The 56,482-nt window shown below is 42.2% G+C and carries 65 protein-coding genes (2 of these 65 cut by a window edge); 26 read left to right on the forward strand and 39 right to left on the reverse strand.

From position 1 onward, the window contains the following. From L0Z67_RS15500 to L0Z67_RS15580, 17 genes are all read right to left on the reverse strand, one after another. A protein-coding gene (locus tag L0Z67_RS15500) for a DNA-directed RNA polymerase subunit alpha (protein WP_004589198.1) crosses the window boundary here: on the reverse strand, positions 1–324 show its beginning. 663 nt of this gene lie to the left of the window's left edge; 324 of the gene's 987 nt are visible here — the first part of the coding sequence; its start codon is at positions 322–324; its stop codon lies beyond the left edge, outside the window. 24 nt (positions 325–348) lie between these two features. Continuing rightward, positions 349–969: a 30S ribosomal protein S4 gene (rpsD, locus tag L0Z67_RS15505; protein ID WP_036974007.1), complete on the reverse strand. Its 621-nt coding sequence runs from the start codon at positions 967–969 to the stop codon at positions 349–351. Positions 970–990: 21 nt separating this feature from the next. Next, the gene (rpsK, locus tag L0Z67_RS15510) at positions 991–1,377 is read right to left on the reverse strand and encodes a 30S ribosomal protein S11 (RefSeq protein ID WP_036974009.1); all 387 of its coding nucleotides are present in this window, start codon (positions 1,375–1,377) and stop codon (positions 991–993) included. A 13-nt stretch (positions 1,378–1,390) separates the two neighbouring features. Beyond that, complete coding sequence (gene rpsM, locus L0Z67_RS15515) at positions 1,391–1,747, reverse strand: 30S ribosomal protein S13 (RefSeq protein ID WP_054562818.1); 357 nt, start codon at positions 1,745–1,747, stop codon at positions 1,391–1,393. 127 nt (positions 1,748–1,874) lie between these two features. After that, positions 1,875–1,988, reverse strand: a complete 114-nt coding sequence (gene rpmJ / locus L0Z67_RS15520; RefSeq protein WP_002959476.1) for a 50S ribosomal protein L36 — start codon at positions 1,986–1,988, stop codon at positions 1,875–1,877. 22 nt (positions 1,989–2,010) lie between these two features. Beyond that, complete coding sequence (secY, locus tag L0Z67_RS15525; RefSeq protein WP_036974013.1) at positions 2,011–3,339, reverse strand: preprotein translocase subunit SecY; 1,329 nt, start codon at positions 3,337–3,339, stop codon at positions 2,011–2,013. 10 nt (positions 3,340–3,349) lie between these two features. Continuing rightward, entirely contained in the window at positions 3,350–3,784 is a 435-nt protein-coding gene (gene rplO, locus L0Z67_RS15530; protein ID WP_036974015.1) for a 50S ribosomal protein L15, read from the reverse strand. 4 nt (positions 3,785–3,788) lie between these two features. Next, complete coding sequence (rpmD, locus tag L0Z67_RS15535; protein ID WP_016710201.1) at positions 3,789–3,971, reverse strand: 50S ribosomal protein L30; 183 nt, start codon at positions 3,969–3,971, stop codon at positions 3,789–3,791. A gap of 3 nt (positions 3,972–3,974) precedes the next feature. Next, on the reverse strand, positions 3,975–4,481 hold the full coding sequence (rpsE, locus tag L0Z67_RS15540; protein WP_036974018.1) for a 30S ribosomal protein S5: 507 nt from the start codon (positions 4,479–4,481) through the stop codon (positions 3,975–3,977). 9 nt (positions 4,482–4,490) lie between these two features. Beyond that, on the reverse strand, positions 4,491–4,841 hold the full coding sequence (gene rplR, locus L0Z67_RS15545; protein ID WP_062568277.1) for a 50S ribosomal protein L18: 351 nt from the start codon (positions 4,839–4,841) through the stop codon (positions 4,491–4,493). Positions 4,842–4,850: 9 nt separating this feature from the next. Continuing rightward, positions 4,851–5,384 (reverse strand): 50S ribosomal protein L6, encoded by a 534-nt coding sequence (gene rplF, locus L0Z67_RS15550; protein ID WP_062568278.1) that lies wholly within the window; start codon positions 5,382–5,384, stop codon positions 4,851–4,853. 13 nt (positions 5,385–5,397) lie between these two features. After that, the gene (gene rpsH, locus L0Z67_RS15555) at positions 5,398–5,790 is read right to left on the reverse strand and encodes a 30S ribosomal protein S8 (protein WP_062568279.1); all 393 of its coding nucleotides are present in this window, start codon (positions 5,788–5,790) and stop codon (positions 5,398–5,400) included. 21 nt (positions 5,791–5,811) lie between these two features. Beyond that, the gene (gene rpsN, locus L0Z67_RS15560; protein ID WP_062568280.1) at positions 5,812–6,117 is read right to left on the reverse strand and encodes a 30S ribosomal protein S14; all 306 of its coding nucleotides are present in this window, start codon (positions 6,115–6,117) and stop codon (positions 5,812–5,814) included. 10 nt (positions 6,118–6,127) lie between these two features. After that, the gene (gene rplE, locus L0Z67_RS15565) at positions 6,128–6,667 is read right to left on the reverse strand and encodes a 50S ribosomal protein L5 (RefSeq protein WP_010392500.1); all 540 of its coding nucleotides are present in this window, start codon (positions 6,665–6,667) and stop codon (positions 6,128–6,130) included. Positions 6,668–6,683: 16 nt separating this feature from the next. Beyond that, complete coding sequence (rplX, locus tag L0Z67_RS15570; RefSeq protein ID WP_036974032.1) at positions 6,684–6,998, reverse strand: 50S ribosomal protein L24; 315 nt, start codon at positions 6,996–6,998, stop codon at positions 6,684–6,686. 10 nt (positions 6,999–7,008) lie between these two features. Then, positions 7,009–7,377 carry a 50S ribosomal protein L14 gene (rplN, locus tag L0Z67_RS15575; protein WP_058031680.1) on the reverse strand — a complete coding sequence of 123 codons (369 nt, stop codon included), beginning with the start codon at positions 7,375–7,377 and terminating at the stop codon, positions 7,009–7,011. 276 nt (positions 7,378–7,653) lie between these two features. Next, entirely contained in the window at positions 7,654–9,597 is a 1,944-nt protein-coding gene (locus tag L0Z67_RS15580; protein ID WP_405128218.1) for an AsmA family protein, read from the reverse strand. A 230-nt stretch (positions 9,598–9,827) separates the two neighbouring features. Between L0Z67_RS15580 and L0Z67_RS15585 the strand changes: the two genes are divergently transcribed. From L0Z67_RS15585 to L0Z67_RS15600, 4 genes are all read left to right on the forward strand, one after another. Continuing rightward, the gene (locus tag L0Z67_RS15585) at positions 9,828–10,247 is read left to right on the forward strand and encodes a hypothetical protein (protein WP_405128219.1); all 420 of its coding nucleotides are present in this window, start codon (positions 9,828–9,830) and stop codon (positions 10,245–10,247) included. Between the two features lie 9 nt (positions 10,248–10,256). Next, positions 10,257–10,457, forward strand: coding sequence for a helix-turn-helix transcriptional regulator (locus L0Z67_RS15590; RefSeq protein WP_193987929.1), 201 nt, complete (start codon positions 10,257–10,259; stop codon positions 10,455–10,457). Positions 10,458–10,608: 151 nt separating this feature from the next. After that, positions 10,609–11,775: a hypothetical protein gene (locus L0Z67_RS15595; protein WP_062568384.1), complete on the forward strand. Its 1,167-nt coding sequence runs from the start codon at positions 10,609–10,611 to the stop codon at positions 11,773–11,775. 286 nt (positions 11,776–12,061) lie between these two features. Beyond that, positions 12,062–12,739: a TorF family putative porin gene (locus L0Z67_RS15600; protein WP_193987930.1), complete on the forward strand. Its 678-nt coding sequence runs from the start codon at positions 12,062–12,064 to the stop codon at positions 12,737–12,739. Between the two features lie 60 nt (positions 12,740–12,799). On the opposite strand, the gene L0Z67_RS15605 is transcribed toward L0Z67_RS15600, so the two are convergent. Continuing rightward, positions 12,800–13,696, reverse strand: coding sequence for an aldo/keto reductase (locus L0Z67_RS15605; RefSeq protein WP_062568283.1), 897 nt, complete (start codon positions 13,694–13,696; stop codon positions 12,800–12,802). A gap of 165 nt (positions 13,697–13,861) precedes the next feature. On the opposite strand from L0Z67_RS15605, the gene L0Z67_RS15610 reads away from it, so the two are divergent. Genes L0Z67_RS15610 through L0Z67_RS15625 form a run of 4 tightly spaced genes read left to right on the forward strand, consistent with a single transcriptional unit; the run spans position 13,862 to position 17,725 of the window. Then, positions 13,862–14,572, forward strand: a complete 711-nt coding sequence (locus tag L0Z67_RS15610; RefSeq protein WP_062568284.1) for a YIP1 family protein — start codon at positions 13,862–13,864, stop codon at positions 14,570–14,572. A 48-nt stretch (positions 14,573–14,620) separates the two neighbouring features. Continuing rightward, on the forward strand, positions 14,621–15,787 hold the full coding sequence (locus L0Z67_RS15615; RefSeq protein ID WP_405128220.1) for an efflux RND transporter periplasmic adaptor subunit: 1,167 nt from the start codon (positions 14,621–14,623) through the stop codon (positions 15,785–15,787). After that, complete coding sequence (locus tag L0Z67_RS15620; RefSeq protein ID WP_062568286.1) at positions 15,787–16,494, forward strand: ABC transporter ATP-binding protein; 708 nt, start codon at positions 15,787–15,789, stop codon at positions 16,492–16,494. Before L0Z67_RS15615 ends, L0Z67_RS15620 begins: the two co-directional genes overlap by 1 nt. Further along, positions 16,487–17,725: an ABC transporter permease gene (locus L0Z67_RS15625; RefSeq protein WP_062568287.1), complete on the forward strand. Its 1,239-nt coding sequence runs from the start codon at positions 16,487–16,489 to the stop codon at positions 17,723–17,725. The genes L0Z67_RS15620 and L0Z67_RS15625 overlap by 8 nt, the downstream gene beginning before the upstream one ends. Here the strand turns inward: L0Z67_RS15625 and L0Z67_RS15630 are convergent, their stop codons facing one another. After that, on the reverse strand, positions 17,726–18,052 hold the full coding sequence (locus L0Z67_RS15630) for a Bor/Iss family lipoprotein (protein ID WP_062568288.1): 327 nt from the start codon (positions 18,050–18,052) through the stop codon (positions 17,726–17,728). It lies immediately after the preceding gene. Then, complete coding sequence (locus tag L0Z67_RS15635; protein ID WP_130149119.1) at positions 18,049–18,357, reverse strand: Bor family protein; 309 nt, start codon at positions 18,355–18,357, stop codon at positions 18,049–18,051. The genes L0Z67_RS15630 and L0Z67_RS15635 overlap by 4 nt, the downstream gene beginning before the upstream one ends. Positions 18,358–18,526: 169 nt before the next feature. On the opposite strand from L0Z67_RS15635, the gene L0Z67_RS15640 reads away from it, so the two are divergent. Genes L0Z67_RS15640 through L0Z67_RS15650 form a run of 3 tightly spaced genes read left to right on the forward strand, consistent with a single transcriptional unit; the run spans position 18,527 to position 20,455 of the window. After that, complete coding sequence (locus L0Z67_RS15640; protein ID WP_405128221.1) at positions 18,527–19,369, forward strand: endonuclease/exonuclease/phosphatase family protein; 843 nt, start codon at positions 18,527–18,529, stop codon at positions 19,367–19,369. Positions 19,370–19,377: 8 nt separating this feature from the next. Continuing rightward, positions 19,378–19,740: a DUF5329 domain-containing protein gene (locus tag L0Z67_RS15645; protein WP_062568291.1), complete on the forward strand. Its 363-nt coding sequence runs from the start codon at positions 19,378–19,380 to the stop codon at positions 19,738–19,740. 37 nt (positions 19,741–19,777) lie between these two features. After that, on the forward strand, positions 19,778–20,455 hold the full coding sequence (locus tag L0Z67_RS15650) for a nitroreductase family protein (protein ID WP_193989005.1): 678 nt from the start codon (positions 19,778–19,780) through the stop codon (positions 20,453–20,455). Here the strand turns inward: L0Z67_RS15650 and L0Z67_RS15655 are convergent. The 3 genes from L0Z67_RS15655 to L0Z67_RS15665 are packed head-to-tail and all read right to left on the reverse strand — an operon-like array spanning position 20,448 to position 25,095. Beyond that, the gene (locus L0Z67_RS15655) at positions 20,448–21,509 is read right to left on the reverse strand and encodes an efflux RND transporter periplasmic adaptor subunit (protein WP_405128222.1); all 1,062 of its coding nucleotides are present in this window, start codon (positions 21,507–21,509) and stop codon (positions 20,448–20,450) included. The two genes, L0Z67_RS15650 and L0Z67_RS15655, sit on opposite strands and share 8 nt — an antisense overlap. After that, complete coding sequence (locus tag L0Z67_RS15660; protein ID WP_405128223.1) at positions 21,499–24,786, reverse strand: efflux RND transporter permease subunit; 3,288 nt, start codon at positions 24,784–24,786, stop codon at positions 21,499–21,501. The genes L0Z67_RS15655 and L0Z67_RS15660 overlap by 11 nt, the downstream gene beginning before the upstream one ends. 3 nt (positions 24,787–24,789) lie before the next feature. Then, complete coding sequence (locus L0Z67_RS15665; RefSeq protein WP_062568294.1) at positions 24,790–25,095, reverse strand: metalloregulator ArsR/SmtB family transcription factor; 306 nt, start codon at positions 25,093–25,095, stop codon at positions 24,790–24,792. A gap of 133 nt (positions 25,096–25,228) precedes the next feature. Here L0Z67_RS15665 and L0Z67_RS15670 point away from each other — a divergent pair, with 133 nt between their 5' ends. The 3 genes from L0Z67_RS15670 (at position 25,229) to L0Z67_RS15680 (ending at position 27,616) form a co-directional block, all read left to right on the forward strand. Further along, positions 25,229–25,417: a DUF2892 domain-containing protein gene (locus L0Z67_RS15670; protein WP_054562832.1), complete on the forward strand. Its 189-nt coding sequence runs from the start codon at positions 25,229–25,231 to the stop codon at positions 25,415–25,417. Between the two features lies 1 nt (position 25,418). Next, positions 25,419–25,763 carry a rhodanese-like domain-containing protein gene (locus tag L0Z67_RS15675; protein ID WP_054562833.1) on the forward strand — a complete coding sequence of 115 codons (345 nt, stop codon included), beginning with the start codon at positions 25,419–25,421 and terminating at the stop codon, positions 25,761–25,763. 62 nt (positions 25,764–25,825) lie between these two features. Then, entirely contained in the window at positions 25,826–27,616 is a 1,791-nt protein-coding gene (locus L0Z67_RS15680) for an alkaline phosphatase D family protein (RefSeq protein ID WP_405128224.1), read from the forward strand. On the opposite strand, the gene L0Z67_RS15685 is transcribed toward L0Z67_RS15680, so the two are convergent. From L0Z67_RS15685 to L0Z67_RS15695, 3 genes are read right to left on the reverse strand one after another with little or no spacing between them, the layout of a single operon-like run. Further along, positions 27,613–28,152 carry a PH domain-containing protein gene (locus L0Z67_RS15685; protein WP_237128286.1) on the reverse strand — a complete coding sequence of 180 codons (540 nt, stop codon included), beginning with the start codon at positions 28,150–28,152 and terminating at the stop codon, positions 27,613–27,615. The genes L0Z67_RS15680 and L0Z67_RS15685 overlap by 4 nt on opposite strands. Before the next feature lie 10 nt (positions 28,153–28,162). Further along, a complete protein-coding gene (locus L0Z67_RS15690) occupies positions 28,163–28,780 on the reverse strand; it encodes a LysE family translocator (protein WP_405128225.1) in 618 nt (205 codons plus the stop codon). Continuing rightward, on the reverse strand, positions 28,780–29,178 hold the full coding sequence (locus tag L0Z67_RS15695; RefSeq protein ID WP_405128226.1) for a DUF3224 domain-containing protein: 399 nt from the start codon (positions 29,176–29,178) through the stop codon (positions 28,780–28,782). Before L0Z67_RS15695 ends, L0Z67_RS15690 begins: the two co-directional genes overlap by 1 nt. 78 nt (positions 29,179–29,256) lie before the next feature. Here L0Z67_RS15695 and L0Z67_RS15700 point away from each other — a divergent pair, with 78 nt between their 5' ends. Beyond that, on the forward strand, positions 29,257–31,029 hold the full coding sequence (locus L0Z67_RS15700) for an ABC transporter transmembrane domain-containing protein (protein ID WP_405128227.1): 1,773 nt from the start codon (positions 29,257–29,259) through the stop codon (positions 31,027–31,029). Between the two features lie 63 nt (positions 31,030–31,092). Here L0Z67_RS15700 and L0Z67_RS15705 read toward each other — a convergent pair whose 3' ends face one another. Next, on the reverse strand, positions 31,093–31,725 hold the full coding sequence (locus L0Z67_RS15705; protein WP_062568300.1) for an OmpA family protein: 633 nt from the start codon (positions 31,723–31,725) through the stop codon (positions 31,093–31,095). Between the two features lie 80 nt (positions 31,726–31,805). Beyond that, positions 31,806–32,675 carry an ABC transporter substrate-binding protein gene (locus L0Z67_RS15710; RefSeq protein ID WP_062568301.1) on the reverse strand — a complete coding sequence of 290 codons (870 nt, stop codon included), beginning with the start codon at positions 32,673–32,675 and terminating at the stop codon, positions 31,806–31,808. Positions 32,676–32,706: 31 nt separating this feature from the next. Between L0Z67_RS15710 and chrA the strand changes: the two genes are divergently transcribed. Next, positions 32,707–33,846: a chromate efflux transporter gene (gene chrA, locus L0Z67_RS15715; RefSeq protein ID WP_062568385.1), complete on the forward strand. Its 1,140-nt coding sequence runs from the start codon at positions 32,707–32,709 to the stop codon at positions 33,844–33,846. 8 nt (positions 33,847–33,854) lie between these two features. Here the strand turns inward: chrA and L0Z67_RS15720 are convergent, their stop codons facing one another. From L0Z67_RS15720 to L0Z67_RS15745, 6 genes are all read right to left on the reverse strand, one after another. Then, positions 33,855–35,093 carry a mechanosensitive ion channel family protein gene (locus L0Z67_RS15720; protein ID WP_062568302.1) on the reverse strand — a complete coding sequence of 413 codons (1,239 nt, stop codon included), beginning with the start codon at positions 35,091–35,093 and terminating at the stop codon, positions 33,855–33,857. Continuing rightward, on the reverse strand, positions 35,090–36,013 hold the full coding sequence (locus tag L0Z67_RS15725; protein WP_405128228.1) for an acetyltransferase: 924 nt from the start codon (positions 36,011–36,013) through the stop codon (positions 35,090–35,092). The genes L0Z67_RS15720 and L0Z67_RS15725 overlap by 4 nt, the downstream gene beginning before the upstream one ends. A 26-nt stretch (positions 36,014–36,039) precedes the next feature. Beyond that, on the reverse strand, positions 36,040–36,921 hold the full coding sequence (locus L0Z67_RS15730; protein ID WP_062568304.1) for an acyltransferase: 882 nt from the start codon (positions 36,919–36,921) through the stop codon (positions 36,040–36,042). Between the two features lie 21 nt (positions 36,922–36,942). Further along, positions 36,943–38,823: a biosynthetic arginine decarboxylase gene (gene speA, locus L0Z67_RS15735; RefSeq protein WP_062568305.1), complete on the reverse strand. Its 1,881-nt coding sequence runs from the start codon at positions 38,821–38,823 to the stop codon at positions 36,943–36,945. Between the two features lie 179 nt (positions 38,824–39,002). Next, a complete protein-coding gene (locus L0Z67_RS15740; RefSeq protein WP_405128229.1) occupies positions 39,003–40,559 on the reverse strand; it encodes an ATP-binding cassette domain-containing protein in 1,557 nt (518 codons plus the stop codon). A gap of 1 nt (position 40,560) precedes the next feature. Further along, complete coding sequence (locus tag L0Z67_RS15745) at positions 40,561–41,625, reverse strand: molybdopterin guanine dinucleotide synthesis B family protein (RefSeq protein ID WP_237114556.1); 1,065 nt, start codon at positions 41,623–41,625, stop codon at positions 40,561–40,563. A gap of 261 nt (positions 41,626–41,886) precedes the next feature. On the opposite strand from L0Z67_RS15745, the gene L0Z67_RS15750 reads away from it, so the two are divergent. The 6 genes from L0Z67_RS15750 to speE all read left to right on the forward strand — a co-directional run bounded on the left by L0Z67_RS15750 (position 41,887) and on the right by speE (position 47,363). Then, positions 41,887–42,285: a hypothetical protein gene (locus L0Z67_RS15750; protein WP_405128230.1), complete on the forward strand. Its 399-nt coding sequence runs from the start codon at positions 41,887–41,889 to the stop codon at positions 42,283–42,285. Between the two features lie 11 nt (positions 42,286–42,296). Next, positions 42,297–42,959, forward strand: coding sequence for a response regulator transcription factor (locus L0Z67_RS15755; RefSeq protein ID WP_062568308.1), 663 nt, complete (start codon positions 42,297–42,299; stop codon positions 42,957–42,959). Continuing rightward, entirely contained in the window at positions 42,946–44,313 is a 1,368-nt protein-coding gene (locus L0Z67_RS15760; RefSeq protein ID WP_405128231.1) for an ATP-binding protein, read from the forward strand. Before L0Z67_RS15755 ends, L0Z67_RS15760 begins: the two co-directional genes overlap by 14 nt. Positions 44,314–44,327: 14 nt before the next feature. Next, positions 44,328–45,116 carry an SH3 domain-containing protein gene (locus tag L0Z67_RS15765; protein ID WP_405128232.1) on the forward strand — a complete coding sequence of 263 codons (789 nt, stop codon included), beginning with the start codon at positions 44,328–44,330 and terminating at the stop codon, positions 45,114–45,116. A 90-nt stretch (positions 45,117–45,206) separates the two neighbouring features. Next, positions 45,207–46,262 carry a porin gene (locus L0Z67_RS15770; RefSeq protein WP_405128233.1) on the forward strand — a complete coding sequence of 352 codons (1,056 nt, stop codon included), beginning with the start codon at positions 45,207–45,209 and terminating at the stop codon, positions 46,260–46,262. Between the two features lie 237 nt (positions 46,263–46,499). Further along, entirely contained in the window at positions 46,500–47,363 is an 864-nt protein-coding gene (gene speE, locus L0Z67_RS15775) for a polyamine aminopropyltransferase (protein ID WP_062568312.1), read from the forward strand. 52 nt (positions 47,364–47,415) lie between these two features. Here speE and L0Z67_RS15780 read toward each other — a convergent pair whose 3' ends face one another. The 3 genes from L0Z67_RS15780 to L0Z67_RS15790 form a co-directional block, all read right to left on the reverse strand. Beyond that, positions 47,416–49,017 (reverse strand): methyl-accepting chemotaxis protein, encoded by a 1,602-nt coding sequence (locus tag L0Z67_RS15780; protein WP_062568313.1) that lies wholly within the window; start codon positions 49,015–49,017, stop codon positions 47,416–47,418. 74 nt (positions 49,018–49,091) lie between these two features. Next, positions 49,092–50,321: a hypothetical protein gene (locus L0Z67_RS15785; RefSeq protein WP_405128234.1), complete on the reverse strand. Its 1,230-nt coding sequence runs from the start codon at positions 50,319–50,321 to the stop codon at positions 49,092–49,094. Next, positions 50,308–50,922 (reverse strand): methylamine utilization protein, encoded by a 615-nt coding sequence (locus L0Z67_RS15790; protein WP_062568315.1) that lies wholly within the window; start codon positions 50,920–50,922, stop codon positions 50,308–50,310. The genes L0Z67_RS15785 and L0Z67_RS15790 overlap by 14 nt, the downstream gene beginning before the upstream one ends. A gap of 146 nt (positions 50,923–51,068) precedes the next feature. On the opposite strand from L0Z67_RS15790, the gene L0Z67_RS15795 reads away from it, so the two are divergent. Further along, a complete protein-coding gene (locus L0Z67_RS15795) occupies positions 51,069–53,111 on the forward strand; it encodes a glycoside hydrolase family 97 protein (RefSeq protein ID WP_405128235.1) in 2,043 nt (680 codons plus the stop codon). 68 nt (positions 53,112–53,179) lie between these two features. Here L0Z67_RS15795 and envZ read toward each other — a convergent pair whose 3' ends face one another. Together envZ and ompR are read right to left on the reverse strand one after the other, a co-directional pair. Further along, on the reverse strand, positions 53,180–54,475 hold the full coding sequence (gene envZ / locus L0Z67_RS15800) for a two-component system sensor histidine kinase EnvZ (RefSeq protein WP_062568317.1): 1,296 nt from the start codon (positions 54,473–54,475) through the stop codon (positions 53,180–53,182). A gap of 5 nt (positions 54,476–54,480) precedes the next feature. Continuing rightward, positions 54,481–55,200, reverse strand: coding sequence for a two-component system response regulator OmpR (gene ompR / locus L0Z67_RS15805; protein WP_062568318.1), 720 nt, complete (start codon positions 55,198–55,200; stop codon positions 54,481–54,483). Between the two features lie 165 nt (positions 55,201–55,365). Between ompR and greB the strand changes: the two genes are divergently transcribed. From greB to L0Z67_RS15820, 3 genes are all read left to right on the forward strand, one after another. Beyond that, positions 55,366–55,848: a transcription elongation factor GreB gene (gene greB, locus L0Z67_RS15810; RefSeq protein ID WP_405128236.1), complete on the forward strand. Its 483-nt coding sequence runs from the start codon at positions 55,366–55,368 to the stop codon at positions 55,846–55,848. Positions 55,849–55,960: 112 nt separating this feature from the next. Further along, positions 55,961–56,266 carry a hypothetical protein gene (locus L0Z67_RS15815; RefSeq protein WP_405128237.1) on the forward strand — a complete coding sequence of 102 codons (306 nt, stop codon included), beginning with the start codon at positions 55,961–55,963 and terminating at the stop codon, positions 56,264–56,266. Between the two features lie 52 nt (positions 56,267–56,318). Further along, positions 56,319–56,482 carry the 5' end (the start) of a CBS domain-containing protein gene (locus L0Z67_RS15820; protein ID WP_062568321.1) on the forward strand. Its footprint extends 418 nt past the window's final position, so 164 of the gene's 582 nt are visible here — the first part of the coding sequence; the start codon lies at positions 56,319–56,321; its stop codon lies beyond the right edge, outside the window.

Here is a 56,482-nt window from a genome sequence, read left to right on the forward strand (position 1 = left end):
GCCTACACCAGATTTAGTCAGGGTCAGAAAAACTTCATCTTTGCCTTCTAAAGTTACTGCTAGACCTTTAAGGTTTAACAGAATTTCAATGATGTCTTCTTGTACGCCCTCTTTCGCGCTGTACTCATGCAATACACCGTCGATTTCTACTTCAGTTACTGCACATCCAGGCATAGATGATAACAGTATACGGCGTAAGGCATTACCCAAAGTGTGACCAAAGCCACGCTCTAATGGTTCTAAAACTACTTTAGAACGCGTTGGGTTGATAGCGTCGATATCGACTAACCTTGGTTTTAGGAATTCGGTAACAGAACCCTGCATTTTATCCTCTCTTAACTCTTAACTTTACTTAGAGTAAAGTTCGACGATTAGTTGTTCGTTAATGTCCGCAGACAGATCTGAACGCTCAGGTAGGCGCTTGAAGCTACCTTCCATTTTCTTACCGTCAACTTCAACCCAAGTCGGCTTTTCACGTTGCTCAGCCAACTCTAGAGCAGCGATGATACGTGCTTGTGTTTTTGACTTCTCACGAATTACAACAGTATCTTCTGGAGTAATTACGTATGAAGGGATGTTCACTACACGACCATTAACTAAAATCGCTTTGTGGCTTACTAACTGACGTGCTTCAGCGCGCGTGCTAGCAAAACCCATGCGATATACAACATTGTCTAAACGTTGCTCTAAAAGCTGTAACAAGTTTTCACCTGTATTACCTTTAAGGCGAGCAGCTTCTTTGTAGTAGTTACGGAATTGCTTTTCTAATACACCGTAGATACGACGTACTTTTTGCTTTTCACGTAGCTGTAAACCGTAATCAGATAAGCGACCTTTACGAGCGCCGTGCTGACCAGGTGCAGTCTCAAGTTTACACTTAGAGTCGATAGCTCTTACGCCGCTCTTAAGGAACAGGTCAGTACCTTCACGACGACTCAGCTTGAGCTTAGGGCCCAAATATCTTGCCATGTTATTTCTCCTAACCTATTGTTAAACGCGACGTTTCTTCGGTGGACGACAACCATTATGAGGGATTGGCGTCACGTCAGTGATGTTGGTGATACGGTAACCAGCAGCATTCAAAGCACGTACAGCAGATTCACGACCTGGACCTGGACCTTTGATGAAAACTTCTAGATTTTTTAAACCGTATTCTTGAGCAGCAGTACCTGCACGCTCTGCAGCAACCTGAGCCGCGAATGGAGTAGATTTACGTGAACCACGGAAACCTGAACCACCTGCTGTTGCCCAAGATAGTGCATTACCTTGACGGTCGGTAATTGTTACAATAGTGTTGTTGAAAGAAGCATGAACGTGAGCCATACCATCAGCAACTTGCTTTTTAACCTTCTTACGACGAATTGGTGCTTTAGCCATAATCTACCCCACCTTATTTCTTGATAGGCTTGCGAGGACCCTTACGAGTACGCGCGTTAGTCTTAGTACGTTGACCACGTAGTGGTAACGAACGACGGTGACGTAGGCCACGGAAACAACCAAGGTCCATAAGGCGCTTGATATTTAATGTAACTTCACGACGAAGGTCACCTTCTACAGTGTACTTGCCAACTGCTTCACGCAATACGTCAAGTGTTTCGTCTGAAAGTTCACCGATTTTTGTGGTCTCGGCGATACCAGTCGCTGCTAAGATTTCCTTAGAGCGAGTCTTACCTATGCCATAAATAGCAGTTAAACCGATAACTGCATGTTTATGATCAGGGACGTTAATGCCAGCGATACGGGCCACTAACACATCTCCTATATTTGAATTTGGTTATCATCTGTTTGAAAAGCCCGCAAGGATACTCAAACGAAGACCAAATCACATTAAAAACACAGGCCGAGTGAATAACTCAGCCTGCACGACTGTTTACTTAGCCTTGCCTTTGCTTATGCTTAGGCTCACTGCAAATTACGCGTACTACACCAGCACGTTTAATAACTTTACAGTTACGGCATATTTTCTTAACGGAAGCACGTACTTTCATTGCTCAACTCCGTAAACTGACCTTATCGACCGTAGCCTTTAAGGTTTGCTTTTTTCAGCACAGAATCATACTGATGTGACATCAGATGCGTCTGTACTTGTGCCATAAAGTCCATGATTACAACAACGATAATCAAAATTGATGTACCGCCGAAATAGAATGGCGTTTGCCATGCCATAGTCATGAATTCGGGCACCAGACAGATAAAGGTTATATACAAAGCACCTGCCAATGTCAGGCGTGTCATCACTTTATCAATGTATTTAGATGTCTGCTCACCTGGACGAATACCTGGGATAAATGCGCCAGATTTTTTCAGGTTATCTGCTGTTTCACGCGGGTTAAATACCAACGCGGTGTAGAAAAAGCAGAAGAAGATAATAGCCGCAGCTAAAACCATCGCATATAAAGGTTGACCCGGAGTCAACGTTGTAGCGATTGCTTGTAGCACATCAGCGACCGGACCTTCACCCTGGCCGAACCAGCTTGCAATTGTACCAGGGAACAGAATTATACTGCTAGCAAAGATTGGTGGAATAACACCCGCCATATTTACTTTTAATGGTAAGTGCGTGCTTTGAGCAGCAAATACCTGACGACCTTGTTGACGCTTTGCATAGTTAACGACGATACGACGTTGACCACGTTCAAAGAATACCACGAGGTAAGTAACAGCGAATACGATTACAGCAATCAATAACAGTACAAGTACATTCAGATCACCTTGGCGCGCCATTTCGGCTGTCGAACCAATAGCAGACGGCAGGTTAGCTACGATACCAACAAAAATAAGAACAGAGATACCGTTACCGATACCGCGCTCTGTAATTTGTTCGCCCAACCACATCAGGAACATAGTACCAGTTACTAAACTCACTACAGCAGTGAAGTAGAAACCAATACCAGGGTTAACAACTAACCCGTCCATCATACCCGGTAAGCTGGTAGCAATACCGATTGATTGGATAGTAGCAAGCACAAGCGTGCCGTAGCGTGTGTACTGGCTAATTTTCTTACGCCCTTGCTCACCTTCTTTCTTAAGCTCTATAAACGGCGGATACATATGCGTTAATAGTTGCGTAATAATCGAAGCCGAGATATACGGCATAATACCCAGTGCTAACACTGAAGCGCGCTCAAGCGCACCACCGCTGAACATGTTAAACATTTCAACAATGGTGCCCTTTTGTTGCTCGAAGAAATCGGCAAGTACAGCGGCGTCAATCCCAGGGATCGGCACGAATGAACCTAGACGGTAAATAATGATAGCACCTAATACAAATAGTAATCGACGCTTCAATTCCGAAAGCCCACTTTGTGCACTTTTCATATCTTGACCTGGTTTAGCCATTAGTACTTCCTTAGTCTTCTACCTTGCCTCCGGCAGCTTCGATAGCTTCGCGAGCACCTTTAGTCACTTTAAGACCTTTAACGGTTACTGCGCGTGAAACTTCGCCAGATTTAACTACTTTAACGAACTGGATGTTCTTTTTAACTAGACCAGCTGCTTGTAACGCGTTTACGTCTACTACATCGCCTTCAACTTTAGCGATTTCAAAAAGGTTAACTTCAGTAGATACTAGTGATTTACGTGAAGTGAAACCAAATTTTGGTAGACGACGTTGCATAGGCATTTGACCGCCTTCGAAACCAACGCGAACTTTACCGCCAGAACGTGATTTTTGGCCTTTATGACCACGACCACCAGTCTTACCAAGACCAGAACCGATACCACGACCTAGACGTTTCTTTTCAGTTTTTGCACCTGCAGCAGGTGAAAGTGTATTCAAACGCATCGAATTAACCCTCAACCTTTACCATGTAAGAAACTTGGTTAATCATACCACGCACACATGCTGTGTCTTCTAACTCAACAGTGTGATTGATACGACGTAAACCAAGACCGCGTAATGTAGCTTTATGCTTCGGTAAACGACCGATAGAGCTCTTTACTTGTGTTACTTTTACAGTTTTATTAGCCATGGTTTACCCCGTGATTTCGTCAACGCTAAGACCACGTTTAGCAGCGATTGACTCTGGAGAGTTCATGTTCTCTAGAGCTGCAATCGTTGCACGAACGATGTTGATCGGGTTAGTTGAACCGTATGCTTTTGACAATACGTTCTGTACACCAGTTACTTCTAGTACTGCACGCATCGCACCACCGGCGATGATACCTGTACCTTCAGAAGCAGGCTGCATGTATACTTTAGAACCCGCGTGGCGACCCTTGATTGGGTGCTGTAGCGTGTTACCGTTTAGGTCTACACTGATCATGTTACGACGTGCTTTTTCCATTGCTTTTTGAATAGCAGCTGGAACTTCACGTGCTTTACCATAACCGAAACCTACTTTACCTGCGCCGTCACCAACTACTGTTAGTGCAGTGAAGCTAAAGATACGACCACCTTTAACCACTTTAGACACACGGTTTACCGCGATTAGCTTTTCAGCCAAATCAGGCTGTTGTTGCTTTGCTTCTACGTTAGCCATTGTCTACTCCTAGAATTGCAGACCGGCTTCACGCGCTGCATCAGCAAGCGCCTTCACACGGCCGTGATATTTAAAGCCACTGCGATCAAAAGCAATCTTCTCGATGCCTTTGTCAGCTGCACGTTCAGCAACCGCTTTACCAACTGCTTGCGCAGCTGCAACGTTACCTGTGCCTTTAACTGTTTCGCTAATTGCTTTTTCAACAGTAGAAGCAGCAGCCAGTACAGTACCCTCAGCGTTTACAACTTGAGCGTAAATGTGACGTGGCGTGCGGTGGATAACAAGACGCGTTGTGCCTTGTTCAATATAATTTCTACGAGTGCGTTTAGCACGACGTAGACGAGCTGTTTTTTTATCCATCGTCTTACCTTACTTCTTCTTAGCCTCTTTACGGCGTACATTCTCGTCCGCGTAACGAACACCTTTACCTTTATAAGGCTCAGGTTTACGGTATGCACGGATGTTAGCAGCTGTTTGACCAACTAACTGCTTGTCTACGCCCTTAACTAGAACTTCTGTTTGGCTTGGTGTTTCAACCGTAATACCTTCTGGTACTTCGAAGTTTACCGGGTGTGAGAAACCAAGAGTTAAGTCTAATACTTTGCCCTTAGCTGCTGCACGGTAACCAACACCTACTAACTGAAGCTTCTTCTCGTAACCTTCATGCGTACCAACAACCATGTTGTTGATTAGAGCGCGAGCAGTACCTGCTTGTGCCCATGCATTTGCTACGCCTTCACGAGGTAAAGTTGTAATAACGTTATCGTTAACTTGTACTTCAACAGCGTCGTTGATTGTACGAGTTAATTCACCGTTTTTGCCTTTAACTGTGATGTCCTGGCCTTTTAATGTAACTTCTACACCGGCAGGAACATTGATTGGTGCCTTTGCTATGCGAGACATAGTTCCCCTCCGATTAAGCTACAAAGCCAATGATCTCACCACCAACGCCTGCACTGCGTGCTGCGCGGTCTGTCATTAGGCCTTTAGAAGTTGATACGATAGCGATACCAAGACCACCCATTACCTTAGGTAATTCGTCACGTTTCTTATAGATACGTAAACCAGGGCGGCTAACACGCTGGATATTTTCAATAACAGCTTTGCCTTCGAAGTATTTTAACTCGATAGAAAGCTCAGGCTTCGCTTCGCTGTTTACAGCGTAATCTGCGATATAACCTTCATCTTTTAGTACTTTAGCTACTGCTACTTTCAGTTTTGAAGTTGGCATCGATACTGATACTTTCTTCGCTGACTGACCGTTACGGATACGTGTAAACAAATCCGCAATAGGATCTTGCAAGCTCATAGTCTTACTCCCGTGATTCTATTACCAGCTAGCCTTTTTAAGGCCAGGAATTTCACCGCGCATAGCTGCTTCGCGAACTTTGATACGGCTCATGCCGAATTTACGAAGGTAACCATGTGGGCGGCCCGTAACGTTACAACGATTACGTTGACGTGAAGAGCTAGAATCACGCGGTAAAGACTGTAGCTTTAATACCGCGTCCCAACGATCATCGTCAGATGTATTTACATCACTGATGATAGCTTTTAGTGCCGCACGCTTTTCAGCATACTGAGCAACTAATTTAGTGCGCTTTGCTTCGCGCGCTTTCATAGAATTCTTTGCCATAACCCTACCCTTATTTCTTGAATGGGAAGTTAAACGCTTCTAACAACGCACGGCCTTCCTCATCAGATTTCGCAGAAGTAGTGATTGTGATATCCATACCGCGTACACGGTCTACTTTATCATAATCGATTTCTGGGAAGATGATTTGCTCACGTACGCCCATGCTGTAGTTACCACGTCCATCAAAAGACTTAGCACTTACACCACGGAAGTCACGGATACGTGGGATAGCGATTGAAACTAAACGCTCAAAAAAGTCCCACATACGCTCGCCACGTAGGGTTACTTTACAACCAATTGGGTAACCTTCACGCACTTTGAAGCCAGCAACTGATTTGCGTGCTTTAGTGATTAGAGGTTTCTGACCAGAGATTGCTTCTAGATCCGCAACAGCGTTATCTAGGATCTTCTTGTCAGCTAGAGCTTCGCCCACACCCATGTTTAATGTGATCTTTTCGATCTGAGGGACTTGCATGACAGAGCTGAAACCAAACTTCTCTTGAAGCTCAGCAACTACTTTGTCTTTATATACTTCATGCAGTTTCGCCATCATTCTACTCCAACTATTAGATAGTTTTACCAGTAGATTTAAAGATACGTAATTTCTTACCATCTTCAATCTTGAAACCTACACGATCTGCTTTACCCGTTTCCGAGTTGTAGATCGCAACGTTTGATACGTCGATAGACGCTTCTTTCTCAACAATACCGCCAGCTTGGTTCAGCTGAGGAACCGGCTTTTGGTGCTTCTTGATTAAGTTGATGCCTTCGACAAATACTCGACCAGACTCAGTAACAACTGAAAGCACTTTACCGCGCTTACCTTTGTCTTTACCGGCTAGTACGATTACTTCGTCATCACGACGGATTTTTGCTGCCATGATAGACTCCTTATAGTACTTCTGGGGCTAGTGAAACGATTTTCATGAACTTGTCATTACGAAGCTCACGAGTCACAGGGCCGAAGATACGAGTACCAATTGGCTGTAAGTTATCATTTAAGATAACAGCCGCATTGCTATCGAAACGGATCAAAGAACCGTCCGGACGACGAACGCCTTTTTTAGTACGCACAACTACTGCGTTTTTAACATCACCTTTCTTCACTTTACCGCGAGGAATTGCTTCTTTTACAGAAACTTTGATGATATCGCCAACCGCTGCATAGCGACGGTGCGAACCGCCAAGGACTTTAATACACTGCACTTTGCGAGCGCCGCTGTTATCAGCAACGTCCAGCTGAGTTTGCATTTGGATCATGTTAATGACCTCCGGTGTAGATATTACAACACGCCTTAATTTTGTTTAAAATCAAGACATTTCGGTTAAATTCCACTCAAAAAACACGCGAGTTGTCTCTTAAGGGCGGGCAATTGTATCAGCAATGACAGTGAAGTGGTAGGTTATTTTTTAATTAATTTTATAATTACGTGTTGCTAAGTCGAGGGGTCTATATGGAATATCACCACTTGTTATTGATTATAAAACAAACAGGGCGCTAATGCGCCCTATTTTGATTTACGTATTAAAGTTTTATTAATTTCCGAATAGGCCTTTTAATTTATCTTTAATTTTATCTTTTGCCTTTTCCTTTACTTCTTCCTTCGCTGCGTCACTAACGTCAAGCTTGAAACCAACATCATGGAAAGGACCTTTTATACGCAGAGGGATCTTGAAGCCCGTACTGTCATCAGTCGTGCCTTGGCCTTCAATTGAATCAACAATGCCTGTTACTAAACGATAATCGACATTGGTCATTGGTAAGTTAACTTTACCTGATCCTGTAATGCGAATTAATGGGCTAAGTAATGATAAGTCATTGTTAGTCCCTACCCCATCTGTAAAATTGAAGCGACCTGTAAGTGCTGAGAAGTCTGTTTGCTGAGAGTTATCGAAACCAGTATCTAACCCTTCAGACACAGCATTTAAGTTCCCTTTAATGAGCTCTTTACCTTTTCGCACCATCTCTGCCACATTCGCACCTTTAATTGCACCATCTGCAAACTCAAATGCTAACTGACCATCTAATGCATTAACAAAGTCTTTTTGACTTTGTCCTGTGGTCGCTAGATCCCAGTTTAAATAGCCTTTACCCATAAGCTTATTGAAACCTGCTGCATCAGTCAGTAATGGCTGTGCATCAATTTTATCTAAAGCAAAGTTAGTGCTAATTTTATAGGGTGTTTGCTTAGCATTGACTGTGATCACACCTTTACCACTGCCTTCATAAGCAACAAATTTATCTAAGCTAATTTTTGCTAGTGCATTTTTAAGGTTCACCGTTAACTGGTTTTCACCGAGTGTAATATCATTTGCTTTTAGACCACTTGAACGAACAACAATATTTGCATCAAGTGCATTTAAGCCACTCATATCAATTGGTGTATCATCCCAAACAATTGGCTGTGCAGGCGTATCTGTGGCTGGTTCTGCTTGCTCTTCTTTAGCTACACCCTCTGGAAGGTAAGGGTTCAAATCAAGCATGCCTAAATCAATATCGGCATTCACAGCTAAGCGACTCCCTAAGTTAATGTCGCTTTTACCTTTAATTTGTAGCTCATCTAAGGTGGCAAGTAACTCAGTGAGCTTAAATTTATCACCTTTTAAGTGCATTGAACCTTTAACATTGAACGCATTAAAGGCATTTTCTTTTGCATTAAGCTCAACACCTTGCCAGCTTGCTATCTCTTTAACTGAGTCACCACTTACTGATAACTGACCTTGCACATCTTTACCCATTTGGGCAATCGCGCCTTTGAAGTTCACATCCACTAAACGTGAATCAACCTCAGTGCTGACATTAAAAGTTTCGCCTTCAATCGCTTTTACCGGTGTATCTAAGGTGACATCTAAGTCAAAGCGTTCACCCATATAGGTAATACCGCCTTTTAACTCAAGAGTCTTACGAAGAGAAGGCAATAAGATTGCTAATTCTAAATCGCTTATTTGTTGTTTTGCCCCTGTTTTGCCATCAAGGTAGGTGAAAGTCCCCCCATAAATGGCTACTTCACCAAGCTCGATATCAAAGTTATCTGGTAAGTTAACGGCGCCAGAACTTTTTTGCTGCTCTGTCTGTGGTTGCTCAGCAACCGCATCAAATAATTGCCAGTTTGCTTTACCATTTTTATCGGTTTCTAATAATATTGTTGGTTCATTAATAACAAACTTATCTAGTTTGAAATCACCGCCAAATAACGACATCCAAGGAATACGAATTGCAAGTTGCTGCATGCTTGCCATATCTTTTTGCGAGCCAGTTTGCATATTCGCAAAATGTACATCATTCAATTCGAGCTTTAATGATGGAAATACCGACAGCTTTTTATCGCCATTAATAGTCAGACTACGACCTGTGGTTTGTTCTACTTGCTCCGATACTTTGTTAAATATGGCATCGGTAGGTATGAGGAATGGTGCGGCGACTACTAATGCAATCAGTAATACGAAAATGACACCAACAATTTTCAGTAGGGTTTTCATAATCATCCTTAAACATGGGCAAACAATGTTCATATCATAGCGGGAGTTAGGCGCAAATGCATTGCCCAATCCATAAAAAGGTTTTTGAACAAGCTTAGGTACAAGAATATGAATCAACGCTGAAACATTTTGATACCTAGAGGTTACAAAAAGATCTTGACCGAATGATACCCTAGGGTTATATTGATACCTGTAGGTTACATTTGAGTTTAAAATAAAAGGAAACGATTATGTCTAAGCAAGATATCAAAACGGAAGAAAAGTTTATGAATCATAACGCATGGTTTTCAATATTCATGGGAGTCACGTTATTAATTATTAGTGTTTACCCAATGCTCAAGCAAACATCAGCACCGTTACTGTTTATTGGCGGTAGCGCATTTTTAGGATCTTTCTTTATGTTTGTAATTAGAGGTGGATTTACATGGAAACTTGGCTATCGCCTTACGTATAAGGATGAATTTTTAAATACGATTGATACCATCGCTTATAAACATGTTGTGCTTGGATTACTTTTTAGCATGGGGGCTATTTTTTTATTGTCTAACGAACTTGCTTTAAATGTATCGCATAGCATGATGGCCACATTTTATCTTGCCTTGATGAGTTTAATATATGGCGTATCAATTCTTTGGCAAAGTAGAGACTAGGTGTACAAAGTGCAAAATAATATCGCTAAATTCCGTAAAGAAAAGAGGCTGTCGCAGCAAGAACTTGCTGATGCCATTGCAGTATCACGTAAAACCATTAGCACAGTTGAAACAGGCCGCTTTATTCCCTCGGTGATTATCGCGTTAAAAATTGCTGCTCACTTTGAACTCAGTGTTGAGCAATTATTTACACTCGATGACAATGATTAATTAACCTCGTCAGTCGCAATCTTACTTATAAATTATCAGTAAGATTGCATCATTTCATTACTTCGGTATGATGCACGACCCTGTTGTTTTTGCACCCTGTGTACTAAAATTAAACAACCTAATTTGGTCAAAACTGGAGTATCGATTAAGCATGAAGAAACTGCTTATTTCACCGTCAAAAATGGCGCTTGGCGAGCAAGAAAGTCAAATTTATCAAAATATCCTCAAGCAAGCCTCTGATATCAGCTTAAATCTAATGGCAGTTAAAGTAGAAAACCACCCTGAAGACTTTTTAGGGTGGTGCTATGAGCTATTAAGTGCAAGCCGCGATCGCATTAATTACGATCTATTAGAAGATAAGCAATTACCGACACTTAAAAAACTTCATGACTTATTAATTTCTGCAATCAGCTTTTTGCAGTTAAAAACGTTAAGAGTTGCGCCATGGCCAGTTATCGCAAGTTTCATCGAACAGCATAAAGAGCTTGTAGCCCTTGATGAGCAACTACGCTTAGCTAATTACATTGCAGCGATTAAATCACAATCACTAAAAGAGATGATCCCAGAAGACCGTTTAGCGTTTTCAGGTAAGCACAGTGCCTCGCTCGATCCAAGCAGCTATAACTTTGACGTTGAATGGTTTGCTTCTACTAAAAACGCCAAAGGTTTCCACCAAATGTTGAGTGATTTACCTGGTGCGTTCGATGAGGCTCTTGTACACATTCCACTTGAGGGTGAAGTAACTCAAGAACATTATCAGCATTTTATGGTTGCTTACTTCATGGCATTTAATGGCAGCGATGAAAAGCCAACGCTTGCGCCTGCTACTCGCTTACTTGCAATGCGTCGACCTGACGTGTTTACACCAATCGTAAATAGTAAACTTGATGCCCTTTGTGCAGCCCTTGGCATTACGAAGCTAAATAACCGCGATTTTGAGCGCTACTGGCAAGATGTTGTCGAAGCAATTCATAGTATGCCTTGGTACAAAATGGCTACTGCGGCTAATGAACTTGAACAATCTCTAGTTGAAATTAAAGCCTTGTTACCTAGCTTCTTTTATTATGCAGACAAAGCGACTGCTGATAGCTCTAACTATATTAAGTTACTAAACAAACCTAAAAGCAGCACAAGCTCTGCGGGTAAAAAGACTGTACGCCGCGGTAAAGAATCGGCTGAAATACTGGTAGACCGAGCCCTTGCAAGTGATGATATCCCTGAACATATTAAAGCTAAGCGCGATTCAATCATCAGTGAAGTTGAAAAGGGCCGTAGCGTTGAAGAAACCATTAGTTTAATGCGTGCCATTTTCGGCTAAGTCTCTATCAAGTAAGAAAAACCTGGTTGCGTCTTCATTGTGCAACCAGGAAATTTATTGCACCATGCAAGTGCGCATGAATAATTCAAATACAAGTCAACTTTAACCAAAAGAATACTTACAAGACTGTTTTAAAAGAAATAAAGCATAAAAATTCCCACCGTAAATTAACTTGGCACAACCAGTGCTATATCGTATCCAGACAACACATAAAAATAATGCCCCGACAAATAACCAGACTGCAATCTGAAATGGGCAAAATCAACATAACAACAGGATACAAAACATGCTAAAACTAAAAAAAGTGGTCGCGGCCAGCGCCCTCACGCTACTTACTTTAGGCTCGACGTATAGCTTTGCAGAAGTAACAGCTAACGCGGCAGCAACCTCAAACTACTTATGGCGTGGTCAAGAACAGACAGGCGGTGATGCCGCAATTCAAGGTGGTATTGATTACGCAAGTGAATCTGGCTTTTATGCGGGTACTTGGGTATCAAATGCTAGCTGGGCAGAAGATATGACCTACGAGCTTGATCTCTACGCTGGTTTTGGCGGCGATATCAATGAAACCTTTAGCTACGATGTTGGCTACATTTATTATGCATACCCAGATGCGGCCTCGTTTACCGATGCAGACTTTTCAGAGATCTACGGTAGCATTAGTATGGGTAGCTTCACGTTTGGCGCAGCCGTATTAGCTTCATCAGCAGCAAGCGGCGATGGCACCGACTTTGGAGATTCACTGTATTTAAATGCCGATTATAGCTTTCCAATAGGAAATAATGGCACAGAGCTGGCGCTGCATGTCGGCCATTACTCAGGTGATTTCATTGGTGATGACAATATCATCGACTACGGTGTTTCGGTATCTAAAGACGGCTTTACATTAGGCGTTTCAGATACTGACATTGATGGAACAGATGTGAAAGTGTATGTCGCTTACGCGGTAGATTTTACACTTTAAAAAGAATGTGTTACTTGCTGCAACACGAAGGGCCGCAAGGCCCTTTTCTAGTTTAGAAGCTTAAGGAACACTGTGGCCTGTTGAGCCCTGCCAAATACGATACCACTGCTCACGGCTTATCTTAAGAGCCTTAGCTGCAACAGCTGATTTAACGCGTTCAATGTTACCCGTACCTAGCACTACAGATGGCGCACTCGGATGCATCAATAACCAAGCATACACCACTTGATCAAGAGAACTTGCACCAACTTCAGTGCCGACCTGCTCTAACACTGCGCGTAAACGTATCGCTTTTTCATCATCACTTGAGAACAGACGTCCACCTGCTAACGGTGACCAAAGCATTGGTTTAATATCGAGCAATTGACATTGGTCTAAAGTTCCATCATCAAGGGCTTTCATTTCGTAAGGCGAAAACTCAATCTGATTGGTAACCAATTCAAAATCTAAACGGGATTGTAATAAGCTGAGTTGAGATGGCGTAAAATTAGATACACCAAAGTCAATCACATCACCATTCGCTTTGAGGGTATTGAATGCTTCAGCCATTTCATCAGCATTCATTAAATAATCAGGACGATGAATTAATAACACATCTAACCTATCTGTATTGAAATGCTTTAATGACTGTTGCGCTGAGGCAATGATATGCGCAGCACTGGAATCATAATGGTTAGCCTTACCTTGTAACCCTAAACTTGCAAATGCGGGCTTGATACCACACTTGGTAATTATTTTAATCTCATCACGAATACTTGGCTTCAGCTTGAGCACTTTACCGAATTCGGCTTCGCAGCCATATTCGCCGTAAATGTCAGCGTGATCGGTGTGTGAAACACCCATATCGATTGCATTTTCTAAAAAACTTAAACACTGTTGTGGCGTAACTTGCCAATCTAACAAGCGCCAAAACCCTAACACTAACTCATCAATACAACGTCTATTGTTATTCGTCATAACTACCTACTTACTTAAAAATATCGACTCATTCCAGTGCTTACACAATAACACAACTAACAGCATCACACCTGTTAACATACAGTTACAAAACAAATTGCTAATTTGTTACTAAACAGGATATTTTAGTACCTAAAAGCAAATGTTTTAAAACAAGGAATAATAATGAAATCTTCAAATGCAATGACTGCTTTAATTGATATTTTTATCAGCCCGAATAAAGCCTTTAATGGGGTGAGAGAAACAAAAGGCTGGTCTTTTGTTGCCTTTATTTTACTTGCCGGCATTCTCGCTGCCAGCATGTTTGCTTTTTACAATAAAGCTGACCCACAATATTTAATCGATCAACAAGTGGCTGCAGCCAGTGTTGATGCCACCATTGCAGAACAAAAAATGATGCGCCAAAGCATAGAGCAAACTATTGATATGCAAGTTTGGTTTGCTATCTTTGGTAGCATTATCGGTTTAGCTGTCATTAATGCCCTGATGGCAGGCTACTATCTATTTGTATCGAAGCAAGACCCAGAGGCTAATTACGGCTATGGTGCTTGGTACGGCTTTGGCGTGTGGGCCATGATGCCTTTGGTTATTTATTACTTAGGCCTTTTAATCTTAGTGCTTACAGCAAGCACTAACCAAATTTCACAAACACTAATGAATTACTCTTCGATTAATCAACTTTTAACTGGTTTAGAAATTGGCCACCCATTGTACACCCTACTTGAAAGTCTCAATATCTTTTCTATTTGGAGCATTTTCATCGCTGCTATCGGTTTGAAGAGTTGGACTAATTTCACATTCAATAAAGCGCTACTATTTACAGCTCTACCAAGTATTGTTATTTACGGTATTTGGGCTGTTATCGCATTTATTTAATCTAGTTATGAGCGGTGACAGCCGCTCTTTCATAGGCAAGGAAGTATCATGAAAAAAGCCATTTTAATTGGCCTTGCTGTTATAGCATTTGTCGCTTTACTGATCTCAAAACAAGTCACCGGCGATAAAAACGCGCCAGAAATGCATATTGCAGAAGTTGAACAAGGCGATATTGCCGATTCAATTTTAGCCTCTGGTAACTTGGTATTTAACACCCAAGTGCAACTGCGTTCTGAAGTGACAGGCCGAGTTGCTAAAGTATTTGTTGAAGAAGGTGAAAGCGTCACTGAGGGCGATATTCTTATGCGCCTTGACACTACAGCATTTGAGTCAGAGGTTGCACGTAACAAAGCAGTGCTTAGAGCAACAGAAATCGATATTAAGCACAGCGAAACCCGCCTGAAAAATATCGAGCGCCAACTTAGCCGCCAAAAAGAACTCTTTGATGCAGGCCTTGCAGGCCAAGAAGTGTATGAAAATCTGCAGAATGCCCGCGATTTAGCGAAAATAGATATTGAAGCAAGACATGAAGCTTACAACCAAGCTCAAGCTTCGTTACTGATTGCTGAAGATCGTTTAAATAAAAGTGTGTTTCGCGCTCCAATGAGTGGCCTACTAGCTTCGGTTAATATAAAAGAAGGTGAGACTGTCATTGCAGGGACGACCAACATTATTGGCTCTGATCTAATGCTTGTCGCTGATCCAAGCGCAATATTAGCCGAACTACGCGTAGATGAAACAGATATTGCTGGTATAAAACTAGAGCAACATGCAGATATCTATGCCGCCGCTTACCCAAACCAACCTTTTACTGGCAAAGTGATAAACATTGGTACTTCAGCAAAAAACCAAGCGGGTTCGCAGGGGCTGTCGTTTAAAGTAAAAGTACTGCTTGATTCCACCGACCGCCAGCTCTATGCAGGTATGAGTTGCCGCGCTGAAATAGCCACAAATATTGCCGAAAATGGCTTAAAACTGCCTATTGAAGCAATTCAAAAAGAAGGTGATCGCTATTTTGTCTGGAAGCTTAATACTGATAACACAGTAACTAAAACTGCTGTAACGGTAGGTATTTCTTCAGATATCGAACAAGCCCTTACCAGCGGTGTTTCACAGGGCGATCGTATCGTTATCGGCCCAGCAAGACCGCTTAGCTCACTAAAAGAGGGTGACGCTGTAGCAATTAAAGACAGTCCTGAAAAAGGTGCTAGCTAATGTCTGCGGTGATAAAACTCAGTAATATCAATAAGCAATATAAAATGGGCGAACAAGTTTTCAAAGCCCTTGATGATATCAATATTGAAATTGCGCAAAATGAGTATGTTGCCATTATTGGCCCGTCTGGTTCAGGTAAATCAACATTGATGAATTTGCTTGGCTGTTTAGATACACCAACCAGTGGTGACTACTATTTAAAAGATAGGCTAGTAAAGCGCATGACCGAAACCGAGCTTGCCCATCAACGTAATGAAAGTGTTGGCTTTATTTTTCAAAGCTTCAACTTGTTACCTCGCGCATCTGCGCTTGAAAATGTTATGCAGCCTTTAGTGTATCGGTTTATCTCTGCTAAAGCGCGAAAACAACAGGCGCTTGAATCATTGCAGCGGGTAGGCCTTGGCGACAAGGTAAATCACCTTTCAAGCCAACTCTCTGGTGGACAGCGTCAACGTGTTGCCATTGCTCGCGCATTAGTTACTAAACCACACATTCTACTTGGTGATGAGCCTACCGGTAACTTAGACAGTAAAACCACCACCGAGATCATGGCGTTGTTTGATGAACTTCATAACGAAGGACATACCATTATTTTGGTTACTCACGAACAAGATATTGCTGATCATTGCCAACGCGTTATTCGTTTGGTTGATGGCAAGGTCGTCAGTGATACTCGTAAAGGCGAAGGAGCAAAACAACATGTTTAAATCTGCTATCGCTGTTATGGAAGGCACCAAAGCCGCACTGATGGCAATAAAAGCCAACGCGATGCGCAGTGCTCTTACCTGCTTGGGCATTATTATTGGCGTTGCTGCGGTTGTGACCGTAGTGGCAGTAATGCAAGGTTTTACCAAGCAAATTAATGATCAGCTTGCCGACATGTCTCCCGATGTCACCAATATAAAACCTTACACTAGTATGGAAAAAGAAATGGTAGGTCAACAAGCAAAACTAACCTACGATGACTTCTTAACACTTAAAGCACGTATAAAAGAGGCCGAAACATTTACCGCATTGATGTTTACTTGGCGATTTTCAGGTGCAGCAGAGTATGGTAATAAAAGTCATGCATCCCGCGTGATGGGCACCGAGCAAGACTACCAAAAAGCTTACCGTACCTACCCAGAACTCGGGCGATTTATTCGCGCAGAAGATGATGAAAAACGCCGTCGAGTGGCGTTTATTGGTCCGTCAATTATCGAAAAGCTCAATTTGCCTGAAAACCCTGTAGGTGAATACATTAAACTAGGTGGCGAGTGGTTTCGCATTATTGGAGTGGCAGAAAAGCAAGGTAGCTTATTAGGTTTTGATCAAGACGACTACATTAATATTCCAATAAGCACTATGAGTGCATTAGAAGGCGGCAGTGTTGATACCAATGTACAAATGATGTTTCGTTTAAAAGACGATGCTAACGAAGCGCAAGTACTGGGTAAAATTCGCCGCATCTTACGTCAATTACATAAACTGAAAGACGGTGAAGATGACGACTTTGAATTTGAAACCGCCGAAAAAGCCCGTGCTAATATCGATAAGTTTACTGGTAGTGCTACCGCAATTACCGCAGGTATCGTAGGTATAAGCCTCGTAGTTGGTGGTATTGGCGTAATGAATATCATGCTGGTTTCGGTAACAGAACGTACTCGTGTGATCGGCACCTTAAAGGCATTAGGGGCGACTCCTGGCTTTATTATGCTGCAATTTTTAGTAGAAGCTGTGGTGCTTTCATTGTTTGGTGGCTTAATTGGTTTAGCGATAGGGTATGGTGCTGCGGCACTGATTTCGTTATCAGTGCCGAGCATGCCAGATGCCTACATACCGAGTTGGGCAGTTATACTGTCATTTGGCTTTACTTCATTGATTGGTATTGTGTTTGGCTTAGCGCCCGCTATTAAAGCGGCACGCTTAAACCCAATTGATGCTTTACGATACGAATAATTAATCGGCTTTATAGGGTACCTGAGCACAGCTTACTTCCACTGTTTTTGGGTACCAAATAGGCCCACCTATTTCATTAACCGCCTCGCCTGCTACAACATTAAGGAATGACTTGTAAGTATGTACACTTTGCCACTCGGAATTAGGACAGTATATTGATAAATCCACAGGCTTGGAGCCTTCGTACAACGCAGCAGCAAAGTTATGATGCCAACGTTCTGTAACTGCTCCCTTATTTGCTGAGGTAGGGCTGCCATTATCAAAATAAATATGTGTACAACCACTTAAAGCAGCAGCAAGAATTACAGTTAAGCATACATGTTTCATAATTGCTCCTGCCCATATTGTTCACACCATACTTTCACAGTGTGAGGCGCATAAATACCCAGTGTAACCAACCCCAAAGCTCCATCTGTAAATGTTTGCTGGGATTGCATTTGCATTACTTTTTTATCTTGGCAGACCGCTTTAACATCAACACGCTGTTCACCCACCAATCCCCACAAGTAGAAAGGTCTACTGTCTTGATAGTCAGCATTCCGTGTTAATTTGTCTGCCTTATTAGGCACGATAGTCACCGATGAACATGCTACTAACGATAGCGTAAGTAACACGCACACTAACTGCTTCATGTGTTTTCCTTCAGATATATTTTGAAGCTGCAGTGTACAACATGAAGTTTCTATAAAGGGTAAGAAAATATATAAAATTGTAAAAAAGCTACAGTTTCTCACAGGCTCAGTTTGAACTAAACTGGAAAGAGTAAAGACTAATCAGGAAGGTCTGTAAGTAAAGGTAATTATGACGTCGTATCTACATTTATTGTTCTTAAGTTTATTGTCTTGGCAAAGTATTGCAAATACTCCAAGCTCTGATGAGCAACAAGGCATTACCAAAACCGCAGCCAACCTAACAAACTGTCAACAACAATTAGCACAAAGCCGTGTGCAAACTTACGCAGCACATTACATTTTACCCTATCAATTCACATTGTTGAGCTGGAACATCTACAAAGCACAAATAGATGGCTTACTCACAGATTTGCAAAAGCTAAATGCCGATGCTGATATTGTGTTATTACAAGAAGCTATCAAAGAGCCTGCGCTTACAAAGCTCAAACCTTACTGGCGTTTTGCTAAAGGGTATAAAAGTGGCAGTGTGCAATCTGGTGTTATGACACTCAGCCGCTGGCCCGCCGCTGTGCATTGCACACTCACCCACACAGAGCCTTGGTTACGTAGCCCAAAAGCGACCAACATTGTTGAATATGCACTGCCTAATCAACAGTTATTACTAAGTATTAATCTACATGGCATTAACTTCACAATAGGTGTGAGTGACTTTAAACAACAGCTCGAAGATGCAGCGAGCATCATGCGAATGCATCAAGGACCGATCATATTTGCTGGTGACCTTAATACTTGGAGCGACCGAAGACAGGCCCTTTTGAAACAAACACTTAACAAGTTAGGGTTACATGAAGCTATTTATTTAGATGATAAACGTACAAAAGCATTTGGATTAGCACTTGACCAAGTATGGGTACGTGGTGTCAAAATAGAAACAACGGTCGTGCCAGAACTGGATAGTTCAGATCATAACCCAATAATTGCAACCCTAACCATAGAGCAAAAAGTACAGTGAAAATAACAATGAATGGATATTGGTTAATCGCATTAATGTTATTGAGCATTAGCCAATTCAGTTATGCAGCCACCCCAGAGCAAGAGATAAATCACCTCATTGACTTTGTCGCTAACAGCGATGCCGTATTTATTCGCAATGGCACAGAGCATTCAAGCCAAGATGCTGCTGAGCACCTTGCCATGAAATATCGTAAAGCGACCCGTTATGCGAAAACTGCCGAAAAATTTATAGAAAACCTAGCAAGTAAAAGCTCATGGAGTGGCAAGCCTTACAAGGTAAGATTTAGCGACGGTACTTTAATTAATGCAAAAGACTGGTTAAGTAATGAGTTGGCAGATTATCGCCGTAACCAGCATAGACAACAATAACACGATTTTATCATCAACACACAAGAAGCGAAAAGCCATGCAAGAACACAAAAATCAGCCACTCAATGATTTTATTGAGTACCCTCATGACGAGATGCTAAAACGCGCCGAAGAGTTTTTAGCCGTGAGTCAACGTCGCCACAGTATTCGTAGCTTTAGCGACCGACCTGTGCCAAAAGAAATAATCGAAACCTGTATTAAAGCGGCTGGCACTGCACCAAGTGGTGCCAATCATCAACCTTGGCACTTTGTGGCAATACACAGCAGCGATGTGAAGAAACAAATTCGTGAAGCATCTGAAAAACTAGAGCGCTCATTTTATGAAGGTCGCGCAGGTAAAGAATGGTTAGATGCATTAAAACCACTTGGCACAGATGCCAGTAAGCCCTACCTTGAGCATGCACCTTGGCTAATTGCCGTGTTTAGCCAAAAGAAAGGGGGTATTTCTGCCGATGACAAAAATACCAATTACTATGTTCATGAGTCTGTAGGCTTGGCAACTGGCTTTTTAATTCAAGCACTTCACAGAGCGGGCCTTGCAACTCTTACGCATACACCAAAACCAATGAGCTTCTTAACCGAAATTTGTGGCCGCGATAAAGATAATGAGCGCCCTTACATGCTGCTAATTGCAGGCTACCCAGGCACAGATGCAACCATCCCTGAACATGCCTTAGTGAAAAAGTCGCTGGACGAAATAGCGACCTTTATTTAGCTTTAAAATCAACAGCCAGCACATCACCTGGGTTTAAACCTGAAACGATGTGCTGCTGTCCATCGACCATTTCGCCAAGGCGAACGTAGCGACGCACGATTTGATTATTTTCAAGTAAATAGACCATACTCAATTGGCCATATTGATGCGCCCAGCTTAAGTCAATCAACACCCCTTTTTCAGGGGCGAGCGGTAATTGTAATTGTGCGTAAAGCCCAGGCATTAACCCAGTTTGCGCATCTGTTTCTAAACGGATTTCCATACTACGCGCAGCACTATCAGCAACGGGCACAATTTCTGTCACTGTGGCAGGCATCGATATTGATAAAGCAGGTAATTTAACCGTTAGGGTTTGGCCAACAGCCAACTTAATTGCTTGCTGCTCTCTGACATTAAACGCTAATTGCAATTGCTGTGGGTTATACAGTGCGAGTAATGGCGTGCCAGGGGTTGCGGTATCGCCAGGTTCTGCAAAACGCTCAACCACAACACCTGAAATCGGCGCTTTGATTTGCGTAAAACTCAGTGCAACTTGTGCTTGTGCTTGCTGCTGTTTAGCAATCGCTAGATTCGCAGTTAAATTATCGAACCTTGCTTTTGCATCATCGTACTCGCTTACAGATACCAAGCCTTGCTTGTATAAATCGTTAATACGTTTTAGTTGTTTCTCAGCTTGAGTAAGCGAGGCATTAATAGCATTAATTTGTGCATCACTTTGAGCAAGCCCTGCTTGAAAGTCATCTTGCTGCAAGGTAATTAGCACATCACCTTGTTTTACTGTATCGCCAGCGCGGACATTTAAACGCTCAACTTGTGCCATAACCCGTGATGAAATTTGCGTATTTTGTTTGGCAATCACAGTGCCCGGTACAACTTCATCACGCGCAATATCAGCCAGTCTCACTGTCACTAACTGACCAGTGTAATCATTTGCCGATGGGTTTTTCATGCCTGCAGCTTGCTTATCAGAAAAACTGCCCGCCATGTAAAGTACCGCCACAATGATCACTGATAACGCGATGATTGAACCAATAAGTTTTGATTTACCTTGCATGAGCTTGTTCCTCTTTGGCTGCATCCTTTGCAAACACTAAATAATAAACCAGCGGCACAACAAATAATGAGAACAATGTTGATGCCACAATCCCAAAAATAATCGCAATCGCTAGACCGCTAAATACTGGGTCTAGGGTGATCACCAAGTTACCTAATAAGGTGGTTCCGGCTGTCAGCAACACGGGGCGCATTCGCACCGTGCCTGCGGCGATTAAAGCCTGTTTAATTGCCATACCTTGGCTGCGAGCTTGATTAATAAACTCAACTAAAATAAGTGAGTTACGAACCACAATACCGGCAAGTGCAATCATGCCAATCATGGCTGTTGCGGTGAATAGCACCGGCTCTGGAGCACCAGCAATGCTGCGCTCTCCAAATTGATTTAATAGCCAAAAGCCCGGCATGATACCTATCACGGTTAATGGAATAGCCGACATGATGATCAGTGACAAACTGACAGAATTTGTTTGAATTCGTAAGATGATGAAAATTGCAGTGAGCGCAAACGCAAAGGCAATGCCCATATCTCTAAATACATCAATGGTAATTCGCCATTCACCTTCTCCACTAAAGGTTACGTCAGTGCCAGCAGGTAATTGCCAAGCTTGGCTACCACCATTATTGAAAAAGTGCCTACTTTGCCAATCAGTTTGGCTAAATTCGTCAGCGCTGATACCTAAGTCGGCATTTACGTCAGCAATAATCTCAGCGGGTGTACGACCGTTTAGCTCAGCCATTACATACACAACATTACGCTGATCTTTACGCATAATTGGTTTAGCAACATCTTGATACTGAAACTCGCCTAATTCAGATAATGCCACCAGCGGACGCGGTGCACTTTGCAGCCCAAATTCATCACTGGTTTTTGCGAGTTCTCTGTCACCGCGAACCTGCAATGCGAGCAATTGAGCAAATTGATTTCGGTCTTGATACGGCAGTTGCAGTTTAATATCAACAGGGTCTGTTTCGCCGCTAACATATAACACCCCAACATTTTGCCCATGCGAGGCAATGGCTAAGGTCTGGGCAATATCTTGCGTAGAGACCGCCGACAATGACGCTTTACTTTTATCGGTAACAAAACGTTGTAAGGGTGCATTGGCAGCAATACTGGTATCAACCTCAACCACATGTGGCTCTTGCTTTAACCTTGCTGCAACAGCAAGAGCTGCTTGATAGTGAGTGTCTGTATCAACAAATGGCTCACTGTAAACTTCAGCCACTAAGGTACTTAAAACAGGTGGGCCTGGTGGTACTTCAACCACTTTAATAACAATGCCATCGGTTGCCTGTGGTGCTAATGCGGCACGCAAGCGCATGACCACAGCATGAGATTGATGGCCGCGCTCAGTTTTATCAAGCAGTAATACTCTTAGCTCAGCAAGATTGGCGGCTTCGCGTCGATAATAACCACGTACCATACCATTAAAGTCCATACTCGATGGCTGGCCAACGTAGGCTGCCACCTCGCTTACCTCATTTAATTTCCAAGTGACAGTTTGTACTTTTCGCGTGAAAGCTGCGGTTTGCTCAAGGCTCGTGCCCTCTGGCATATCGATTAAAACTTGCAACTCATTTTTATTATCAAACGGTAGCAACTTTAAAGGCACAACACGCATGACGGGTAGCATGGCACTGGCGACAAACAGGCATAATGTGGTCCATAGAACGAGTTTTGCACGGCCTTTAGACTCAAGTAATGGCGATAAGATGCGCTCATATAAACCATGCTGATTGGCATCGAGTTGTACGCTGTCATCGACTGGCGCTTTAAGTAGTTTCATGGCCAACCAAGGCGTAACAAAAAATGCCACTATGGTTGAAACCATTACACTTACCGGCACATTGAATGCCATCGGTGCCATATACGGCCCCATCATGCCGGTGATAAACGCAAGTGGGATAAATGCCACCATAATGGTCAATGTAGACATAAACAGCGCTACACGTATTTCACTCATGGCATCAACTATGCGCTGTTTTTTATCGCCTTTGTGGGTTAAAAAGCGACTTATGTTGTCTATTCCTGTGATCGGATCATCAACCAATAAACCTAAAGAAAGTATTAGTGCAAACAGTGTGACTCGGTTAATTGTATAGCCAAAGGCAAAATCAAGTGTCAGGGTGATGCCGTAGCAAATAGGTACTGCTAAACCAACCACAATTGCTGGTCGCCAGCCTAAAAATACACCAACAAAAATAACCACGGTAAATACCGCAAACACTAAGCTCGAGGTAAGGTTATTTACTTTTTCGTTCGCTGTTTGGCCATAGTCACGCAGTACGGTGTAGCCCACTTCATCTGGTAGTAGATTAGCCGATAAACTGCCCATCATACTGTGCACTTCATTCGCTACAGCGACCGCATTGGTGCCTGCTTGTTTAGCGACACTAATGGTCACTAAAGGAAGTTGTTGCTGATTATCTGATTGAGCCAGCCATTGATAGCTTTGTGCTTCGCTTGGGCCATCACTCACCTGGGCCACATCACTTAGGTAAACACTCTTACCGTTTACCACGTTGACAACAAGGCGTTCAATCGCAGATTGTGAACGTAAAACATCACCCACTTGTAAGGCAATTTGCTGCCTCCCCTCAACAACACTGCCCACATTCACTAATTGGTTAGATACGCTAAGTGCATAATACACATCGGTTAGGGTTGTTTGGTGTGCAGCGAGCGCGCTCGCATCAAGGTTAATCGTTAATTGTCGAGTTCTACCAGCAATCACTTTCACTTCGCTGGTGTTTTCGATGCGCTGTAGGCTATTGGCGATTTCGTTGGCAAAGCGGGTTAGTTGGTAATCATCGTAAAGTTTTGGATCTTTACTAAATAAGCCCAGCATCACAATGGGCACATCGTTCACTTCAACCGGACGAATTTGCCATGAGCTGATCACTGACGCCATGGTGTGTTGATAGCTATAGAGTTTAGCGTAAGTGTCGAGAATCGCTTGCTCACGATCGTGACCGACTTCAAAGCGAAGAGTAACAACAGCAGCATTACTCTGTGTGGTCGAATAAATATGCTCAACGCCCGTTAACTGCGCCAATAACTTCTCCAATGGCTCAGTTACCAGCCTTGCTACTTCTGGCGCTTCAACGTTTGGCGCTGCCACATATATATCAAGCATAGGAACCACAATTTGCGGTTCTTCTTCACGAGGGGTTTGCTTTAATGCCATTAAACCGAGCAGCACCGACATAATAAAAATAATGACAGGGAGGCGACCGCTCAAGCTGTTTTTTACTGCATTATCGATAGCATTCATTACCTAACTACCTTTGCAAAATAAACCATATAAGGTTGCAAGAATAGCCACTACATTCTTATCTATTACACGGTAATAGATGGTTTGGCTTTCGCGTCGAGTCGCGACGATCTGAGCTTTTCTCAGCGCCGCTAAGTGTTGCGATAATGCCGACTGCGCCAACGGCACAGCTTCGTTTAATTCGCTCACGCTCATTTCACCATCTTGTAGGGAACATAAGATCATCAAACGATTTTTATTCGCCAATATCTTTAGCATTTGCTCTGCTTGTTCCACATTGTCGGCCATAGCCGCAAAATCGATGTTCATAATCACACTACTCTATATTCTTAAAATACCGCTAAAGTATAGATTGATATATTAGAAAAGTCTAATATTAGAATTTACTAATGTAGAATTATCTAATATATTAAATACATCACTCTGTTATCGAGGTCTTATTATGAAACTAAATGACGCGCTTCGCTTAATTGCTGGTGTAATGATCTGTATTTCATTGTTGCTACAACAGTTTCACAGTCCGCTGTGGATTTGGTTTACGGTATTTATTGCTCTAAACTTAATTCAATCCGCATTCACTAAGTGGTGCCCAATGATCACCATTTTACGCAAACTTGGCATGGAGGATTAGTATGCTGACCCCAATTCCTGACTTAATGAAAATTATTGCTCCAAACCAGCGCCGCATTAGCGCTGACCAAGCAAAACAAGAATTAAGCGAAAACCATGGTTTACTAATTGACGTACGTGAACCTGCTGAACACGCCACTAAAGCAGCGACAGGTGCAATTAATATCCCACGTGGTGTACTTGAAATGAAATTAATGGAAATTGAAAAAGACCCTGCTCGGCCAATCTACTTACACTGTGCAAGTAGTGCCCGTGCTACACTCAGTGCCGAAGCACTGACTCGTGTTGGCTACGAAAATGTCACAGTAATCACCTGTAATGCAGAACAAATTTGCCAAGTGTTTTAGCTTCATAGAATAGTAACACTGGTCGGATAAGCTCGTACTTTTCTACTCATAGGTACAGAGCAATGACTTTTACACGGAGACGTTTTTTAAAAGCATCGGCGGCGGGTTTTGGCGCCGCCGTTTTATCTTTCGGTTTAACTGGCTGTAGTCTTAATGACGATGATGATGAAACCACAAAGCAGACCCTTGTCAGCTTTGATCACGGTGTAGCCAGTGGCGACCCGCTCGCTGACAGTCTGATTATTTGGACTCGCATTACCCCTCTTGAAAACGTCACGAGTGTTAACGTAGTTTGGCAAGCCTCAACGGATGCTAACTTCACAACCATAAGCCATGATGGCGAGACACAAGTAAGTGATGCAACCGACTTTACCTTGAAAGTTGATCTGCAAGGTCTCGATGCTAACACTACTTATTATTACCGCTTCATAAGTAATGGTAAAACTTCACCCACGGGGGCAGGTAAAACACTCCCAACCAGCAACATAGAGCAAGTAAAATTTGCCGTTGTCTCTTGCGCTAACTACCCTGCTGGCTATTTCCATGTGTATGGTGAAATCGCAAAACAAACCGATTTAGATGCAGTACTTCACTTAGGTGACTACATCTATGAATATGGCAATACAGGTTATGCCACTGAAGATGCCGCCGAACTTGGCCGTTTATTACCTGATGACAATAGCGATGAAATCATTTCTTTAGCGGATTATCGCAAACGTTACGGCCATTATCGTAAAGACGAAAACCTGCAAGCTGCTCACGGTCATTGTGCATTTATTACTGTTTGGGACGACCACGAAATAGCAAATGATACATGGCACAGTGGCGCTGAAAATCACAACGACGGCGAAGGTGAATTTAGCGAGCGCAAAATGCATGCGCTACAAGCCTACTTTGAATGGATGCCTATCCGTAATGTAGCCGATAAAGAACGTATTTATCGACGCTTTGAGTTTGGTAATTTAGTGTCATTACACATGCTCGATACCCGTGTTTTAGCTCGCGACGAGCAAGTTAATTACGCCGATTTCGATTTAACCAGCAGCCAAGGACAAACTGACTTTGTTACAGCAATCAGCTCTCCAACTCGTGCTCTATTAGGTAATGAGCAACTAACATGGCTAACCGATGGTTTAACGACAGCAACAACACAATGGCAAGTGCTTGGGCAGCAAGTGCTGATGACCAAAATGCATTTGCCATTTGAGGTTTTGCAGTTACTAATGAACATTCAAGTGACTCAAGCAAGCGGTGCTGATCCATCGGCATTACTTGCTCAAGCAAATACATTATTTAGTGAGCTTGCGCAAATTAAAGGACGCATTTTAGCTGGCGATCCAACGGTTACGAGTGAGCAGCGAGCACGCGTAGAAACAACAGCACCTTATAATCTTGATGCATGGGATGGCTATGCTTATGAACGTGAGGTAATACTTGGGACAGCAATTGCAGCGCAAAAGAACTTAGTCGTCTTGGCGGGTGATACGCATAACAGTTGGGCAGGACAATTAGTCACTGATGCCAGCAACCCTGTTTCTGCTAACGCCGCAGCCGGTGTTGAGTTTGCAACATCTTCGGTTTCTTCACCGGGCCTTGAGAACTACTTAGCATTAAATACACAATCGAGTGAAGCTGTCGCACAAGTTGAGCAAGTCATCGCATTGCTGGTTAACGACTTAGCTTACAACAACTTAGTTGAACGCGGCTACTTAACCGTCACCTTTACTCAGCAACAAGCGCTTGCCCAGTGGCATTATGTAAGTAGTGTCAAAACAGCCGATTACACACTGCTTAACGAGCGTCAAAAAGCGCTCAGCGTACAAGCTGGTAGCCCTACTTTACAAATGGCCTAACGCTTTTCATCTAATAGCGTAACTAACATTTGCTCAATGTTTTTTACGCTATAAGTAAGTGAACGTAGCAGTTCTAACTGACTATCTTCTGCTTGATGCTCAGCTTTAGGACTGGTTTGAGATATTTCATCTTTTTGTTTCAAGATTGCTTCGCGAAACGTCTCTGCATCAATCACTCCGAGTAATGATACCAATGCACCTTGCCCTGATTGACCTGCCGTTTCAAAGCTCAGTCGATAAAGGCCAAATTGACGCATCAAAGGACCTTGGCTTAGTGCTACATCGGTTATTTTTTCAAGAGGGATCGACTTTTCTTCTTTAAAAAAGACACCACGCTTCACCACTAATTTACGAGTTAACAAAGTAGCTGACATCGCCGCTAAAATACGCCCTGCCACCAGCCAGATTATTAACGCAACAATGGGAATGAAAGGGATACCTACCATACTAATCACACAGGTAAACATACCCAGTAATAACCAATACCGTTTTACTTTGGGATCAAAACTGGCACTCAATAAACTGCTTTCTGTCATTTCGAATTCCTTATAAAGTGACGACAACGCGAACTGACAGAGCAATAAAAATCACCCCCAGTAGCTTTTCAAACCAAGGGTTTGCCTTGGTAAAACCAAACCGTTTTTTTGATATTTCGGTTAACAGTGCAACAAGTAGATACCACCCCGTATCGAGCACAAACACCGTTAAGCACATAATCAACCCAACCTGAAACGTGAGGTTTTCTGGGTCAATAAATTGCGAGAACAGCGCTAAAAAGAATACCGCAAGCTTTGGGTTCAAAAAGGCAATGGCAAAGCCATCTTGCAAAGCTGCACGAGGGCTTGGCTTCGCTTTCTCAACATGCAGTGTTTGCGAGCTGGGCCTAGCTAATAAAATACGAATCCCTAAATAGGCAAGATATGCTGCACCGCCATAAACAAGTACTTGATAAAGTGTTGGCAGTTGAATCATCAATGCCCCTAACCCTAACAACGAAGCACAGGCATAAAACCCGACCCCGATACCATGGCTAAGTGCTGCTAACATACCGTTTTTCATGCCACCATGCAGACTGTGCTTTAATACCACAGCTAAACTCGGCCCCGGTGACATTGCGCCCATAATGCAAACGGCGACTAGGCTAAGCCATAAAGGTAATGTCATTACAGCTGGTACTCAAAATCGTAATAATGAATCCCCTCTTCGACTCGAATGTGCATTTTCCCTGTTACACCTTCAAGTTCACCGGCCCCCGAGTCAGGCACGACTTCTAAAATCAAACGATCCGCCCCTTTATCCATCGTGCCAAAATGTTGCAAAACAAAACTGCCCTGCTTGCCATTGAGCTTTCCTACAACTTGTTCAATAGCAACATAACCTGCACTGCCTTGAGTTGCTGTCATGGCACTTAACATCTCACCTTGACTCAATGCCTCAAGTGCACCAGAGAATTCTTTATCTATTGACATACGTCCAAGATTCACACCATCTTGACCTGTCGCATAACCACCGATTGGGTTTAATTTAACGGTGAATTCACCACTAACAGTTATTGATTCCATACTAATCCCTTACTTTACTGTTGATTTTTAAAACAAAGATAACCATATCTATACCCTATTCACTTAAAAGAATCTAGCATGGCAAAAACCAAAGAGCAGGCCGCTTTTCGAAGCTTATTACCCATTTTAGCGTTTATAAAGCCTTATAAGTGGGTGGTATTAGCCGCCCTTGCAGCTTTGTTACTCACCGCAGGTGTCAACCTATCGCTTGGTCAAGGCGTTAAATTTGTCATTGATCATGGCTTTATTGCTGGCTCACAAGCCCAGCTCCAACAAGCTGTAATGGTACTCATTGGTTTGATTAGCTTATTAGCTGTTGGCACATTCTGCCGCTTTTATTTAATGTCGTGGATTGGCGAGCGAGTCAGTAATGATATTCGTAAAGCGGTGTTCGACCGTATCGTCACTTTGCACCCAAGCTACTTTGAAGAAAATCGTAGCGGTGAGCTAATGTCACGGTTAACGACCGACACAACCTTATTACAATCTATCATCGGCTCCTCTTTTTCAATGGCACTACGCAGTAGCTTAATGCTGATTGGTGGTTTGGCTATGCTGCTTATCACCAACTTAAAGCTAACCCTTGTGGTTGTTGCTTGCGTACCTGTGGTACTACTTCCAATGATGATTTTTGGCCGAAAAGTGAGAAAGCTCGCAAGCTCTAGCCAAGATGCCATTGCCGATATCAGTACTTACGCAGGCGAAATAATCCAGAATATTAAAGTTGTACAAAGCTACAGCCATGAAGAACGTGAAAAAGCGGCCTTTGCTAACGAGACCAATAAAGCCTTTCAGGTGGCTAAAAGCCGTATCAAGCAACGCTCATTTTTAATTGCAGCGGTGATATTCCTCACCTTTACAGCTATTAGTATTATGCTTTGGATTGGTGGCAGTGATGTACTTGCGGGCACGATGACAGGCGGTGAGCTTGGTGCTTTCGTGTTTTATGCCATCATGGTGGCGATGTCTGTAGCAACGGTTGCTGAAGTTTACGGTGAATTACAAAGAGCTGCAGGTGCTGCCGCCCGCTTGCTGGAGCTACTTGCCGTTGAAAGTATGATCCAAAGCCCAGCCAAAAACAGTGATGCACAATTTAATGCGAATAAAGTAAATCACCCTGTAATTCAATTTGAAAATGTGTCTTTCCATTACCCTTCAAGACCAGATAGCGCCGCATTAAATACGCTTAATTTAACCGTAAAACAAGGGCAAACAGTGGCGATTGTCGGCCCATCAGGGGCGGGTAAAACCACACTGTTTGAATTACTACAGCGCTTTTACGATCCAAGTTCAGGGAGTATTTCACTAGCAGGGGTTAATATTAAAGCGCTTTCACTAAATTGCTTGCGTCAGCAAATGGGTATGGTGGCACAAAACCCTATTTTATTTAGTTCAGACGTGATGCATAACATTCGCTATGGCAACCCTGATGCAACCGATGAGCAAGTTTATACGGCGGCAAAATATGCCCATGCTGATGAGTTTATTACTCAATTACCGGATGGTTATCAAAGCTTTTTAGGTGAACAAGGAGTCAGGCTTTCTGGCGGGCAAAAACAACGCATTGTGCTAGCACGAGCAATATTAAAAGATCCTGCCATTCTTTTACTTGATGAAGCCACCAGCGCTCTTGATGCGCAAAGTGAGTTTCATGTACAAGCCGCACTAGAACATTTAATGCAAGATAGAACAACACTGATCATTGCACATCGTTTAGCAACAGTTAAACATGCTGATGTAATAGTGGTAATGGATAAGGGGGAAGTGATTGCGACAGGAACACATCCGCAATTACTAGCTGCTAATCCTTTGTATAAGCAGTTGTGCGAACTACAATTTAATCGTGATTAACAAAGAGGGATTGTCAGGTTTGAAAGGGCAAATCAAACCTGACCACAAGCTCAGGCTTTAAGCCTAACCTTGTGTGTTTGGTACAATTTGAATCTCTACACGACGATTCAGAGCACGACCGTTTGCAGTATCATTACTTGCTACTGGACGTGTTTCACCATAACCTCGTGTACTTATACGGGCAGATAATATCTGCTGATTCACTAGGTAATCTTTAACACTTTGTGCACGTTGTTGAGAAAGCGTCATGTTATAGCTATCACGGCCGGTGCTATCAGTATGACCTTCAACACTTAAGTAAGTTTTTTCGTACTTGTTCATCACTTGAGCAATAGCGTTCAGCGTATTATGAAAGCCCGATGTGATATAAGATTGGTCAGTTGCAAATGTAATATTCGATGGCATGACTAGACGGATATTATCGCCTTCACGAACAACCTCAACGCCAGAGCCTGCCAGCTCATCACGGAAAGCCTCTTCTTGCTTGTCCATGTAATCACCTACAGCCGCACCTGCTAAAGCACCAATTGCTGCACCAATGAAAATACGTTTATCATCATGATCGCCTGTTGCTTTACCTAAAACAGCTCCCGTTGCTGCACCAATAGCTGCGCCTTTACCTGTATTTGTTGTTTCACAACCTGTTAATAAAACAGCGCATACACCTACTGCTAGAACCGATTTGCTAAAAGTCATGTGTCTCTCCATGGCAATTACTAATATTGAATTATTAACAATTATGAACAAATAACGATGAACAAACCATGAAGAATAGGTTAATTGTTCACATTTACTTTTGTGACAGGCGGCAGGTTATAAACCTTAACTAACTCACTCAGCCGGCCATTTTCAACAATTGCATTCAGGTGCTCTTGAAACTGCCGTGCTAATTCAGTGTTAGCAAACTGTTTGCTGAGAGCAAGATGCCCGTAGATTACATCATCAAAACGATAAGGCATTTTAATAATTTGTTTTGTGGGTCGATGTAAAAACACTGACGCATTATCGGCTGTATCTTCGACACCGATGACTAATTCGACACGTCCCTTAAGTAACATCTCGAAGGCATTATTTTCACTAAGCGCTTCCACTTTTAGCAATCGTTTGTCTTGGTCAAAGCGAGGAAAGTGAACAGCACCACGCGTTACAGCTATGCGTTTACCACGTAAATCTTGATATTTATTGACAGTGAATAAGCTGCTAGCACGGGCATAAAACACAAATGAAGACGTCAGCACCATATAAGGAGGTGTTAAAAAGTGCATTGTTTTTTCACGCTTAGCAGTACGGATTAATCCACCTTTAACATCGATTTCATTTTGTTGAAGCATTTTCACACAGCGAGGAAATGGACAAGCAACAAAATCAACTCTAAATGGTAAACTTTTTTGCATGTCGCGCATTATATCAACCACTACACCACTAAATTTTCCATCTTTAGTCGCTATGCTATAAGGGGGCGCGTGATCTAACCCGACCGTTACTTTAGGTAACGGCGAAGCAAAAACAGCCCCTGTACCAAGTAGTAATAGCAGGTAAGTAAAATATTGTCTCAAAGGGCTACTCACACCAAGTTCACTCATTTTTGATAATGAAAGACACGTTAATGTCATAAAAACCACAAAAATGTCATACAATGTTGTCATAATAGAGTGGATTACCTGTATGGCAAAAGCAATGTTACTCATTATATTTAAACAATTTTTACTACTAGGCTGTATGAGTTTTGGTGGCCCTGCAGCTCACCTTGGTTATTTCAAAAGGCATTTTGTTGATAATCTGAACTGGCTAAGCAACGAACGATACGCGCAACTAATTAGTCTAAGCCAAGCTCTACCAGGACCGGGGTCCAGCCAAGTCAGCTTTGCTATTGGGGTCGAAAAAGCAGGATTGCTGGGTGGCCTTAGCGCATTTATTGGCTTTACCCTGCCTTCATTTTTAATTATGTTTTTCCTCGCGTTGAGCGCCCATCAATTTGGCAACCTTTACTTTGCCGTCATTGCGGGTCTTAAACTATTTGCTGTAGTGATTGTCGCCGATGCAACCTACAGTATGGCAGTGAGCTTTTGCAAAACCCACTTACACAAGCTTATCGCGGTGATGAGTACACTTGCGCTAATATTCTTTGCTCAGTTATCAAGCCAAGTTTTTGTGCTTATTGTGGCAGCTGCAATTGGCTGGTTTTACCCGCACATTAAACTCCCCCTCACCAATAATAGTAAAAAAGTGACTATCGCGTGGCTCCCCCTTGGGCTATTCGGCACCTTACTATTACTTAGCTTTTTACCTTTAGGTGAATGGTTTGAAATGTTTGCACCATTTTACCAAACTGGTGCGATGGTATTTGGCGGTGGCCATGTAGTGCTACCCATTTTGCAAGCAGGTGTACCAACTCTTGAGACTGGGCAATTCTTGTCGGCTTATGCTAGTGCACAGGCCATCCCTGGGCCTATGTTTACGATTGCCACATACCTCGGCGCACAAGTTACACCCAACAGCTCATTGGCAGGTGCAATCCTTGCAACACTTTTAATTTTCTTACCTGGTTTTTTATTAATGTTCGCATTTTTGAAAAGCTGGTTGCAGCTTGCTGATAAGCCCCGTTTCGCAGGAAGTATTGCTGCATTAAATGCCGCGGTAGTCGGCTTTTTAGCAGCGGCACTTTACTCGCCGATTTGGCAATCAGCAATACACACTGTGTGGCATATCATCGTTGTGGTAGTTGCGTTTGCTTGGCTTAGACTTGCAAAGCCACCTATTTGGTGGCTATTAGTAGGTTTTATTATGCTGGCGTTGGGGCAGCAATATATCAGCTAGTACTATTATTAACTCGCCGAGCTATTTACCTTAATGCTCGGTTTAATACCACTCTGATCATTAGCGCTAAATTGTCCCGTGACACTTTGATATGGGCGCAGTCCAAAAATCGGAATCACTGCTAGCAAATGGTCCATAATTTCAGCTTGTAGATGCTCATAAGAAATCCAACGTTTATCTTCACTAAAGCAATAAAATTCAATCGGTAATCCATGGTTGAGCGGTTGTAACTCACGCACCATCAACGTGAGATCACGGTTTATCTTTTCATGCTGTTTTAAATAGCCTTCAGCATAACGACGAAACAAACCAAGATTTGTAACAGGCTCAGGTAAACTAGAAACACGAATATAATCATGCAATGGAATCGCACTGTCGATTTGCTCGCGAAATGCTTCATCAACTAAGCGAATACTATTCATATCAATGTTCAAAGAACGTTTGATGCGACGCCCACCAGACTCCTGCATTCCTCGCCAGTTTTTGAATGAGCCAGCAACAAGCATGTAAGTCGGGATCGTTGTAATTGTGTTATCCCAGTTACGAACTTTCACCGTATTTAAGCCTAGATCAATGACTTCTCCATCCGCACCATAACTGTCAACTTGAATCCAATCACCATAAGTAACTAACCGATTAGCTGCAATTTGAATACTGGCAACAAAACCTAAAATCGTATCTTTAAATACTAACAAGGTCACCGCAGCTATCGCACCAAAGCCAGACAAAATATAGGTCGGTGACTTTTCAAGTAAAATACTGACAATTAAGATTGCACAGATCATAAACGTGATAAGTTTTACCACTTGAATAAGACCTTGAATCGGCACTTCTCTTGCGAAATCAAGCTGGTTGTAAATACCACCTGCAACACTAACAATACTGCTTATGATGAAGCCGCCATAGATGATTAGCACTACTTGCCCTATCGTTTTAAGTATAAGGGCTGCAACATCAGTAACAGGGTATACATTGTCAAACGTAGCTAAAAATAATACACAACATAACGTACCGGCAAAACGGCCATTAAGCTTAGTCAACAAAGGAGCTAGGGCGCCAATACGCTCAGGCGATAAACGCGTCACTGCTTTTTGAATACCAGGAAGCATAAGTTTGCGTGTAAAAACATACACAAACAGTAATGCACAAATGCCAATAGCCGTTGCCGTAAGTGCGCTAAGCAGCTGTGCATCAGGCATATTTTCAAACCAAGGCATGACTAATTTTTGCAGGTTAGTTTGCTTCATGGTGTTTCAACTTCCTCATTCATCGTTGCCATATAGTTGTCTTGTTGCGTTTGATGATAACTTATTAGCTGAGCATCTTTTTGCAACCATAAATCGTTAATATGCTGCTGAAAAGAGGTTCTAAAGTCACGGTCATGCTGATAGTCCCCAATCATCTGTGCAGCAATTGCTTGCACTTGCATATCCACTTTTATCGCATCAAGACGACCACAAATTAAATTGCGGCAGATATGCTCTCCCTCTCCTTGATAAATAATCGATGTATTCAAAAGTGCATCAAATTGCTCTCCCAATACTTCGAGGGCAAAAGCAATCCCGCCAGCTTTTGGTTTGAGTAAATGGGTAAAGGGACTATTTTGTCTATGGTGCTTTTGAGTGGTAAAACGCGTGCCTTCGACAAAGTTAATAATGGTTGTTGGGTGATTTCTAAAATCTCGACAGCTGCGCTTGGTTCTCTCAACGTCAAGACCTTTGAGTTTAGGGTTTTTAGCCAGCTGCGACTTACTTACACGCTTCATAAATGGCATGCCCATAGCCCATGCCCCCGTGCCGATGAAAGGCACGTACTTTAATTCATCTTTTAGAAAAAATTTAGGTGCTGGCAGTGCATCAATCGCACTCAATACAACAATATCAAGCCAGCTCATATGGTTTGAGATAAGTAAGTACCAACCTTTACGATTTAATGAGCCTTGAATATTAACTTCTATACTGGGGCACCCAAGCCATAATGCAAGACGGTTACCATTACACCAGCCTTTGTAAGCTAAATGCAAAGTATGGCTAACCGCCTTAAACGGTAAAACCAATTTGAGCACACCTAATAGCAGCACAAGCGTGCCCCATAAAATGACATTGGCAAACAGCACAATACTGACAAGTAGCCCTGTTAGCCAATTAGGTAAAAATTTTTTTAACATATGTGTGCTCTCAATGGCGCAAGTAACTATGATTTTACTTGCGATTCAAATTGCGCTAATTGCTGATTTTTCTGCAACCAGATTTGGTTCAATTCAGCCTGAAAGTTCACCCTAAAGTCTGCATCGTTAGTGTAATCACCAATTAAGTTAGGGCTTACATCCATCACTTCAACACGGACATCAATGCATTTTACGCGACCGCTCGCAAAATCAACAAAGCTCGGGATCCCACCGGGGTAATGTATGGTGACATTGACCACTTTTGAGATTTGCTCCCCCATCGCTTGCATAACAAACGCTACACCACCTGCTTTAGGCTTTAGTAAATACTCAAACGGGCTATTTTGACGTTGATGTTTTTCTGCCGTAAACCGTGTTCCTTCAACAAAATTAACCACGCTTACTGGCATCTCTTTAAACTTTTCACAGGCTTTACGTGTTGTTTCTAGGTCTTTACCACGTAACTTGGGGTTTTTCTTCAATTGACTTTTACTGGTACGGGTCATAAATGGAAAATCGAGTGCCCACCAAGACAGTCCTAAAAAAGGCACATAAATTAATTCTTTTTTTAAGAAAAAATTTAAAAATGGAATACGTCGATTAAAAATGCGTTGCATCACCAAAATATCAACCCAGCTTTGATGGTTTGCAATCACTAAATACCAGTCTTTTGCTTGTAATTGCTCAAGCCCTGTAACGTTAAGCTTGTAAGGGGCAAATATATTTTGATTAACACTGTTACCAGAAACCCAAACTGTCGCACACTGCTTGGCAAGCCAGCTCATTAGTTTTTGCAATGGCTTGATTGGAATCAACTTAATCAGACCACAAATAAAAATCGGCACAAACCAAAAAAGTGTATTGATGGTATAAAAGAAAATACTTAACACACAACGAATAACGGACATTACAACTTATTCCTTTAACGCTTAATCTTCAAAATACGTGTAGCCTGCAAGGCCGGCATTTAGCTCGGACAAATATTGTGCCTTATATTGCTCATCAATTGCCAGTTCACTGACCCTTTTTGCGAAGTTTTCAGCAAGAATTTCGCTATCATAATCAACAAACTTTAATACGTCCTTAACACTATCACCTTTTATTGCATTCGTTAGCTGGTAGCCGCTGTCAGTAAGTTCCACATGAACTGAGTCAGTATCACCAAACAAGTTGTGTAAATCACCTAAAATTTCTTGATATGCCCCCACTAAGAACATCGCAATATGATACTGCTGCCCAGGTTTATATTCAGGGATAGGTAGGCTGCTCTCAATTCCCGTGCCTTCAACATAATTACGGATTTGCCCATCAGAATCACAGGTAATATCTTGAATAATGGCACGTTGTGTTAGTGGCTGATGTAAATTTTCAACAGGCATGACGGGGAATAACTGTTGAATCCCCCACACGTCTGGCAATGATTGAAACAATGAAAAGTTAACAAACAGTTTATCAGCCAACTTTTCATTGAGATCATCGAGCACCTCACGATGCGCACGTGCATTTTCGCTAAGCGAAGCACGAACACGGTGTAAAATAGTAAAATAAAGCTGCTCTAGCTTAGCCCATTCAAGCATGCTCAGTAAGCCGTGCACATATTGGTCGTGAGCTTCACTAAATAAATGCATAGCATCATGATAGATTTCTAAGGCCATACGGGGTGTTAAACGCTGTAAGCATTGCCACATATCTTCAAGCACTAACACACTATTTGTTTCTGGAGGCGCAGGGTTAGCATGATTAGGCGCACGCTCAACGTCAATCACGTCAGTAATCAATACCGCGTGGTGCGCAGTTAACGCACGACCCGACTCTGTTATAATAGCTGGATGTTTTAAGTCATGCTGCTGGCATACTTCAGCAAACGCATTCACAACATTACGTGCATACTCTTCAACACTATAATTCATTGAACATGCGCTACGTGAACCAGAGCCTTCATAGTCAACACCGAGTCCTCCACCAACATCAACGGTATTAAGAGGCACACCGAGTTGTGTTAGCTCAGCAAAGTGGCGGGCACATTCGCGTAACGCTCTATGAATGTCACGGATATTGGCAATTTGTGAACCGATATGAAAGTGCACTAGCTGCATCAGGTGTAATTTATTATGTGACTTTAATAACTCAACAGCCGAAAGCACCTGTCCCGCCGTTAAGCCGAACTTACCTTTTTCACCACCTGTGTTTTGCCACTTTCCTTTACCCACGGAGTTTAAGCGGATACGAATACCAATTGAGGGTTCAATACCTAAATCATCAATTTCAGTTAATAGCGTTGTTAACTCAGAAAGCTTCTCAACAACAATGTGAACTTTATGACCAAGCGCTTGACCTATGCAGGCTAGGCGCAAAAACTCACTGTCTTTGTAACCATTACAAACAATGGTAATGGGGTTTTGCGCAACACCCAAAATCGCCATTAATTCAGGTTTAGAACCTGCTTCTAAACCAACCAAGCCGCTTGGATGAGCCAGAAGTTTAGTTACCACAGAGCGCTGTTGGTTTACTTTAATTGGGTATACACAAGTATAACTACCTTGATAATCTCGTGCATTACGTGCTTTGGTAAATGCACTCGTTAAAGTGCCAACACGATTTTGCAGAATATCGGTAAAACGCACTAGAACAGGTAATGTTAGACCTTGCTTTTTAAATTGTTCAGTCAGTTCAGATAGGGAAATTGCCGCCTTAGCTTGATCGCCATCAGGGTAAGCAACCAGCTCTCCTTGCGCATTAATGTCAAAATAGCCGTCACTCCAATGAGCGACATTATACGTGTTGCGTGCTTTATCTAAACCCCAAGTCATGGCATTGTCTTCTGTAGTTTCTTTAATATAAACGCATATTTTAATACGCTACCCGCCACCACGCTAACAAAAAATACTGATTAAACCAAAGACAAGCCAAATTAAATGATGTTTATTATCTAAGTCCCCCTTATAAAATTCCGAAAGTCATAAACCTATCAGCTGTAGAATGAATAATATTAGGGCGCCGTGAGCTGGCCTTTATCTACATTCAAAACGCCTGTATAGGCTATGGGTGCCAGCTCTGGCTCACTTACGAGTAAAAGCGTGAAAGAGTGTTGCTCAGCAACATCTTTCAGTAACTGCCTGATCTCAGGGTGAGCAATAAACACCGGCAAATCGATTACCAATACCGCAGGTTGTATAAGTAGTGCTCTCGCTAATAAAATTCTGGCGACTAAGCTTTGTGGACAACCGCGTCCAAGCTCAGCAACTTGGCTGTCTAGTAAAGATTCATTAAATCCTAATTTTGTAATGAATGTTTCAACCTCTGCACTGCGCTTTTTTCCCGTACCATATAAAATATTGCTGTAAATTGATCCCTTAAAAAGCTGAGAAAATTCATCAATAACAACTATCAACTGCTGTAAGCGTCTAAAGTCTAGGTTTTCAAACCGTCTTCGACCTAACACTAAAAACCCAGAGACAGGTTCTCGTTGTTGCGCAAGAGCGCGACATAGCATTGACTTACCGACGTGCCCGCAAATTAAAATACGCTCGCCAGCAGCAATCTCAGCATTACACTCTGGCATTGCACTCAAAATACGTAACTGACGTAGTTTTAAATCATAACGTTGAAAACGCTTTAAACGATGCTCCGCACGCTTTGTTGTTAGCGTGCAGCGATCATGAGCTAATTTTAAACGCTTTCGAGCAACATAAAAGTTAACCCAATCGGCCCAGCTTCTAATTAAATAATCGATACTCAATAAACATAGAGATAAAATAAGTACGCGCACTAAACTCGACCACGCCATTATGTTCATATCTTTTGAGTTCAGTACGATTAAAGTGGTAACGGTGAGTGGTGCTAAGCTTCGGCATATTAAAATACCTCCTCGCCAGTACACAAGCTGCCATGCTAAATCACGTCCTCGACGATCAATACGCTTCACTTCTTTACCTTGATTCCTCATCCGAGCAACATTGAGATAACCAAAGCAACGCTCGCTCAAATGCCCACTTAAACGACCACGACTAGTACGAATATTACCCGCGAACCGCAAAGCCCACAGCGTAATGGACGCAATAAAAGCAAACACTATAATCACAGCAAGTAGTACACTAAAAGCCAGTTTTTGATTCTGCATAAACAGCAGCCAACCAAAAACGATTAGCCCTATTCCTCCCATTTGTCCGTAAGCTAAGCCTCGTCCTGCAAAATGAGCAACACCATTAGCGTCACTAATTAAGCGGTTCATAGCCACGCCAATACGGTTGGGCCCATGTTCTATATCTGCACTCAACATCCGCTGAAAAAGCGCATTACGATATGCTAAAACGAGTTTCTGTCCATTTTGCTCGGCAAGAACACTGAGGCAAAATCTGGCTACAAGATTAACTAAAACGCCCCCCAAAAGTGCTATGGTTAGCGAGAACACCTCGCTTTGCCAAGCATTTGAAAACCAAATTAACTTGTAGCTACTCGCTCCTACACTTAGCAATGCTAATAGAGTGAGGGATATAAGCCGCAACGGCCCAATCCCCGACAAAAATGTAGGAAATCCACTGTTCATACTAGGCTGTACCTGATGTGTAAGCGTCAGTTCCTAAAATATAACAAGCTGTTGTAGGGTCGCGTAAATCAGCTAAATCATACACCGTCATCCCTAATGCATTTGCCGCCTCACGTGTGGCTAATGGAGAAGCACAGATACGTCCACCAATTCCCTGCACATTGTATCCCTGGTTCACCAGCCAACTGGCACCACTTTGTGCACCCATAGCTTCGCGTGCAGTAAATAAAACATTTGGAAAATGTTGTTTAAAGTCAGGACTTTCTAGAATCGCATTTGTTTCTTGTTGATAGATACCATCCGCCACTTCAATCACAATTGCAGTGCAACCCTTGCGTATTAGTTCTGCCGCTAGAACAGGATAAATTTGCTTCGCTTGTTCATTACCAATATTAAAACTTGTTGGATAACCTGCATCAGTAAAGTCAAGTACGTGCGCGGCACCTGAATCCTTCATTAGCCAAAGATCACCACCTGCTCCAGTGCCTGTAATTTTCATTGCCCCCACAGTGTGACCAGCAGCATTTAAACCATGAATTAAATGGGCCGCTGTGGTTGTTTTACCCGCATTCATCGAAGTTCCAACCACCACCACGCTTGGCACGCTATTGGCTACGAGCCCATATTGATGGCTGGGCAGTTTATAATCAGCGACATTTATAACCTGATCATGTTTATTGGTGATTAATCCTATTGGTTGAATAGCAGTGGGTACTGAAATGCGACTGTGCCAACCAAGCGCTAAACCAGCAATACCACCAGCAGCAACCATATGACAAGCATCTAAGTTATTGGGTACGGTCGCTTCAAATTGATCTGGAGCATAACGATTGCCAAAAGCGAGAATAATCTCATCACCTTCATATAAAGTTGCTTTACGACCATCAATTCGTTCTATTTTTGTATGGTGACCAATCTCTGTCACTCTTGCTAATACAAGGTCACCACTTTTAGGTGACTGGTTTGTGTTTAATCCCTGCAAATCATTGCTGTCTACTCGGCGCGTTACAAAAGCACGCTTTGCAGACTGAAGGCGCTGTGACATAGTGTAAGATGATGCTGACATAATATAATTCCTATACATTAAGTGACTATAATTGGCCTCATTGCCAATCAATGAGTGCATCTTAAAAGCATCACCCTGACAGCTATGTTATATAACCAGTAAGCTTGCTGTAATATTCAAAAAAGACATTACAAATCAAATAACTAACTATTTATTTTTTATTAAAATAATAAATTAGTAAACCTAAGTGGTGACTGTAAGGTTGTTGTAAGCTAAGGCTAAGTATACTCCTTTGTTGCTATCTTCTTTTTTAGGCGGGCTATGTCGTTATCCAACAATAAACAATGCCATTTTATCCCTTTAGCAATCGTTTTATTTTTGCTGACAGGGTTCGCTTATGGTCAAGATGAGCAGTGCACAGTTCAAAGCAACACTCCCTCAGCGAAAGTTTTTTATCGCTTTATTAAAAAGTTCAAAGCTGAAGACTTATTAAATGGGGAGACTCTTTTGAAATCAAATGTGCAGCAACTCGACTGTCAACAAGTCTTTAAGGTCAAAATTGTTAATCGTAGTGGTGATGTCAGTCATCGTTATTACCAAACCGACACCTTTGAGTTGATTTTAGATGATAGTAAAAAGCAATGGGATCCCATCAATCGTGTTTTTCAAGAATTAGATAAACTGATTGGTGATAAGAGTATCAGCAAGGAACAACCATAAAAGGAAGCAATATGCGCGCGTTAGTCGTTGAAGATAATACTCAAGCTGCCGAGCAAATTAGTCACGCATTAACTGAACATGGATTTGCAGTCGATCAATGTCACGATGGCGAAGAAGCGTGGTTTATAGGTGATACGGAAGAATATGATATCGCTATTTTAGATATTGGCTTGCCAAAACGTGATGGCTTAAGTGTCTTATCTGATTGGCGAAGAAATGGTAATAAAATGCCCGTGATTATCTTAACCGCCCGTGACACATGGCGTGAGCGGGTAACAGGATTAAGAGCTGGCGCAGATGATTACTTAATCAAACCATTTGAAATGGAAGAATTACTGGCACGCGTAGAAGCCCTTGTTAGGCGCAGCAATGGCCACGCTAGCAGCGTTTTAAGTGCCGGTTCTTTGCAGTTAGATACCGCAACTCAACGTGCGACACTAGCAGGAACTCATCTTGATCTAAGCGCATTAGAATATCGTTTGCTCGCCTACTTAATGAATAGACAGAATCAGGTTGTCTCCAAAGCAACACTGACAGAGCATTTATATCAAATGGACTTTGAACATAACTCAAATGTTATTGAAGTTTTGGTCAACCGTGTACGTAAAAAGCTAGGCACCACGCATATTCAAACCCGACGCGGACAAGGATATCTTCTCAATGCCGACGAATAAAACTTACTCGTTACGCGGTCGTTTAATACAGCGCATGATCATTTTCATGATAATTGCGCTGAGTGTGTTATCGGTGGCACTAGTCATGCTTTTCGACTCATACATCGAGCGACGATTTGATCGAACGCTAACAAATAAATCAAACTCGTTATTGGCTGCCACACAGTTCACGTCATCAGGGGAGTTACAGCTAGATCACATCTCTGCAGCAGCGCGATTTCAAGAACCTTTTTCAGGCTGGTATTGGCAAGTCATTCATCAAGGTGAGGTAAAACAGCAATCAGCTTCTTTATATGCCGACGCCCCGTTTCCTTTAATTGCTGAGCATAACAACCCGCAGCTAACTTTTATTGAATTTGAAGGACCAACAGGCCTAGCCTTACGAGGAGCCATTCGTCGTGTTCATTTTCAAGCTGTCGATCAAACGGTATTCATCATTGTCAGCGGCCCAAAAGATGATATTCATAGTGATGTGATTGCTTTCGCAACTCGCTTAATAGTCGCGTTCGCACTTTTAGGCTTGGTGTTTGCCAGCCTTTTACTCTGGCAACTAAAAAAAATGCTTCATCCGATAAAAGAATTACAACGAGGAATTCGCGCCATTCGTGATGGGCAGCAAGACTCCTTGACTTTATCTCTTCCGAATGAGCTTGATGAAGTACAAACTGAACTTAATCATTTGCTACAAAACAATAAAGAAATATTAGAGCGAGCTCGTTTGCAAGCATCAAATCTCGCTCATGCTTTGAAAAATCCAATTTCAGTGTTAAAGAATCATGCAAATCAGTTACCTCAAAGCGACGCAAAAATCATTCTCGAACAAGCTGAAAAACTGAGTCAAAGCACGCATAGCCACTTGGCACGCGCTCGTTTGGCGGGCTCATTTGAAAAGCTAGCAGCAAGAACCAATGTCGCAGACACACTCAGTGAGCTGATTTTTAGCCTTGAACTTTTATATAAGCAAAAAGGCTTGAAAATAAATTTCTCTTGCCACCCTCATCTGCAATTTAATGGCGATAATCATGATCTTGATGAGGTCTTAGGGAATCTAATCGATAATGCCTGTAAATGGGCCACACAACGTGTATTTATTAAAGCAACACATGTTGAGCGTGGCATAGAAATATGCATAGAAGATGACGGCCCAGGTATTCCAACCACTGAACGCCAAACTGTGTTTGCTCCTGGCAAGCGCTTAGATGAAACAACACAAGGCAGTGGCTTAGGCCTCAATATAGTTCAAGATATTGTTCTACTGTATGGCGGCACTATTTCCTTGCATGACAGTACACTTTCAAAAACAGGTTTAGCTATCACTTTGCTACTACCTGGCAAGCAAATAATCATGGATTGACACTCGGAGTTCTTATGAAACAATTAATCTTATCAATTGCTTTATTTACCCTAACTGGATGCCAGCTCACTGAACTAGTTAAAGATCCTGGGGCAATTGAAACACAACTGAAAAAACAGCATGCCTTAGCTGCATTGGCGATCAACGAAGAGCTTGATCTGTTTTTAAGTGATCAAGGCCGTCAGCACTTGTTTCATGAGTTGGCTCATAGCCTTAAAAAGCCCACACACAGTAAAATAGTTAATCAAGACTCAGTGACCAAAACCCGCTGGACGGCAAGCATCGACGACACCACTTTACAAGCCTTTCAGCTGCAACGTGTTGGCCAAGAAAATATAAAAACCAATTTTGAACTCATGTTTCTTGATATACCGGTGATTAGCAAAAATAAAATATCTCTTTTTCAGGCTCCATCGCCTGATTCAGCGCCAATGGGTCAAATTGCCAAGAATGAATTAGTAAAAGTGCTAGCCTTAGAGCTTAATGAAGAATGGGCATTAATTGAGCGAGATAACCAGCTCATTGGCTATGCAAAATATGCCGATTTTGAAAATACAATCAAAAAACGTGATTTTCTAAACAGCCGCCCGTATGAGCTTAAAGTAACATATGATAACGACCTAACCCGCGATGGCTATGTATTACCTATTCACCACATTTTTGGCTTAGCACAGTGTCGCATTGTTAAATTACAATTTAAGCGCCAAGCGATACAACAGCAGCGCACTATCAATTTATGCCAAAAAACACCTGATGTTTGGTTTATTGATCCTCACCACGATAGCGCAACCACAGCCAATTAATAACCTGACACTCACCTTACAACGCCTCTAAGCATCTTGTCAGGAGAGGTTTTTTACCATGTCTCTTATTGAATTAATAAGAGACAAAACATGCGATACTCATACACTATTTTCCCTGTAACCCTACTACTCACAAGTGCACAAGTCAGCAGCAGTGACATACAATTAAAAGACTTAATAAATGAGCTTGATATTTCACCTTACGCTAATTTAAAAATTGCCGCGACTTATAGCAATAAACAAGAAAAAACACATGAACGGTCAAACCGTTCTTCTCAACAGTGGCAATTAAAAGATAATGCCAGTAAAGCAGGAATTAAATTCAATTACCCTGTTGCCCAAAGCAAGATCTACGGTCGTTATGAATTGGGAACCAATGCTAATACTGATGACACGCCCTTTTTTAAAACTCGGCAAGCTTATTTAGGTGTACGCACCCAATGGGGGAAACTGCAGTATGGGCAACAAAATGCGATTGTAAAAAACTACGACAATTTTGACCGTAGCCACCGTGTGGGCGCATCGGTTCATTTAACAAAAGACGAGTTAAACACCAAGCGCCCTTCTCATACTATGCAATATCACACTCGCTTTGATGAGTTTCGCCTTTCAGGTCAATACAACTTCAGCCGCACGCTGGAAAATAGACCGCAGTTGAGAATTGGTAGTCAGCGATTGAGAGTCAAAGATACTAAGCTAGATTACGGGGTTGGACTAGGTATTCATTACACAGGTCTCAAAAATATCGAGCTTGAAGCTGGTTATCAAGCCAGCTATTACGAACAAGCCAAGTATCATACCCACATCGCTTCTGCTAAATGGCAAGCAAGCTCAAATTTGCAAGTTTCTATTTATGGCGCAACACACTCACTCAAAGACTTACAAAAATCTAAAACAGCAGAATCTCGACACTACGCACTTGGCGCTCGTTATCGTTTATTTGACCAGCATCGAATCTATGGCAGTCTAGAGTATGCTTGTGGCGCTAATGACATAAAAGGAGCGAAGCAACGCGCCCTTGTCATTGGTAACGACTATCGATTTGCATCGCAAAAACACGCTTATGTAGAAATCCGAAAACGTTATTTCGATGCTGATAAGGCTGATGATATAAATGTGGCTCTTGGCATTAATATTAAATTTTAATTAGCCTTACTATTTGGATAGTGGTTTATTTTTGTTATGCCTATAGTTTATTGTTTTTAATAATTATTAATTGTTTATCGCGATAAAACGACACCACCTTTATCACGGTTAAAAAAGTACCAGTTACAAGGCGGAGAAAAATATTCGCTATACTGATTAAAATTTGATTGAGCAATTGGCCAAGCACTGGCAGAATTGCACCCCTTTTTTACCATAAACCAAAAGTGTATAAGCAAGATGGCTAATTTAGATCAAAACAACTGGTTCACTGAAATTAGTGACCGTGATGGTAGTGCCTTTTCACTTCGCATAAACAAAAAGCTTGATGAACAGCAGTCACCATTTCAAAAAGTAGAAATGTATGAAACGACTGACTTTGGTAATCTTATGATTATTGATGGCTGCACTATGGTAAGTAGCCGTGAAAACTTTTTCTATCACGAAATGATCAGCCATCCAGCATTGCTTGCACACCCCGCTCCTAAAAATGTGGTTATCATTGGTGGTGGCGACTGCGGAACATTGCGCGAAGTATTAAAACACCCAGGTGTTGAAAGCGTGACGCAAATTGATATTGATGAAGTCGTGACACAAATGTCACTAAAATATTTCCCAGAATTATGTGAATCAAATCAAGATCCACGTGCCACTGTGATGTTTGACGACGGTATCAAATACATGCGTGAAGCAGCTCCTGAGTCAATCGATGTTGTGATTGTAGACGGTACAGACCCTGTTGGTCCGGGTGAAGGTTTATTTAACCATGCTTTTTATACTAGCTGTTTAACGGCACTTCGCCCTGGTGGTATCTTAATTCAACAAAGTGAATCACCGCTTATGCACATGCCACTGTTAGTAGAAATGCGCGACGCGATGACAGAAGTGGGCTTTGTTGATCTACAAACTCTGCCTTTTCCACAACCAATCTACCCAAGTGGCCTATGGTCAGTAACCCTTGCACGTAAATCAGAAGCCTTCAATGGTTTTCGTGAAGATGATGCTGATACACTTTCGCAAAGTACAGAATACTATAATGCAGGTATTCACCACGGCGCATTAGCCACACCAAATTATATGAAACGCGCTTTTGAGAAAAAGTAGTTTTACTAAACTAAAAAAGGGCTCATTGAGCCCTTTTTGTTATCAATTAGTTTTAAACCTTAAACCGATTAACTAAATGATTAAGCTCATTAGTTAATTGGCTCATACGATTAGCCACCTCTTGAGTCGAGCTTGCCAAGCCTCCGCCTTGCTGAGTTTGATCGTTTAAGTCTGACAAGTTTTGGCTTATTTCATCAGCCACAGCGGTTTGCTCTTCAGTTGCTTGCGCCGTCTGCATTGCCATGTCGTTTACTTTCACTGACGATTCTTGCATCAAGTTTAATACATCATTTGTTTGCGCGAATGACTCAACCGCTTCATCAGCATAACGCTTACCACTATTGATAGCCTGTAGTGATTGTTCAACACTTTCCGCAAACTGCTCAACCATTGTTTGTATGTCATTTGTGCTGTCTTGCGTTCGCGTTGCAAGAGTACGTACTTCATCTGCTACAACAGCAAACCCTCGTCCTTGTTCGCCTGCTCGCGCAGCCTCAATGGCTGCGTTCAAAGCGAGTAAATTTGTTTGCTCAGCAATGGCACGTATAACTTCAAGTACTTTGGCAATATTATCAGAGCTTTGCTGTAATTCAGTAGAACGTTGACTTGCATGCTCCATATTTTCGGATAGCGCGGTAATTTTTCTACTTGAGTTATCTACTGCCGACAAACCCTGCTTAGCAAGCTGTTGCGAGTTATCAGCCTCATGGGATGAGTTTTGCGCTACATTTGCCACTTCACGGCTAGCGACACTCATTTCATGTACCGCGCTGACAATTGACTCAGATGCTTGGCTGAGCTTTTGATTTACTTGGTGGTTTTGATTAGCAAAACTGCCTAAATCGTTACCTAATGCATTTAACTCTTTTGCTTGTTCTAAAATATCTTTAATCAACTGCTGTAAATTATCCAAAAAGCGGTTGAAAGCAGTCGCAAGATCAGCAAATTCATCTTGTGTTTTTACGTTAATTCGCCCCGTTAAATCACCATCTCCAGAAGCGATTTCATTAATGCGCTCAGTGACATAGTTAATTTGTCTAGTTAATTGGCGCGGTACAAAATAACTAAACCAACCTGCAATGGCTAATACGACGGCGATCATGATCATTAACATCACTTTAAAATTGATCACTTTGCTCATCAGCTTCTCGGTTTCAGCTTGTGATGTTTTATCCGCTGCTTCACCGGCTTTATCTAAAATATCACGTAGTGCCGAAAAGGATTGCTCTGCAGCTTGTCTTTGCGAAGCATCAGCAGGGTTATTTATGTAACTTGTTGATGCTGTGTACCATGCATCAAATGCGCTATCAAAGTTAGGGAATTGACTCGTAATCTCAGAGTATGGCGACATATAAGATAGATATTGTTTAAAACGTTCTTTAACTTGCTCGGCATTTTCTTGGTGATCTGTTAGTTGCTCTTTATCACCTTTCATTTGAGTAACAAGATGCAACTCTGCCACTTTTGCTTGATATAAGTCTCTGTCTGCATTTACAACTACCGATACGGCATTTACAAACCGCTCTGACTGGGCGTCTATTGCCACTCTTTGTATGTTTATTAAGTAGGTGTAACCTGCTATCAAGATTACGATAGCAATTGCGAGTAAAACGATAGGCAGTGAACTTTTGACGCGAATGCTTTGTAAATTCATACATTATCCTAATTCAAATTCTAATTAGCACGTTTATTAGAATGTTAGTAGAAAAACTAAAAAAGTGTATGAGGTTAAAAGCGCCAATGTGCAGATAGCATTAACTGTTGTTGTGAATTGCGCTCATTAAATCCCATACTTGGTCTATTTTGAGCGTCACTGCTCAGTACTGAATATTCAGCACCCACTTGCCACTGTGTTGACAATTGATACCGCCAACTAGCGGTTAAAGCATCTCCTCGGCTTTGGTTAGGATCAAACATCCAATCATCATGATCATTAACCTTAAAGTAATCATACCTAATTGTGAGACGATGCTGGTCTAACTTGTGGCTTAACATAACAAAATGACTGTAAAAACTGTTGTTTACTCCTCGATTTTTACCCATTGCAGTCTTACCATCTAGGAGCTGCATAATAATGCGCGTCTGCTTGGTAAACTTGTACAACCAGGCCGCACTCAAAAAGCGCGTATCCCAAGCATACTGACCAGTACGCGTATTTATTGCGCTCGGATCACCATTATTATCATAGTAGTAAATACGAAATTGTGAACGTTTTTGATAATCCCAATGTGCGCCAACATAGTAACCAAACCGACCATCGACTTCTTCGAAGGGCTGCACATAGTCGGCCTGCTTGGTAAGCTGTGAATGAGAAAAAGATGCCGGCACAGAAAAATCGATACGTTCATTAAATGTTGTTTGCCTATCATGAAGTGCAAAACCACGCCAAGACAACAGCGTTCCAGCAGGATCGTTACCTTTAAAGACCGCTGCAACACCCTCAAAACTATGCTCACTACGAAATTGTCGACCTGGGCGCTTTATACTTGCTTCAACACCAAAAGTACGTATTTCTTCTCCTAACCAACTATTAATGGCTGAGTTGGTGTAGTTATAAGGTGACATCCAGCCACTTTGCGGATTCTCAAGCGACATTTTCGGATAAAAGCCACCGGCTTTAATAGCTAACTTATAACGACTTTCTGTCAACGGCTGGTATTGCAGATAAGCTTGGCTAAAACCGATTGTCGTAGAAGGGTCAGCATGAACATTAACAGTGGAGTGCATAGACCAATCTCTATCTAACTCTAAGCGACTGCTGAGCATCGCTTGAGAAAGACGAATACCATCATGGTCATTATCGTAGCGATATAAACCAATACCGGTACGCTGGTAGCTGGCTAATTGATCGCCTGTTAGTGCGGATATTGCGATTAATCCTTCATGCTCTGCAAGTACAGAGCTAGGTAAACCAAAAAGCACAGAGCACAGTACTACTTGCCACTTATTCATAGTCATCGAACTCGTCACTGCTTAATTCAAGTGCTGGTAAAAGCGCCTGCTTCAATTGATAACGTAACACACTGTTTTTGCTATTAAACGAAGTAATTTCTGGTTCGCTAATGTCAGACAATCGATCATGCCATATCGCTAACTCAAACGTCCCTTCAGGGAGATCTAAATCAACAAAACCTTGTTCATCAGTTTGCGCAAATGATGGACTATCAACCACAACAATATAACCCAGCATCCAGTCATGAATATTACACCCGAGTTCAACAACCCCGGTCTGCTCAAAACGAACCGGCTTTTCAGGTTTATCTCGGTAAAGTTTTAATTCGAAGTGTTTTGCTTTAGAAAATGAATACACATGGTGCATGATAGAATCTAAGTTCGGAAATTCAACATTCGCCCCTTTAGGCACCACTAATACATGAGGAGAAAAAGCTCTATTTTCTTGGCTCATGGTGTAACTAGCTTCCGTTGATGGACTTTGCGAGTGGCCTTTCAACCAAACAACAGCATTAGCAACAGGCTGACTGTTTTGGTCAACAACTTGAATTTTCTGTGCCATCAGTGTTGGACTAAAGGTAAGTAATAATAGGATTATTCTTATCATTTTTGATGAACCTTTTCATATGCTTGGCTTTTTAAAATCAGTGCGTACTTTGCTGAATACGTATGCAGATACCTCGTATTAACACGCAAGTCAATTTATGCTTATTGTGACAACAATCCACAACCATAAGCCGCCAAGGAACAACAATGCGATTAACTGCCTTAATGTTAGCAGCCTTTTCAGGTACTTGCCTAGCACAAACCACAACCGTCAGTTCACCTGATGGGCAGATCAAAGTAACTATCTCAGATGAACAACACACACCTAGCTACGAAATCAGCTTTGCAGGTAAACAAATCATTGCTAACTCTGCGTTAGGTCTTGTTTTTAAACAACAGCCAGCAATGAGCGAAGGTTACAAAATTAGTAGTCAAACTACCGATTCTGTAAAAAGCAGCTGGGAGCAACCTTGGGGTGAACGCCAAATTGTTGTTGATAACCACAATGAAGTGGCTGTTACGTTTAAAAAACCTCAGCCGCAAGGTGGCACTTTTACAGTACGTTTCCGTGCTTTTAATGATGGTATTGGCTTTCGATACGAATTACCAAAGCAAGCAGGCTTTGAAGATATAGAAATCACCAAAGAGCTTACGGAGTTTGCAATTACAGACTCATCACACGCAACGGCTTGGTGGATACCTGCACGCGGTTGGAACCGCTATGAATATGTTTATAACACCACGCCATTACATCAAGCGGCGCTGGTACACACACCATTTACCTTAAAAAACAAAGATGGCATCCATATTAGTATTCACGAAGCTGCCCTTGTTGACTATGCGGGCATGGTTCTAAATCAACGCCGTGACGGTACTTTTCAAGCCGATTTAACACCTTGGTCTGATGGCGTAGCAGTTAAAAAGCACGGCGCATTCAATACTCCTTGGCGTACCATTCAAATTGGTGATGAAGCTGTTGATTTAATTAACTCCGATATTATCTTAAATCTAAACGAACCAAATAAACTCGGTGATGTATCGTGGGTTAAACCCGGCAAATACGTCGGTATTTGGTGGGGTATGCATATCAATGAAAATACGTGGGGTAGCGGTAAAATTCATGGTGCTACAACCGCAAACACTAAATACTATATGGACTTTGCGGCTAAGTATGGCTTCGATGGCGTACTCGTCGAAGGCTGGAATACTGGCTGGGATGGTGACTGGTTTTATAACGGTGATGTATTTAGCTTCACACAGCCTTATGATGACTTCGATATTGAACAGTTAACCCACTACGGCAAAGAAAAAGGCGTGCAATTAATCGGTCACCACGAAACATCAGGTAACGTAACTAACTACCGCAATCAAATGGAAGATGCGTTTGCACTGTACGAAAAATCAAATGTGAGTCAAGTAAAAACAGGTTACGTCGCTGACGGCGGCAATATCAAACGTATTGATGAAAACGGTATTGTGCGTAAAGAATGGCACGATGGTCAGTTCATGGTAAACGAATACTTATATAACGTAAAACTGGCTGCAAAACATAAAATTAGCATTAATACTCACGAACCAATCAAAGATACCGGTCTGCGTCGTACATACCCGAACTGGATAACCCGCGAAGGGGCGCGCGGACAAGAGTTTAATGCATGGGGAACCCCTCCAAACCCACCAGAACACATTCCTATGCTTGCTTTCACTCGCATGCTGGCAGGCCCAATGGACTTTACACCAGGTATTTTTGACATGGGCTTTAACGGTTTAGGTGCCGATACCAACCGTCCACAAACGACGCTCGCAAAACAATTAGCCTTGTATGTTGTGATGTATAGCCCAATTCAAATGGCCGCAGATTTGCCACGTAACTACTTAGCGAAACCAGATGCATTCCAATTTATTCAAGATGTACCAACCGATTGGCAACAAAGTATTGCTCTACAAGGTGAAGTGGGCGATTACGTTGTGTTTGCACGTAAAGAGCGCAAGCGTGATCAATACTCAGGTAACGACTGGTATTTAGGTGCTGTAACAGATGAAAACGCCCGCACTTTAGAAGTGAAGTTAGACTTCTTAGATAAAGGTAAAAAGTTTGAAGCACAAATCTACCGTGACGGTGATAAAGCACAGTGGATAAATAACCCTTATAACTTAACAGTAGAAAAACGCATAGTGACTGCTGATGATAAGCTAACGATAAAGCTTGCCACCAGCGGTGGCACAGCGATTCGATTTAAAGCACTGTAAGGCGACGAGTTTAAAAAAACCTAAAAAAACGCGGCATATAGATGCCGCGTTTTTCTCTAAGTTACTATCTACAGTGGCAAATAGATCTGTGCGCTAAGGCCACCTTCTGGGCGATTAAGTAGTTGCACTCGCCCGCCGTGCATATCAACAATACGCTTGATAATCGCTAGACCTAAACCGCTCCCTTCACTACCGCGAGCGGCATCACCTTGTTTGAACGGCTCAAAGACAGTTTCAAGTTCACTTTCAGGAATACCTGGCCCTTGGTCATTTACAACCACCATGGCAAACTTTTTATTACTGCTCATGCGCGTTTCCACTTCAATATCACCGTCAGAGTAACGAATGGCATTTTCAATCATATTGGTCACAACACGCTTTATAGCTACCGTACTGACAGGTACGTTACTAATGCTGGGGTTTTCTTTAAAACTAATTTGCCGATGATGCTTTTGCTCGGCCTCAACGACTTCATTGACGATGGCATTAAGATCTTCAAGAGCAAGCTCTTCGCGCTTGTGATGACGCAAGTATTCAATAAATTGATCGATAATCGCATTCATATCCTCAATATCATGAATAATTCCTTCACGCAGATAATCTTCGTCGTCAGACATCATTTCTGTTGCTAAACGAATACGTGTAAGTGGTGTACGTAAGTCATGGGAAACCCCTGCCATAAGTAAACGACGATCGTTTTCTAATGCCGCAATACCACGCGACATTTGATTAAACGCACGGGTTACTTCTATCACTTCAGTTGAGCCTTGCTCTTCAAGTTTTGTTGAGAAGTCCCCAACACCTACTTTAACTGCCGCCTGCTGTAGCGCTTTTAATGGTCGGTTTAGATGGCGCGCAAACAACCAACCACCTAATACGCTTAAAAAGCCGATACTAGATAAATAAAAAGTGAGGAATTCAAGGTTATTCTCTTGTAACCCAGTCAATGGCACTCGCACCCAATAACCTGGGGCTTGTGGTGCTTCAACCCAGTATACAAGTGGATCTGTTTGGCTTATACGCACTCGCGCAGAACCGTTAAGTTGCTCCGACATGCTACGTGAAAGCATTGAATATTCTCGTGTTTCCGCCAGACCTTCACGCATAGCCTGGCGCTGCGTCATGACTTCAATGCCAGTGATTTCAAAAAATTTTTCGGACGCTTCTTTACTTACTTCAACGCCTTCTTCCCACTCAATAAACACCGTTTTAACTTGTTTAGAGAGGATCAGATTAACTTGCTCTATGGTGGGTTTAACCACATAAAAACTAACCGTTATATAGGACACTATTTGATTGATTAAAAGCAGTGCAGCAACCAAAAATACGGTTTGTCCAAAAGCACTACGTGGAAACATCCCCATAACTGTTACTTTTCACCATCTGGCACAAATACGTAGCCTAAGCCCCATACTGTTTGGATATAACGAGGATTAGCGGCATCCACTTCAATCATACGTCGCAAGCGCGACACCTGCACATCGATACTACGTTCAAGTGCGCTGTAATCACGGCCACGGGCTAGATTCATCAGTTTATCGCGACTAAGTGGCTCACGTGGATGAGTCACTAATGCTTTTAATACCGCAAACTCACCACTGGTCAACGACATCGTTTTATCGCCATGCGACATTTCTCGAGTAGCAAGGTTAAGCGTAAATTCGCCAAATGATATTTCGTTTTCTTCTGCTGCTGGCGCACCAGGTACTTCCTTTGCTCGACGACGTAAAATGGCTTTAATACGTGCTAACAGTTCACGGGGGTTAAATGGTTTTGGAATATAATCATCAGCGCCAAGTTCTAAACCGATAATACGGTCTACCTCATCACCTTTTGCCGTTAACATAACAATCGGTATATCATTTTCTTTTTGACGTAAGCGACGACAAATCGACAAACCGTCTTCTCCAGGTAGCATAAGATCAAGCACCATTAGATGAAAATTTTCACGCTCGATTAAGCGATCCATCTGTTCAGAGTTTGCCGCTGTACGAACAATAAACCCTTGTTCTACCAAGTAACGTTCAAGCAAACTACGCAAACGCATATCGTCATCAACTACCAATACCTTTGTCGTTTCGTGTCCCATAACTTTCATTCTTTTTGTAATATGTTACTTGTTAATATAAATGAAAAACTTAAGAATAAAAAACGAATTGAACGCTTAGATTGTTACTGAACATTTCAAAACGATCTCGACAAAGGTAAAAGACTTTTATACCTTGCATAGGTTTTCTTTAAAGGCTTAATAGATATGGCAAAAACCAACTTAATCACACGTGAAGGGTATCAGCAATTACAACAAGAGCATGATTACCTATGGCATGAGAAACGCCCTGAAATCACCAAGATTGTGACATGGGCAGCAAGCCTTGGTGACCGCTCTGAAAATGCCGACTATCAATTCAATAAGCGTGTATTACGACAAATAGACCGTCGCGTGCGCTACTTACGTAAACGCATGCCTGACTTAAAAATCGTTGATTACAACCCACAACAGGCGGGGAAGGTGTTTTTTGGTGCTTGGGTTGAGATAGAAAACGAAAAAGGGGAAACTAAACGCTTCCGCATTGTTGGCCCTGACGAAATTTATGAACGCAAAGATTATATTTCTATCGATGCGCCGATGGCTCGCGCGCTCCTTGGCAAGCAAGTCGATGACGATTTTTCAGTCACTACCCCTGAAGGCCAAAAAGAATGGTATGTCAATGAGATAAGCTACCCAGACGCGCCATAATTAATAAAATAAATTCAGAAAAGGTTAATTTGTGATTGTTTAGTCTAAAAATGTGATCTATAACTAAATAAGCTTATGACGTTTTAAGCTTGATGTTTAGAAGGTAGTAACTATGTCAAACGCAATACATCGCATATTAAGTAATGCCATTGTATTCGCACTTTTAATCAGTGTGAGTTTGATTTCTTACGCCAGCGACATAGAAAACCATTCTGATAGTGTTACACCCACCTCACATTTCATTGCGTGTGATAATGCAGACCTTGCTAACCTTGATACTGATTTAGATAAACATACTCCAGCACTCAACTTTTGCGCAGCCCAACCACTGCCTGATGTGCGTCTAGGTGTACGTGTTTTTACTCAGACTAAGGCCTCTGTATACAGTGCGCACCAGCGAGGGCCACCTGTATTTTAATTTAACTACGTTTTTAAAAATCGATGCTTAATTAAAATTTATGGTGACAAATATGAATAATTTCAAAGAATTACGCCTTCAAGACGTATCAAATGGTGCATTATCTAACGCTGTTAATGAAGTAGAACCAACACTTGATCTAACATCTCCAGCATTAAAAGTACTAAATAGCTTTACTCAAAAAGATCCACTACGTGCTCACGCAAGCACCACCAT

This window comes from Pseudoalteromonas sp. PB2-1 (assembly GCF_045040605.1).
Classification (GTDB): Bacteria; Pseudomonadota; Gammaproteobacteria; order Enterobacterales; family Alteromonadaceae; genus Pseudoalteromonas; species Pseudoalteromonas arabiensis.

Coding starts and splice junctions, on each gene's coding strand:
- rpsH (WP_062568279.1), bottom strand. CDS start 5,790: ATGAGCTTGCAAGATCCTATTGCGGATTTGTTTACACGTATCCGTAAC.
- L0Z67_RS15770 (WP_405128233.1), top strand. CDS start 45,207: ATGCGATACTCATACACTATTTTCCCTGTAACCCTACTACTCACAAGT.
- secY (WP_036974013.1), bottom strand. CDS start 3,339: ATGGCTAAACCAGGTCAAGATATGAAAAGTGCACAAAGTGGGCTTTCG.
- L0Z67_RS15795 (WP_405128235.1), top strand. CDS start 51,069: ATGCGATTAACTGCCTTAATGTTAGCAGCCTTTTCAGGTACTTGCCTA.
- L0Z67_RS15595 (WP_062568384.1), top strand. CDS start 10,609: ATGAAGAAACTGCTTATTTCACCGTCAAAAATGGCGCTTGGCGAGCAA.
- L0Z67_RS15785 (WP_405128234.1), bottom strand. CDS start 50,321: ATGACTATGAATAAGTGGCAAGTAGTACTGTGCTCTGTGCTTTTTGGT.
- rpsD (WP_036974007.1), bottom strand. CDS start 969: ATGGCAAGATATTTGGGCCCTAAGCTCAAGCTGAGTCGTCGTGAAGGT.
- chrA (WP_062568385.1), top strand. CDS start 32,707: ATGTTACTCATTATATTTAAACAATTTTTACTACTAGGCTGTATGAGT.
- speE (WP_062568312.1), top strand. CDS start 46,500: ATGGCTAATTTAGATCAAAACAACTGGTTCACTGAAATTAGTGACCGT.
- envZ (WP_062568317.1), bottom strand. CDS start 54,475: ATGGGGATGTTTCCACGTAGTGCTTTTGGACAAACCGTATTTTTGGTT.
- L0Z67_RS15730 (WP_062568304.1), bottom strand. CDS start 36,921: ATGTCCGTTATTCGTTGTGTGTTAAGTATTTTCTTTTATACCATCAAT.
- L0Z67_RS15665 (WP_062568294.1), bottom strand. CDS start 25,095: ATGAACATCGATTTTGCGGCTATGGCCGACAATGTGGAACAAGCAGAG.
- L0Z67_RS15790 (WP_062568315.1), bottom strand. CDS start 50,922: ATGATAAGAATAATCCTATTATTACTTACCTTTAGTCCAACACTGATG.
- L0Z67_RS15695 (WP_405128226.1), bottom strand. CDS start 29,178: ATGGAATCAATAACTGTTAGTGGTGAATTCACCGTTAAATTAAACCCA.
- rpmJ (WP_002959476.1), bottom strand. CDS start 1,988: ATGAAAGTACGTGCTTCCGTTAAGAAAATATGCCGTAACTGTAAAGTT.
- L0Z67_RS15610 (WP_062568284.1), top strand. CDS start 13,862: ATGAAATCTTCAAATGCAATGACTGCTTTAATTGATATTTTTATCAGC.
- L0Z67_RS15605 (WP_062568283.1), bottom strand. CDS start 13,696: ATGACGAATAACAATAGACGTTGTATTGATGAGTTAGTGTTAGGGTTT.
- rplX (WP_036974032.1), bottom strand. CDS start 6,998: ATGGCAGCAAAAATCCGTCGTGATGACGAAGTAATCGTACTAGCCGGT.
- L0Z67_RS15585 (WP_405128219.1), top strand. CDS start 9,828: ATGTCTAAGCAAGATATCAAAACGGAAGAAAAGTTTATGAATCATAAC.
- L0Z67_RS15725 (WP_405128228.1), bottom strand. CDS start 36,013: ATGTTAAAAAAATTTTTACCTAATTGGCTAACAGGGCTACTTGTCAGT.
- L0Z67_RS15660 (WP_405128223.1), bottom strand. CDS start 24,786: ATGAATGCTATCGATAATGCAGTAAAAAACAGCTTGAGCGGTCGCCTC.
- L0Z67_RS15750 (WP_405128230.1), top strand. CDS start 41,887: ATGTCGTTATCCAACAATAAACAATGCCATTTTATCCCTTTAGCAATC.
- L0Z67_RS15635 (WP_130149119.1), bottom strand. CDS start 18,357: ATGAAGCAGTTAGTGTGCGTGTTACTTACGCTATCGTTAGTAGCATGT.
- rplN (WP_058031680.1), bottom strand. CDS start 7,377: ATGATCCAAATGCAAACTCAGCTGGACGTTGCTGATAACAGCGGCGCT.
- L0Z67_RS15615 (WP_405128220.1), top strand. CDS start 14,621: ATGAAAAAAGCCATTTTAATTGGCCTTGCTGTTATAGCATTTGTCGCT.
- L0Z67_RS15815 (WP_405128237.1), top strand. CDS start 55,961: ATGTCAAACGCAATACATCGCATATTAAGTAATGCCATTGTATTCGCA.
- L0Z67_RS15655 (WP_405128222.1), bottom strand. CDS start 21,509: ATGCAAGGTAAATCAAAACTTATTGGTTCAATCATCGCGTTATCAGTG.
- L0Z67_RS15625 (WP_062568287.1), top strand. CDS start 16,487: ATGTTTAAATCTGCTATCGCTGTTATGGAAGGCACCAAAGCCGCACTG.
- greB (WP_405128236.1), top strand. CDS start 55,366: ATGGCAAAAACCAACTTAATCACACGTGAAGGGTATCAGCAATTACAA.
- L0Z67_RS15675 (WP_054562833.1), top strand. CDS start 25,419: ATGCTGACCCCAATTCCTGACTTAATGAAAATTATTGCTCCAAACCAG.
- L0Z67_RS15600 (WP_193987930.1), top strand. CDS start 12,062: ATGCTAAAACTAAAAAAAGTGGTCGCGGCCAGCGCCCTCACGCTACTT.
- L0Z67_RS15705 (WP_062568300.1), bottom strand. CDS start 31,725: ATGACTTTTAGCAAATCGGTTCTAGCAGTAGGTGTATGCGCTGTTTTA.
- rpsE (WP_036974018.1), bottom strand. CDS start 4,481: ATGGCTAACGTAGAAGCAAAGCAACAACAGCCTGATTTGGCTGAAAAG.
- rpsK (WP_036974009.1), bottom strand. CDS start 1,377: ATGGCTAAAGCACCAATTCGTCGTAAGAAGGTTAAAAAGCAAGTTGCT.
- L0Z67_RS15720 (WP_062568302.1), bottom strand. CDS start 35,093: ATGAAGCAAACTAACCTGCAAAAATTAGTCATGCCTTGGTTTGAAAAT.
- L0Z67_RS15765 (WP_405128232.1), top strand. CDS start 44,328: ATGAAACAATTAATCTTATCAATTGCTTTATTTACCCTAACTGGATGC.
- L0Z67_RS15700 (WP_405128227.1), top strand. CDS start 29,257: ATGGCAAAAACCAAAGAGCAGGCCGCTTTTCGAAGCTTATTACCCATT.
- rplO (WP_036974015.1), bottom strand. CDS start 3,784: ATGCGTTTGAATACACTTTCACCTGCTGCAGGTGCAAAAACTGAAAAG.
- L0Z67_RS15680 (WP_405128224.1), top strand. CDS start 25,826: ATGACTTTTACACGGAGACGTTTTTTAAAAGCATCGGCGGCGGGTTTT.
- L0Z67_RS15670 (WP_054562832.1), top strand. CDS start 25,229: ATGAAACTAAATGACGCGCTTCGCTTAATTGCTGGTGTAATGATCTGT.
- L0Z67_RS15690 (WP_405128225.1), bottom strand. CDS start 28,780: ATGACATTACCTTTATGGCTTAGCCTAGTCGCCGTTTGCATTATGGGC.
- rpsN (WP_062568280.1), bottom strand. CDS start 6,117: ATGGCAAAGAATTCTATGAAAGCGCGCGAAGCAAAGCGCACTAAATTA.
- rplF (WP_062568278.1), bottom strand. CDS start 5,384: ATGTCTCGCATAGCAAAGGCACCAATCAATGTTCCTGCCGGTGTAGAA.
- L0Z67_RS15620 (WP_062568286.1), top strand. CDS start 15,787: ATGTCTGCGGTGATAAAACTCAGTAATATCAATAAGCAATATAAAATG.
- L0Z67_RS15580 (WP_405128218.1), bottom strand. CDS start 9,597: ATGAAAACCCTACTGAAAATTGTTGGTGTCATTTTCGTATTACTGATT.
- ompR (WP_062568318.1), bottom strand. CDS start 55,200: ATGGGACACGAAACGACAAAGGTATTGGTAGTTGATGACGATATGCGT.
- rpmD (WP_016710201.1), bottom strand. CDS start 3,971: ATGGCTAATAAAACTGTAAAAGTAACACAAGTAAAGAGCTCTATCGGT.
- L0Z67_RS15745 (WP_237114556.1), bottom strand. CDS start 41,625: ATGTCAGCATCATCTTACACTATGTCACAGCGCCTTCAGTCTGCAAAG.
- L0Z67_RS15710 (WP_062568301.1), bottom strand. CDS start 32,675: ATGACAACATTGTATGACATTTTTGTGGTTTTTATGACATTAACGTGT.
- L0Z67_RS15650 (WP_193989005.1), top strand. CDS start 19,778: ATGCAAGAACACAAAAATCAGCCACTCAATGATTTTATTGAGTACCCT.
- L0Z67_RS15780 (WP_062568313.1), bottom strand. CDS start 49,017: ATGAATTTACAAAGCATTCGCGTCAAAAGTTCACTGCCTATCGTTTTA.
- L0Z67_RS15630 (WP_062568288.1), bottom strand. CDS start 18,052: ATGAAACATGTATGCTTAACTGTAATTCTTGCTGCTGCTTTAAGTGGT.
- L0Z67_RS15740 (WP_405128229.1), bottom strand. CDS start 40,559: ATGAACAGTGGATTTCCTACATTTTTGTCGGGGATTGGGCCGTTGCGG.
- L0Z67_RS15760 (WP_405128231.1), top strand. CDS start 42,946: ATGCCGACGAATAAAACTTACTCGTTACGCGGTCGTTTAATACAGCGC.
- speA (WP_062568305.1), bottom strand. CDS start 38,823: ATGACTTGGGGTTTAGATAAAGCACGCAACACGTATAATGTCGCTCAT.
- L0Z67_RS15645 (WP_062568291.1), top strand. CDS start 19,378: ATGAATGGATATTGGTTAATCGCATTAATGTTATTGAGCATTAGCCAA.
- rplR (WP_062568277.1), bottom strand. CDS start 4,841: ATGGATAAAAAAACAGCTCGTCTACGTCGTGCTAAACGCACTCGTAGA.
- L0Z67_RS15640 (WP_405128221.1), top strand. CDS start 18,527: ATGACGTCGTATCTACATTTATTGTTCTTAAGTTTATTGTCTTGGCAA.
- L0Z67_RS15755 (WP_062568308.1), top strand. CDS start 42,297: ATGCGCGCGTTAGTCGTTGAAGATAATACTCAAGCTGCCGAGCAAATT.
- L0Z67_RS15685 (WP_237128286.1), bottom strand. CDS start 28,152: ATGACAGAAAGCAGTTTATTGAGTGCCAGTTTTGATCCCAAAGTAAAA.
- rplE (WP_010392500.1), bottom strand. CDS start 6,667: ATGGCGAAACTGCATGAAGTATATAAAGACAAAGTAGTTGCTGAGCTT.